This window comes from Streptomyces sp. NPDC001270 (genome assembly GCF_042896695.1).
Taxonomy (GTDB): domain Bacteria; phylum Actinomycetota; class Actinomycetes; order Streptomycetales; family Streptomycetaceae; genus Streptomyces.
Window position 1 is genome coordinate 111,732 of the sequence record NZ_JBIAXM010000003.1, and the last position, 56,763, is coordinate 168,494.

At 73.2% G+C, this 56,763-nt stretch carries 47 protein-coding genes (1 of these 47 cut by a window edge); 15 read left to right on the plus strand and 32 right to left on the minus strand.

The genetic code is table 11. From position 1 onward, the window contains the following. The first annotated feature begins 27 nt into the window (after window positions 1-27). From ACFY2B_RS06870 to ACFY2B_RS06885, 4 genes are all read left to right on the plus strand, one after another. Window positions 28-573, plus strand: coding sequence for a DUF5134 domain-containing protein (locus tag ACFY2B_RS06870; protein ID WP_390762087.1), 546 nt, complete (start codon window positions 28-30; stop codon window positions 571-573). 99 nt (window positions 574-672) lie between these two features. Next, window positions 673-1,608: a M56 family metallopeptidase gene (locus ACFY2B_RS06875; protein WP_390762088.1), complete on the plus strand. Its 936-nt coding sequence runs from the start codon at window positions 673-675 to the stop codon at window positions 1,606-1,608. A gap of 44 nt (window positions 1,609-1,652) precedes the next feature. Beyond that, window positions 1,653-2,354 (plus strand): phosphatase PAP2 family protein, encoded by a 702-nt coding sequence (locus ACFY2B_RS06880; RefSeq protein ID WP_390762089.1) that lies wholly within the window; start codon window positions 1,653-1,655, stop codon window positions 2,352-2,354. 10 nt (window positions 2,355-2,364) lie between these two features. Then, window positions 2,365-3,081, plus strand: a complete 717-nt coding sequence (locus ACFY2B_RS06885; RefSeq protein ID WP_390762090.1) for an HAD family hydrolase — start codon at window positions 2,365-2,367, stop codon at window positions 3,079-3,081. Here ACFY2B_RS06885 and ACFY2B_RS06890 read toward each other — a convergent pair. Further along, window positions 3,069-3,317: a DUF2630 family protein gene (locus tag ACFY2B_RS06890; protein ID WP_390762091.1), complete on the minus strand. Its 249-nt coding sequence runs from the start codon at window positions 3,315-3,317 to the stop codon at window positions 3,069-3,071. The genes ACFY2B_RS06885 and ACFY2B_RS06890 overlap by 13 nt on opposite strands. 215 nt (window positions 3,318-3,532) lie before the next feature. On the opposite strand from ACFY2B_RS06890, the gene ACFY2B_RS06895 reads away from it, so the two are divergent. Beyond that, window positions 3,533-4,255, plus strand: a complete 723-nt coding sequence (locus tag ACFY2B_RS06895; protein WP_390762092.1) for a TetR/AcrR family transcriptional regulator — start codon at window positions 3,533-3,535, stop codon at window positions 4,253-4,255. Here ACFY2B_RS06895 and ACFY2B_RS06900 read toward each other — a convergent pair. Next, complete coding sequence (locus ACFY2B_RS06900; protein ID WP_390762093.1) at window positions 4,240-5,745, minus strand: LVIVD repeat-containing protein; 1,506 nt, start codon at window positions 5,743-5,745, stop codon at window positions 4,240-4,242. The two genes, ACFY2B_RS06895 and ACFY2B_RS06900, sit on opposite strands and share 16 nt — an antisense overlap. A 203-nt stretch (window positions 5,746-5,948) precedes the next feature. Here ACFY2B_RS06900 and ACFY2B_RS06905 point away from each other — a divergent pair, with 203 nt between their 5' ends. Next, window positions 5,949-6,602: a DUF305 domain-containing protein gene (locus tag ACFY2B_RS06905; protein ID WP_390762094.1), complete on the plus strand. Its 654-nt coding sequence runs from the start codon at window positions 5,949-5,951 to the stop codon at window positions 6,600-6,602. Window positions 6,603-6,762: 160 nt separating this feature from the next. Here the strand turns inward: ACFY2B_RS06905 and ACFY2B_RS06910 are convergent, their stop codons facing one another. Beyond that, the gene (locus tag ACFY2B_RS06910) at window positions 6,763-7,230 is read right to left on the minus strand and encodes a DUF6214 family protein (RefSeq protein ID WP_390762095.1); all 468 of its coding nucleotides are present in this window, start codon (window positions 7,228-7,230) and stop codon (window positions 6,763-6,765) included. Between the two features lie 197 nt (window positions 7,231-7,427). Between ACFY2B_RS06910 and ACFY2B_RS06915 the strand changes: the two genes are divergently transcribed. Continuing rightward, on the plus strand, window positions 7,428-8,774 hold the full coding sequence (locus ACFY2B_RS06915; RefSeq protein ID WP_390762096.1) for an FAD-dependent oxidoreductase: 1,347 nt from the start codon (window positions 7,428-7,430) through the stop codon (window positions 8,772-8,774). A 204-nt stretch (window positions 8,775-8,978) separates the two neighbouring features. Here the strand turns inward: ACFY2B_RS06915 and ACFY2B_RS06920 are convergent, their stop codons facing one another. Then, complete coding sequence (locus ACFY2B_RS06920; protein ID WP_390762097.1) at window positions 8,979-9,335, minus strand: ArsR/SmtB family transcription factor; 357 nt, start codon at window positions 9,333-9,335, stop codon at window positions 8,979-8,981. Window positions 9,336-9,458: 123 nt separating this feature from the next. Here ACFY2B_RS06920 and ACFY2B_RS06925 point away from each other — a divergent pair, with 123 nt between their 5' ends. After that, on the plus strand, window positions 9,459-10,538 hold the full coding sequence (locus tag ACFY2B_RS06925; RefSeq protein ID WP_390762098.1) for an NADH:flavin oxidoreductase/NADH oxidase: 1,080 nt from the start codon (window positions 9,459-9,461) through the stop codon (window positions 10,536-10,538). 136 nt (window positions 10,539-10,674) lie between these two features. Here the strand turns inward: ACFY2B_RS06925 and ACFY2B_RS06930 are convergent, their stop codons facing one another. After that, entirely contained in the window at window positions 10,675-11,433 is a 759-nt protein-coding gene (locus tag ACFY2B_RS06930; protein WP_390762099.1) for a PaaX family transcriptional regulator C-terminal domain-containing protein, read from the minus strand. A 71-nt stretch (window positions 11,434-11,504) separates the two neighbouring features. On the opposite strand from ACFY2B_RS06930, the gene ACFY2B_RS06935 reads away from it, so the two are divergent. Both ACFY2B_RS06935 and ACFY2B_RS06940 read left to right on the plus strand, forming a co-directional pair. Then, window positions 11,505-13,166, plus strand: coding sequence for an acyl-CoA dehydrogenase family protein (locus ACFY2B_RS06935; protein WP_390762100.1), 1,662 nt, complete (start codon window positions 11,505-11,507; stop codon window positions 13,164-13,166). 323 nt (window positions 13,167-13,489) lie between these two features. Beyond that, a complete protein-coding gene (locus ACFY2B_RS06940; protein ID WP_390762101.1) occupies window positions 13,490-14,575 on the plus strand; it encodes a WD40/YVTN/BNR-like repeat-containing protein in 1,086 nt (361 codons plus the stop codon). A gap of 38 nt (window positions 14,576-14,613) precedes the next feature. On the opposite strand, the gene ACFY2B_RS06945 is transcribed toward ACFY2B_RS06940, so the two are convergent. The 11 genes from ACFY2B_RS06945 to ACFY2B_RS06995 form a co-directional block, all read right to left on the minus strand. Next, a complete protein-coding gene (locus tag ACFY2B_RS06945; protein WP_390762102.1) occupies window positions 14,614-15,636 on the minus strand; it encodes a helix-turn-helix domain-containing protein in 1,023 nt (340 codons plus the stop codon). 130 nt (window positions 15,637-15,766) lie between these two features. Next, complete coding sequence (locus ACFY2B_RS06950; RefSeq protein ID WP_390762103.1) at window positions 15,767-16,801, minus strand: hypothetical protein; 1,035 nt, start codon at window positions 16,799-16,801, stop codon at window positions 15,767-15,769. Beyond that, window positions 16,798-18,066 carry a CHAT domain-containing protein gene (locus ACFY2B_RS06955; RefSeq protein WP_390762104.1) on the minus strand — a complete coding sequence of 423 codons (1,269 nt, stop codon included), beginning with the start codon at window positions 18,064-18,066 and terminating at the stop codon, window positions 16,798-16,800. The genes ACFY2B_RS06950 and ACFY2B_RS06955 overlap by 4 nt, the downstream gene beginning before the upstream one ends. A 6-nt stretch (window positions 18,067-18,072) precedes the next feature. Then, window positions 18,073-23,586 carry a tetratricopeptide repeat protein gene (locus ACFY2B_RS06960; RefSeq protein ID WP_390762105.1) on the minus strand — a complete coding sequence of 1,838 codons (5,514 nt, stop codon included), beginning with the start codon at window positions 23,584-23,586 and terminating at the stop codon, window positions 18,073-18,075. A gap of 83 nt (window positions 23,587-23,669) precedes the next feature. Beyond that, window positions 23,670-24,329, minus strand: coding sequence for a GTP cyclohydrolase I (gene folE / locus ACFY2B_RS06965; RefSeq protein WP_390762106.1), 660 nt, complete (start codon window positions 24,327-24,329; stop codon window positions 23,670-23,672). 23 nt (window positions 24,330-24,352) lie between these two features. Beyond that, a complete protein-coding gene (gene folP / locus ACFY2B_RS06970; protein ID WP_390762107.1) occupies window positions 24,353-25,186 on the minus strand; it encodes a dihydropteroate synthase in 834 nt (277 codons plus the stop codon). A gap of 69 nt (window positions 25,187-25,255) precedes the next feature. Beyond that, window positions 25,256-26,611, minus strand: a complete 1,356-nt coding sequence (locus tag ACFY2B_RS06975) for an aminomethyl transferase family protein (RefSeq protein WP_390762108.1) — start codon at window positions 26,609-26,611, stop codon at window positions 25,256-25,258. A gap of 443 nt (window positions 26,612-27,054) precedes the next feature. Further along, entirely contained in the window at window positions 27,055-27,951 is an 897-nt protein-coding gene (gene purU, locus ACFY2B_RS06980; protein ID WP_390762109.1) for a formyltetrahydrofolate deformylase, read from the minus strand. Next, the gene (locus tag ACFY2B_RS06985) at window positions 27,948-28,877 is read right to left on the minus strand and encodes a bifunctional 5,10-methylenetetrahydrofolate dehydrogenase/5,10-methenyltetrahydrofolate cyclohydrolase (protein ID WP_390762110.1); all 930 of its coding nucleotides are present in this window, start codon (window positions 28,875-28,877) and stop codon (window positions 27,948-27,950) included. The genes purU and ACFY2B_RS06985 overlap by 4 nt, the downstream gene beginning before the upstream one ends. Then, window positions 28,874-29,506, minus strand: a complete 633-nt coding sequence (locus tag ACFY2B_RS06990; RefSeq protein WP_390762111.1) for a cyclodeaminase/cyclohydrolase family protein — start codon at window positions 29,504-29,506, stop codon at window positions 28,874-28,876. Before ACFY2B_RS06990 ends, ACFY2B_RS06985 begins: the two co-directional genes overlap by 4 nt. Before the next feature lie 30 nt (window positions 29,507-29,536). Next, window positions 29,537-30,400, minus strand: coding sequence for a methylenetetrahydrofolate reductase (locus ACFY2B_RS06995; protein WP_390762112.1), 864 nt, complete (start codon window positions 30,398-30,400; stop codon window positions 29,537-29,539). Window positions 30,401-30,568: 168 nt separating this feature from the next. Here ACFY2B_RS06995 and ACFY2B_RS07000 point away from each other — a divergent pair, with 168 nt between their 5' ends. After that, window positions 30,569-31,144, plus strand: coding sequence for a MarR family winged helix-turn-helix transcriptional regulator (locus ACFY2B_RS07000; protein WP_390762113.1), 576 nt, complete (start codon window positions 30,569-30,571; stop codon window positions 31,142-31,144). A 115-nt stretch (window positions 31,145-31,259) separates the two neighbouring features. Here ACFY2B_RS07000 and ACFY2B_RS07005 read toward each other — a convergent pair whose 3' ends face one another. Then, window positions 31,260-31,937, minus strand: coding sequence for a uracil-DNA glycosylase (locus ACFY2B_RS07005; protein ID WP_390762114.1), 678 nt, complete (start codon window positions 31,935-31,937; stop codon window positions 31,260-31,262). A 344-nt stretch (window positions 31,938-32,281) separates the two neighbouring features. On the opposite strand from ACFY2B_RS07005, the gene ACFY2B_RS07010 reads away from it, so the two are divergent. Both ACFY2B_RS07010 and ACFY2B_RS07015 read left to right on the plus strand, forming a co-directional pair. Beyond that, window positions 32,282-33,259, plus strand: coding sequence for an N-acetylglucosamine kinase (locus tag ACFY2B_RS07010; RefSeq protein ID WP_390762115.1), 978 nt, complete (start codon window positions 32,282-32,284; stop codon window positions 33,257-33,259). A 174-nt stretch (window positions 33,260-33,433) separates the two neighbouring features. Next, on the plus strand, window positions 33,434-34,357 hold the full coding sequence (locus ACFY2B_RS07015; protein ID WP_390762116.1) for a sirohydrochlorin chelatase: 924 nt from the start codon (window positions 33,434-33,436) through the stop codon (window positions 34,355-34,357). A 187-nt stretch (window positions 34,358-34,544) separates the two neighbouring features. Here the strand turns inward: ACFY2B_RS07015 and ACFY2B_RS07020 are convergent, their stop codons facing one another. Next, entirely contained in the window at window positions 34,545-35,576 is a 1,032-nt protein-coding gene (locus tag ACFY2B_RS07020; RefSeq protein WP_390762117.1) for a lactonase family protein, read from the minus strand. A 661-nt stretch (window positions 35,577-36,237) separates the two neighbouring features. On the opposite strand from ACFY2B_RS07020, the gene ACFY2B_RS07025 reads away from it, so the two are divergent. Beyond that, the gene (locus ACFY2B_RS07025; protein ID WP_390762118.1) at window positions 36,238-37,662 is read left to right on the plus strand and encodes an MFS transporter; all 1,425 of its coding nucleotides are present in this window, start codon (window positions 36,238-36,240) and stop codon (window positions 37,660-37,662) included. 97 nt (window positions 37,663-37,759) lie between these two features. Here the strand turns inward: ACFY2B_RS07025 and ACFY2B_RS07030 are convergent, their stop codons facing one another. Continuing rightward, the gene (locus ACFY2B_RS07030) at window positions 37,760-38,614 is read right to left on the minus strand and encodes a LysR family substrate-binding domain-containing protein (protein ID WP_390762119.1); all 855 of its coding nucleotides are present in this window, start codon (window positions 38,612-38,614) and stop codon (window positions 37,760-37,762) included. 58 nt (window positions 38,615-38,672) lie between these two features. Here ACFY2B_RS07030 and ACFY2B_RS07035 point away from each other — a divergent pair, with 58 nt between their 5' ends. Then, window positions 38,673-39,062, plus strand: a complete 390-nt coding sequence (locus ACFY2B_RS07035) for a DUF5997 family protein (RefSeq protein WP_390762120.1) — start codon at window positions 38,673-38,675, stop codon at window positions 39,060-39,062. A gap of 24 nt (window positions 39,063-39,086) precedes the next feature. On the opposite strand, the gene ACFY2B_RS07040 is transcribed toward ACFY2B_RS07035, so the two are convergent. From ACFY2B_RS07040 to ACFY2B_RS07100, 13 genes are all read right to left on the minus strand, one after another. Next, a complete protein-coding gene (locus tag ACFY2B_RS07040; RefSeq protein WP_390762121.1) occupies window positions 39,087-39,986 on the minus strand; it encodes a peptidoglycan-binding protein in 900 nt (299 codons plus the stop codon). Then, window positions 39,986-41,536: a DUF6519 domain-containing protein gene (locus ACFY2B_RS07045; protein ID WP_390762122.1), complete on the minus strand. Its 1,551-nt coding sequence runs from the start codon at window positions 41,534-41,536 to the stop codon at window positions 39,986-39,988. Before ACFY2B_RS07045 ends, ACFY2B_RS07040 begins: the two co-directional genes overlap by 1 nt. Window positions 41,537-41,604: 68 nt before the next feature. After that, window positions 41,605-43,809, minus strand: coding sequence for a hypothetical protein (locus ACFY2B_RS07050; protein WP_390762123.1), 2,205 nt, complete (start codon window positions 43,807-43,809; stop codon window positions 41,605-41,607). Next, entirely contained in the window at window positions 43,809-47,675 is a 3,867-nt protein-coding gene (locus ACFY2B_RS07055) for a putative baseplate assembly protein (RefSeq protein ID WP_390762124.1), read from the minus strand. Before ACFY2B_RS07055 ends, ACFY2B_RS07050 begins: the two co-directional genes overlap by 1 nt. Continuing rightward, window positions 47,672-50,836, minus strand: a complete 3,165-nt coding sequence (locus ACFY2B_RS07060) for a putative baseplate assembly protein (RefSeq protein WP_390762125.1) — start codon at window positions 50,834-50,836, stop codon at window positions 47,672-47,674. The genes ACFY2B_RS07055 and ACFY2B_RS07060 overlap by 4 nt, the downstream gene beginning before the upstream one ends. Next, complete coding sequence (locus ACFY2B_RS07065; protein WP_390762126.1) at window positions 50,833-51,219, minus strand: GPW/gp25 family protein; 387 nt, start codon at window positions 51,217-51,219, stop codon at window positions 50,833-50,835. The genes ACFY2B_RS07060 and ACFY2B_RS07065 overlap by 4 nt, the downstream gene beginning before the upstream one ends. Further along, window positions 51,216-51,551: a hypothetical protein gene (locus ACFY2B_RS07070; RefSeq protein ID WP_390762127.1), complete on the minus strand. Its 336-nt coding sequence runs from the start codon at window positions 51,549-51,551 to the stop codon at window positions 51,216-51,218. The genes ACFY2B_RS07065 and ACFY2B_RS07070 overlap by 4 nt, the downstream gene beginning before the upstream one ends. Before the next feature lie 16 nt (window positions 51,552-51,567). Then, window positions 51,568-52,104: a phage baseplate assembly protein V gene (locus ACFY2B_RS07075; protein ID WP_390762128.1), complete on the minus strand. Its 537-nt coding sequence runs from the start codon at window positions 52,102-52,104 to the stop codon at window positions 51,568-51,570. Window positions 52,105-52,137: 33 nt separating this feature from the next. After that, a complete protein-coding gene (locus tag ACFY2B_RS07080) occupies window positions 52,138-53,277 on the minus strand; it encodes a hypothetical protein (RefSeq protein ID WP_390762129.1) in 1,140 nt (379 codons plus the stop codon). Continuing rightward, entirely contained in the window at window positions 53,270-53,632 is a 363-nt protein-coding gene (locus ACFY2B_RS07085; protein WP_390762130.1) for a hypothetical protein, read from the minus strand. Before ACFY2B_RS07085 ends, ACFY2B_RS07080 begins: the two co-directional genes overlap by 8 nt. Before the next feature lie 10 nt (window positions 53,633-53,642). Next, on the minus strand, window positions 53,643-54,329 hold the full coding sequence (locus tag ACFY2B_RS07090; RefSeq protein ID WP_390762131.1) for a hypothetical protein: 687 nt from the start codon (window positions 54,327-54,329) through the stop codon (window positions 53,643-53,645). Further along, complete coding sequence (locus tag ACFY2B_RS07095; protein WP_390762132.1) at window positions 54,326-55,108, minus strand: hypothetical protein; 783 nt, start codon at window positions 55,106-55,108, stop codon at window positions 54,326-54,328. Before ACFY2B_RS07095 ends, ACFY2B_RS07090 begins: the two co-directional genes overlap by 4 nt. A 20-nt stretch (window positions 55,109-55,128) precedes the next feature. Continuing rightward, window positions 55,129-56,763, minus strand: the end of a protein-coding gene (locus ACFY2B_RS07100; RefSeq protein ID WP_390762133.1) for a DUF4157 domain-containing protein. The gene runs 4,788 nt beyond the window's last position; the window shows 1,635 of its 6,423 coding nt (coding positions 4,789-6,423); its start codon lies off the right edge, out of view — the gene reads right to left on this strand; it ends in the stop codon at window positions 55,129-55,131.

Below are 56,763 nucleotides of genomic sequence, written 5' to 3' on the forward strand. Positions count from 1 at the left end.
TGGTGACGGGGAAACCGGGAGGCGCGCGTGCACGGACCGGCTTCACCCGGCTGGCTGCTGGTCGCGCTGTGCGCGATCACCGGCGTCTACTGCCTGGTGCGGATGCGCAGCGTCGTGGCGGAACAGCGGCGCTCCGCGGGCGGCGAGGCGCTCATGGGCTTCGGCATGGCGGCCATGGCCGTGCCCGCCACGGTGTACACCCCTCCGTCCTGGGCGTGGCCGCTGTACGCGGCCGTGTTCGGCGCGGCCGGGCTGCACGCCCTGTGGGTGGCGCGCGGCCGACCGCACCATCTGCACCATGTGGTGGGCACCGCCGCGATGGTCTACATGGCGGCCGCGATGGCCCTCTCACCGGGCGCCCCGCACCACGGGCACGGCGGCGCCGGGATCCCCCTGGTGACCGGGGTACTGCTCCTCTACTTCACCGGGTACGTGCTGCTGGCGGGCGTCCGGCTGGCCCCGGTCGCCGCGGCGGCGGGCGGCGGGCCCGGCTGGGGCGACCGGCCGGAGCTGGCGCTGGCCTGCCGGCTGTCCATGGGCATCGGGATGGTCGCGATGCTGCTCACGCTGTGACCCGGGGCCCGGGTGGCGCGCTGGTCGCGGACGTTGTCTGCGTCACTTTGCCGCGACCGACCGTACCCCGGAGGGTGCCCCGCTCATAGGGTGCTGACCATGATGGTCCCCGCGGCACTGTTGCTGCTCGGCGCCCTGACCGCCGTCGTCGCCCCGAGGCTGCTCGCGCGCGCGGACTGGCCGGACCGGGAACCGGTGGTCGCCCTGTGGATGTGGCAGTGCGTCGTCGCGGGGGTGCTGCTCTGTTGCGCGCTGTCGATGACGCTCAGCGCGGCGGCCGCCTGGCAGGCGGTGCACGGGCACGTCTTCGCCTCGGCGCCGCGTGCGGTCGTCGACGCGTACCCGTTCGGCACGGCCGGTCCCTGGCCGGCCACGACCGCCGTGGCCCTGGCCGGCGCGGGCCTGTGGAGCGCGGCGATGCTGGTCCGCGAGGTGGCACGGGCCGGGACGCGGCGGCGCAGGCGACGGGCCGAACTCCTGGTGCGCGCCCCGCTGCTGCCCGGCGAGGAGCCGTCGGCCGGCCGGCTCGTGGTACTGGAGGGCGAGCGGCCCGACGCCTGGTGGCTGCCCGGCCCGGCCTCCCAACTCGTCGTCACCACAGCCGCCTTGCGCCGTCTGAAGGGGCAGCAGCTGGACGCCCTGCTGGCCCACGAACAGGGGCATGCGCAGGCCCGGCACCACTGGCTGCTGCACTGCTCGGCCGCGCTGGCGGGCGGGTTCCCGCAGGTTCCGGTGTTCGGCGCGTTCCGCGACGAGATGCACCGGCTGGTCGAACTGGCCGCCGACGACGTGGCCTCCCGTCGCTTCGGCCGGCTCACCACCGCGCTGGCCCTCGTCGAACTCAACGAGGACCGCGGCGTGTTCGGCCCCGGTCCCGCCCCGCTGGCCCATGTCCCGCAGCGCGTGCACCGGTTGCTGGCACCACCGGACCGGCTGACCGCGATGCGCCGTCTGCGACTGACGGCCGCGGCGGCGCTGGTGCCCGCGATTCCGGTACTGGTGGCGCTGCTGCCGGGACTGCGGGCACTCAGCTGACCCCGCGCCGCCCGCCCGCTCCGTGCATCCGCGATGATCGGCCCATGCGCCGCGCATCCGCCGACTCCTCGTGCCGCCCACCGGGACAGGGCGGCGCCGCCCGCGTCGCCCTGGCCCTCGCGGTCTGTTCCACCCTGCTCCTCGTCCTGGTCGCCGTGGAGTGGCACCCCCTTCTCCGGCTGGACGGCGCCGTGGCCCGCACCACGCACCGCTGGGCGGTCGCCGAGCACGGTCCCACCCGCGCCGCGCGGATCCTCACGGACTGGGTCTTCGACCCGCTGACGATGCGACTGGTGTGCGCGGCGGCGGCCGGGTGGCTGGTGTGGCGCCGCCGGGCCTGGTGGACGGCGCTGTGGCTGGCCGTGGCCTGTGCGCTCGGCACGGCGGTGCAGCAGTCCCTGAAGGCCGCCGTCGGCCGTCCGCGCCCTCGCTGGCCGGACCCCGTCGACTCCGCGCACTACGCGGCCTTCCCGTCCGGGCACGCCATGACCGCCACCGTGGTCTGCGGCCTCCTGCTGTGGCTGCTCCGCCACCTGGGTGCGGGCCGCGCCCAGTGGCGGGCCGCCGTCACGGTGGCCGTGGTCTGTGTGCTCGGCGCCGGGCTGACCCGGGTGTGGCTCGGTGTCCACTGGCCCTCGGACGTGCTGGGCGGCTGGCTGATCGGGGCACTCGTCGTGGCGCTCGCGGTGCTCGGGTACGGCAGGGGCCTGGAGCGGGGCGGCGGGCCGCGCGCCGCGCACCGGTAGAGTCCGGCGCATGGCTGCTGTGCTGTTCGACTTCTCCGGGACCCTGTTCCGCGTCGAGTCCACCGAGTCCTGGCTGCGGGCCGTCCTCGCCGAGGCGGCCCTGACGCTGCCCGAGCCGGAGCTGACCGGGACGGCGCACGCGCTGGAGGCGGCGGGCGCGCTGCCGGGCGGCGCGTCCCCGCAGCGGGTGCCCGCGGACCTGGCCGGGGTGTGGGCCGTGCGGGACGAGAGCGCGGAGCTGCACCGGGCGGCGTACACGGGCCTGTCCCGCCGCGTACCGCTGCCCGACCCGGACCTGCACGACGCGCTGTACGAGCGGCACATGTCCCCGGACGCCTGGTCCCCGTACCCGGACGCCGCCGAGGTGCTGCGCGGCCTGCGCGAGCGCGGTGTCCCGGTCGGCGTGGTCAGCAACATCGGCTGGGATCTGCGCCCGGTGTTCCGCGCGCACGGCCTCGACGCGTACGTGGACACGTACGTCCTGTCGTACGAGTACGGCGTGCAGAAGCCGGACCCGCGGTTGTTCTCCGTGGCCTGCGACGCGCTCGGGGCCGCGCCGCAGGAGGTGCTGATGGTGGGCGACAGCCGGTCCGCGGACGGCGGTGCGGCGGCGCTGGGCTGCCGGGTGCACTTCGTGGACCACCTGCCGGCGGCCGAGCGGCCGGACGGGCTGCGGCCGGTGCTCGACCTGGTGGGCCCGCCCGGCCGGCCGGTTCAGCCCCGGTAGTCCTCGACCTGGGACGCGGGGCGCGCCCGCGCGTCGTCGGGGTTCTCGCCGAACTCGGACTTGGCCCGGCGCTGCCGCAGCAGATCCCAGCACCGGTCGAGTTCGCGCTCCAGTTCACCGAGCCGCTGCCGCTCACTGGCACCGTCGGAGTCGCCCGACGCGAGCGCCTCCCGCAGCTTGTGCTCGTCCTCCACCATCTCCGTGATCCTGGCCAGGATCCGCTGGTCCTGTTCCATCTCCGCCCGCCTCCTCGGCTCGCTTCCCGTGCTCACTGTAGGGACGGGTGGGCCGCTGTGCGACAGGGGTGCGGGTGGGGCGTGCCGGCCGCCCGCCGAGGCGATCCCCCGTGTCGCCCCGGACGGACGGCAGCCCTCAACAGACCCGCTCAACGGCCGGGCCCGATGGCTTGAGTATAGTTGGCTGGCAGCCAGTCAACACAGGAGTTTTCAGCATGTCCCCGCGCAGCGCCTCGGTCAACGAAGAGTTGCGACGGCGTTCCCGGGAACGGCTTCTGCAGGCCGCGGTCGAGCTGGTCGACGAGCACGGTTTTGAAGCCACCACCCTGGGCGCCATCGCGGACCGGGCGGGCTCGGCCCGCGGACTGGTGTCGTACTACTTCCCCGGCAAGCGCCAGCTCGTGCAGTCGGCCGTGCACCGGCTGATGCACCGCACGCTGGAGGAGGCGCTGGAGTCCGAGCCGCACACCGAGGACGGCCCGGAGCGACTGGCGCGGGCCATCGACGCGATCCTGGGCCTGGCACGCGACCGGCCCAGGCTGATGCGCCAGCACATGGCGGGCCTATTGCAGGCCGAGGGCTTCGTGCAGTGCCCCGAGCAGCGGCGCCTGTCCGAGCTGCTGAGCGACACCGTCGACCGGTGCGGCTCCGAGGACATCGGCGCCGACTACCCGATGCTGCGCGCATTGCTCATGGGCGCGGTGTACGCGGCGCTGGTGCCGGGGGTGCCGATGCAGGTCCCGGTGCTGCGGGCCGAGTTGTTCGAACGCTACCGGCTGGACTGGGAGATGGGCGTCCCGCCGGACACCGCGGGGGTGTCCGGCGGGAGGTGCGCATCGGACCTGTCACGGTTCTTCGCCACCGGCGCGGAACCGGTGGACCGGTCCGACGGCTCCGGCCGGTCCGGTCCGCCGGATCAGGCTCAGCGGTCGAAGTAGTCCGGCTGTGTCTGGACGTTGAGTTCGCCCAGGCGGATCCGGCTCGCCTGGTCCGTGCGCCGGTCGCTGAGCTTCAGCACGTCGAAGCCCTTGGCGATGTCGTTCGAGTAGATGTAGCCGTTGTAGTAGTACGCCGACCACGAGCCGCCGACCGTGAGGGTGTCGGTGGTCAGCGGGCCGCGCTCGAAGTAGGCGATCTCCTTCGGCTTCGTCGAGTCGGTGAAGTCCCAGACGGAGACACCGCCCTGGTACCAGGCCTGGACCATGATGTCCTTGCCCTTCACCGGGATCAGCGAGCCGTTGTGGGCAACGCAGTTCTCGGTGTCCGCCTGGTGGCGCGGGATCTTGTAGTAGCCGCGGAAGACCAGCTTGCGGTCATCGCCCTTGCCGACGATGTCGTAGATGCCGTCCGCGCCGCGGTTCGGGCCGATCGCGGCGTTGCAGGTGGCCGCGCCGCCACCGCCCAGCTCGTCGGTGAACACCACCTTGTCGGCGGTCTGGTTGAAGGTCGCCGAGTGCCAGAACGCGAAGTTCACATTGTCCTGCACGCGGTCGATGACCTTCGGGTGCTCCGGGTCCTTGACCGAGAACAGGATGCCGTCGCCCATGCAGGCGCCGGCCGCCAGGTCCAGGGAGGGCAGCACCGTGATGTCGTGGCAGCCGGTGGTCTTGGACACGCCCGGGTTGGTGGGCGCACCCGGGTTGCCGCCGCCGTCGGGGCCGTCACCGGGGAAGAGGACCGGGAAGCCGACGACCGCCGCCTTCTCGGGGTGGCTGCGCGGCACCTTGATGACGGAGATGCCGTCGTGCGGCGGCTGGCAGTCGGGGTAGGTGGCGCTCGGCGAGTACGAGGAGACGTAGATGTAGACGTTCTTGCGCTCGGGCACCAGCGAGTGGGTGTGCGAGCCGCAGGCGGTCTCGACGGCGGCGACGTACTTCGGGTTCTTCTTGTCGCTGATGTCGAAGACCTTCATGCCCTCCCACGAGGACTTCTCGGTCGCGGGCTGGGTGGTGCTGTGGCAACTGCTGTCGCTGCGCGAGGAGTCGGTGGACAGGAAGAGCAGGTCGCCGGAGACCGAGACGTCGTTCTGCGAGCCCGGGCACAGCACCTGGGCGACCGTCTTCGGCGCCTTCGGGTTGCTGATGTCGAAGACGCGGAAGCCGTCGTAGTTGCCGGCGAAGGCGTACTTGCCCTGGAAGGCGAGGTCCGAGTTCGTCCCGGGGAGCGCGTCCTTGGGGACGTTGACCAGATGGTCGATGTTGGCGGAGTGGACGACCTCGTCCTGGGCGGGTATCTCTCCGGTGGAGATGGCGTCCCGCACGTCGGCCCGGACGCTCGCGGACACGTCGTCCCGCGTGGCCGCGCCGTCCCCCGGGTCGGGGGTCGCGACGGCCGGCTGGGCCGTCAGCAGTGCCGCGAGCAGTCCCGCGGCCGCCGCGGCAATGCCCAGACGTCTGCGCCGCGTTCGGGGATCATTCAACAGGATCACTGTTTCCTCCCTAGTTCCGTTCACGTCGGAACGGGTCACGCACCCTCGAAGTATCGTCTTCATCATGCACATATCAATAGTGGGCAACGAAGTCGTCATGAAGGTTTTTGATCAGTCACGCGCGGAAGCGTGCTAACACGTTCCTCGGCACCCTCCAGGTGCCGACCGGCAATCACCCGCCCCGCCTGCCACCGGAGGTCGTCGTGCCCCACCGCCGAGCGTTCCGCGCGTCCCTCGTCACGGCCGCACTGGCCGCGGCCGCCGTGCTCGGACTGGCCGGCTGCGACTCCGGGCCGGACCCGAAGCCGCCCGCGGCCGGCGGGCCGCCGGTGATCGTGCCCGGCGAGCCGGGCGGGGAGAACCACACCCTGTCCGCCGCGGACGCCGCCGAGCAGCGCGCCGAGGACGACTCGCCCAACTCGGCGGACGTCGACTACGCGCGGATGATGATCCAGCACCACTCCCAGGCCCTGGAGATGACCGAACTCGTCCCGGACCGCGCCCGCTCCTCCCAGGTCAAGGGGCTCGCCGAGCGGATCGCCGCGGCCCAGGGTCCGGAGATCACCGCCATGCGGGACTGGCTCGTGTCGTACGGCAAGGACGCGCGGCCCGCGGAGCACGACCACGCCGGGATGCCCGGGATGGCGACCGAGGCGCAGCTGAAGGAGTTGCGCGCGGCCCGGGGCAAGGCGTTCGACGCGATGTTCCTGACGCTGATGATCACCCATCACCAGGGCGCGATCACCATGGCCACCGACGTGAAGGCGCAGGGCAACAACATCCGGATCGAGGAGATGGCGGACGACGTGGTCGCCCAGCAGACGAGTGAGATCGCACGAATGCAGGACATGCAGTGACGCCCGGCTGCGGCGGGGCGGTGACACGGCATCAGCAACCGGCGCCCGCCACGGCGGACCTGCCCCGCGGGCGAGCGGAACCGCGCGCCGCCCGCGCCCGCAGGGGGCGCCAGGCGTGACGGGCAGCGGGCGCCCTCGGCGGCAGGGCGCCCGCGGCCGGTCAGCGCCGTGCGTGACGCGGGGTCAGGAGGCCCGTCTCCCGGGCCTGTCCGATCAGCGCGAGCGACTGGCGGCGGCCGTAGCCGGTCGCGGACATCACTGCGAGGACCGGGTCCCGGCCCTCCTCCTGGGCGGTCCGGTACACGCACGCGGCCCGCCGGCACCCCTCGGTGCCGCGCGGCCAGGCCGGGCGGGCCCGCCGCGCCCCGGCCGGGGTCCCGTCACCCACCCGGGAATCCGTGCCGAGGCCGCACGCCGCCAGCAACGGCTCCTCGATCCAGTCGGCCAGCACTGTCAGGTCGTCCGGGGACAGCGCGGGCCGGGCCCGGACGTCCTCGAAGAAGACGCACGCCTCGCAGACCACGGCGAGCACGTCGATCCGGGCGCCGTCGGCGAACGCCAGCCGGACGGTGAACCACGACGCGGCGCCCTCGTCCTCCCGCACTTCCCAGGCCGGCCCCACGGACACCGTGCCGTCCGCCGCGCAACGACCGGAAAGATTAAGAAAGGATGCTTCTAGCACACACGCAACGTAACCCCATGATCACATACCGTTGGCAACAGACACGCGCGCCTGTCACCCCGTCGCACCCTGTCAGCCGACCCCCGGCAGTGCGATGCTGGAGCCACCAGCGCCCCCTGCGCCCCCAGGGTTAGGAGTCCGCCGTGCTGCGTGTCGCCGTCGTCGGTTCCGGGCCGAGCGGGTGCTACACCGCCCAGAACCTGGTCCAGCAGGACGCCCATGTGCTCGTGGACGTCCTGGACCGCCTGCCCTGCCCGTACGGCCTGGTGCGCTACGGGGTGGCCCCCGACCACGAGAAGATCAAGTCCCTCCAGGGGAACCTGCGGACGGTCCTGGAGGACGACCGGGTGCGGTTCCTGGGCGGCATCCGGGTCGGCGGCCCGGGCGGGCCGGGCGTGCCGCGGCTGCGCGAGCTGTACCACGCGGTCGTCTACTGCGTGGGAGCCGCCACCGACCGGCACCTCGGCATTCCGGGCGAGGACCTGCCCGGCAGTTGGTCGGCGACCGAGTTCGTGTCCTGGTACAGCGCCCATCCGGACGCCGTCGACGCGGGTTTCGTGCGGGACGCCCGGTCGGCCGTGGTCATCGGCGTGGGCAATGTCGCGGTGGATGTCACGCGGATGCTCTCCCGCGGCAGGGCGGAGCTGAGCCCGACCGACATGCCGCAGGACGCGTTGACCACGCTGGCGGCGAGCCGGGTGTCCGAGGTCGTCATGGTGGGCCGGCGCGGCCCCTCGCAGGCCCGCTTCACCACGAAGGAACTGCGCGAGCTGGGCGCCCTGCCCGGCACCGGCATCGGCGTGGACCCCGCCGAACTGGCCATGGATCCGGCGTACCACGATCCGTCCGGGCTGCCCGGGCCGCAGCGCCGCAACCTGGAGGTGCTGCGCGGCTGGGCGGCACAGCGCCCCGGGGACACGGCGCGCAGGATCGGGCTGCGCTTCTTCCTGCGACCTGTGGAACTGCTGGCCGACGGCGGGCGGGTGGCCGCGGTGCGTTTCGAGCGGACCGCGCCGGACGGCCACGGCGGGGTGACGGGCACCGGCCGGTTCGAGACCGTCGAGGCGCAGCTGGTGCTGCGGTCGGTCGGCTATCGCGGGGTGCCGCTGGCGGGGCTGCCGTTCGACGCGCGGAGCGCGACGGTGCCGAACGAGCGGGGCCGCGTGCTCCGGGCGGGCGTCCCGTCGGAGGGCGAGTACGTGGCCGGCTGGATCAAGCGCGGCCCGACCGGGGTCATCGGCACCAACCGCCCGTGCGCCAAGGAGACGGTCGAGTCCCTGCTCGCGGACGCCCCGGTGCTGCTGCGCCGGGAGGTGCCGCGGGATCCCGCGGCGGTACTGCGGGCGGAGGGGGTCGAGCCGGTGGAGTGGCCGGGCTGGCGGGCGATCGAGCGGGCCGAGGCGGAGCTGGGCGCGCGGCTCGGCCGGCACGTGGTGAAGCTCGCCGACTGGGACTCGCTGCTCGCGGCGGCGCGCACGGCGGCACCGTAGCGGGGCCGGCCGCCGCCCCGCGGGCAGGGCACCCGGCGGCAACGGCCCGGACATTCGACGGCAGGTTCAGCCGCCGGCGGCCGACCCGGCGCATCCGGTCACCGCCGACCCCCTGGTGTGCGGTGGGGCGACGCCCGTCCCGTGTGCGGTCCGACCGCGATCGTGCCGAACCCGCCGTTCAACCGCCTTCCCGGGGCGGGCGGTTCAGCCCGCGGCGGCGAGTCGCGCGGCCTGCCGCTCGGCGGCGGCGAGAAGGCAGTCGAGCAGCCCGGGGAAAAGATCGTCCAGATCGTCCCTGCGCAGGCCGTTCATCTTGGCCGTGCCCCGGTAGACCTGCCGGATCACCCCGTTCTCGCGCAGCACCCGGAAGTGGTGCGTGGAGGTCGACTTGGTGACCGGCACGTCGAAGTGGGAGCAGGGCAGCTCGCCTCCGTCGGCGGCGAGCTGCTGCACGATCCGCAGCCGCAGCGGGTCGGCGAGCGCGTGCAGCACGCCCGCGATGCGGATCTCGTCACGTTTCGGATGCGGCAGGTCACGGCTGGTCACGGAGGCAGTTGTCACGACGGCTCACCTTCGTCCTGGAGCCGCCATCGTACGAAACTCTTCGTAGTTTGACACCTCCCATACTACGATGCCTATCGTACGAATCGACCGCCGGTCCCGTGACGTCGATTGGAGCCCGCCGTGAGTGCCCTCTTCGAACCCTTCACCCTGCGTGAAGCGACCTTCCCCAACCGGATCTGGATGGCACCCATGTGCCAGTACTCGGCGGAACCGGACGGCTCCGCGGCGGGCACACCGAACGACTGGCACTTCGCCCACTACGCGGCGCGGGCGACCGGCGGCACCGGCCTGATCATCACCGAGGCCACCGCGATCTCCCCCGAGGGCCGGATCTCCCCGTACGACCTGGGGATCTGGAACGACACCCAGGTGGCGGCGTTCCGCCGGATCACGCGCTTCCTCGCCGGGCAGGGCACCGTGGCCGGGATCCAGCTCGCGCACGGCGGCCGGAAGTCGTCGACGGAGCGGCCGTGGAAGGGCGGCGCGCCCGTCGGGCCCGAGGCCCACGGCTGGCAGCCGCTGGCGCCGAGCCCGGTCCCCTTCGCCGACGGCCATCCCGTGCCGGACGAACTGTCGGCCGATCAGATCGGTGAGATCGTGGACCAGTTCGTGGCGGCGGCCCGCCGCGCGCTGGCCGCCGGATTCGAGGTCGCCGAGATCCACGGCGCCCACGGCTACCTGATCAACGAGTTCCTCTCCCCGCACTCGAACCACCGCACCGACGCCTACGGCGGCTCGTACGAGAACCGGACCCGTTTCGCCCTCGAAGTCGTCGACGCCGTGCGCGCGGTGTGGCCGGACGGGAAGCCGCTGTTCTTCCGCATCTCCGCGACCGACTGGCTGGAGGACGGCGGCTGGACCGCCGACGACACGGTCCGCTTCGCCGCCGAGCTCCAGACCCATGGCGTGGACCTCGTCGACGTGTCCACCGGCGGCAACGCCGCCCGCGTCCGCATCCCCACCGGCCCCGGCTATCAGGTCCCCTTCGCCGCGCGGGTCCGTCGCGAGGCGGGCGTGCCGGCCGCCGCGGTCGGTCTGATCACCGAGCCGCGGCAGGCCGAGAAGATCCTCTCGGACGGCGAGGCGGATGCGGTCCTGCTCGGCCGCGAGCTGCTGCGCGACCCGTCGTTCGCCCGGCACGCGGCGCGCGAGCTGGGCGGCGACGTGCACGTGCCCGACCAGTACCACCGGTCCGTCTGACGGAGACGGGCGGACGGCCCGGCGCCCCGACGGCCCGGCGCCCCGGTCCGCGTCATGGCCGGTCACCGGCCGTCCGCGCGGCTCTCGGGTCCCGGCGGTCCCCCGCGGCCCTCGGGCCCTGGCAATCCCGCTGCTCTCAGGCCCCGGCCCCCGCCCCGTGCACGGTGCCGGTCAGTTCCCGCTGGTAGTCCGCGTACGCGGCGCGCAGGGCGGGGCCCGGCCAGTCGGCGGGCAGGAGGGCGTCCGGCAGCACGGGGTCGGTGAGCAGGTGGCGCACCACCGCGGCGAAACCGGTGAGGCGGTCGGCGGGACGGTCCGCACCTGCCCCATGGGCGAGCAGGGCCCGGCCGGTGGCGGCCCAGGTGTCGAGCGGCCACAGCCCGACGGCGAGGTCGCGCGGGGGCCGGTCGGGGCGGGCGGTGTAGCGCTGGGCCACCTGGTCCAGGTCTTCCGGCAGCGGGCGGCCCAGGTTGGCGGGCCGCAGCCACACGCCCTCACGGAGTTCGGCCAGCCGCAGGACGGCGAGCCGGGCGCGCAGCTCGGCGCGTTCGGCAGGGCCACGGCCCGTCGCCGTGATCACCACCATCTCCCAGTCGCCGCGCCACGCGCGCGTGCGGGGGCGCAGCGCGTCGTCCTGACGGCGCTGACGGGCCAGCAGCCGGTCGCTGAGCCCGTAGACGGCATCCGTGCGTCTCAGGTCACCTGCGGTCACCATCCTGCTGAGCGCGGCCCGCAGGGTGGAGCCGCCGACTCCGAAGGGCTCCACCAGCCGTACGAGGTCCTTGACCGGCAGCCGCGGCGGATGGACGCCGAGCAGCAGGCTCAGCACCACCGACCGGGCGGACAGCGGCCTCAGACAGACCTCGTCGGACGACTCCGACACGTTCATCCGCATGGACACGTACTGTACGGGCGCCTTCTTATTGCACTATTACTACAGCCGCATGAAAAGCGCAACATGGGTCCATGGTCTCGACACCCGCCTCCACCCCGCCGCGGCACGCCACCCACGACGTCACCAACCAGCCCCCTCCCCTGGCCCCGTACGACGCCGCCGAGGACCCGGCCCTGCTGGAGGGGCTGCGCCGGGAGGGCGCGGGCTGGGCCGAGGAGGACGTCCGGCTGCTCGGCCGACGGGCCGGCAGCGCCGAGGCCCAGGAGTGGGGGGAGCTGGCCAACCAGTACGAGCCGCGGCTGCGCACCCACGACCGGTACGGCAACCGGATCGACGAGGTCGAGTTCCACCCCGCCTGGCACCACCTGATGCGGGTCGCGGTCGGCGCGGGCCTGGCGGGCGCCGCATGGGCCGACGAGCGGCCCGGTGCCCATGTCGCCCGCACCGCGGGCGGGCTGGTGTGGGGGCACACCGAGGCCGGGCACGGCTGTCCGACGTCGATGACGTACGCGGCCGTCCCCGCGCTGCGCGCCCAGCCCGACCTCGCCAAGGTCTACGAACCGCTGCTGACCGCCCGGGAGTACGACCCGGTGCTGCGCGTCCCGTCCGAGAAGCCCGCTCTGCTGGCCGGGATGGGCATGACCGAGAAGCAGGGCGGTTCCGACGTCCGGACCAACACCACCGCGGCCACCCCCACCGCCGAGCCCGGCGTGTACACACTGCGCGGCCACAAGTGGTTCACGTCGGCGCCGATGTGCGACGTCTTCCTGGTGCTCGCCCAGGCACCGGGCGGCCTGTCCTGCTTCCTGGTGCCGCGCGTGCTGCCGGACGGCAGCCGCAACACGTTCCGGATCCAGCGGCTGAAGGACAAGCTGGGCAACCGCTCCAACGCCTCCTCCGAGCCGGAGTTCGACGAGACCGTCGCCTGGCTGGTCGGCCCGGAGGGACGCGGTGTCAAGACGATCATCGAGATGGTCAACTGCACCCGCCTCGACTGCGTGATGTCGTCGGCCACCCTGATGCGCAAGACCCTCGTCGAGGCGGGGCACCACGTGCGGCACCGCGGCGCGTTCGGCGCGCGGCTGCTCGACCAGCCGCTGATGCGCAACGTCCTCGCCGATCTCGCGCTGGAGTCGGAGGCCGCGACGACCCTCACGCTGCGGCTGGCCGGTGCGGCGGACCGCGCGGTGCGCGGGGACGCCGGGGAGCAGGCGTTCCGCCGGATCGCGACCGCCGTCGGCAAGTACTGGGTCACCAAACGCGGTCCGGCCTTCACGGCGGAGGCCCTGGAGTGCCTGGGCGGCAACGGCTACGTCGAGGAATCGGGCATGCCGCGCCACTACCGGGAGGCTCCCCTGCTGTCCATCTGGGAGGGCTCGGGGAACGTCAACGCGCTCGACGTACTGCGGGCGCTCGGCCGGGAGCCCGGCACGGCGGACGCCCTGTTCGGCGAGCTGGCCCTGGCCCGCGGGGCGGACGCCCGGCTGGACGCGGCCGTGGCCCGGCTCAAGGACCGGCTCGCCGGGACCGACCAGGCGGGCGCCCGCCGGCTGGTCGAGTCGATGGCCCTGGCGCTCCAGGCGTCGCTGCTGGTCCGGCACGCCCCGGCCGCGGTCGCCGACGCGTTCTGCGCGTCCCGGCTGGGCGGGGACTGGGGCCACTCGTTCGGCACGCTGCCCGGCGGAACCGGACTGGACGCGATCCTGGAGCGCGCCCTGCCGGACGGGGACTGACCGGCGCGGGAACGCGGGCGGCGCCCGGCGCATCCGTCGCGTCCACCCGGGCGGTTCGGTTCGGCGGGCCGTCGGGGGCCTGGGCGGCGCCGCGGAGGCCACGGCCGCCGCCGACCGGTCCACGGCCGCCCGCACGGCACCGGCCCATGGCCGCCTGGCCGGAACCGCTCTCGCGGCATCGCGTCCGACGGGCCGACGACACCGCGCTGACCTGCGATGCCGTCGGATCGGGGAGGACTGTCAGTGGCGGGGTGCACACTGGCCGGTGTCCGAGGACCAGCTGTACGACGACGCGATGCGACGACATCCCGGAGGTGATCGGCATGACCGAGGTACTGCTCGCCGTGGGCACCCGCAAGGGCCTGTTCATCGGGCGGCGGCGAGGGGACGCCTGGGAGTTCGACGAGAGTCCCTGCTTCAACGCACAGGCGATCTACTCGGTCGCCATCGACACCCGCGGCGACACCCCTCGCCTGCTGGCCGGCGGCGACAGCGCCCACTGGGGCCCCTCCGTGTTCCACTCCGACGACCTGGGCCGCAGCTGGACCGAACCCGCCCGGCCCGCCGTCAAGTTCCCCAAGGACACCGGGGCTTCGCTGGAGCGGGTGTGGCAGTTGCACCCGGCCGCCGCCGAGCCGGACGTGATCTACGCGGGCACGGAACCGGCCGCGCTGTACCGCTCCGAGGACCGCGGCGAGAGCTTCGAACTGGTCCGGCCCCTGTGGGAACACCCCACCCGCGGCCAGTGGGTGCCGGGCGGCGGCGGAGAGGGGCTGCACACCGTCCTCACCGACCAGCGCGACCCGAAGGCGGTCACCGTCGCCGTCTCCACGGCCGGTGTGTTCCGCACCACGGACGGCGGCGCGAGCTGGCTGCCGTCCAACTCCGGTGTGTCCGCGGTGTTCCTGCCGGACCCCAACCCCGAGTTCGGTCAGTGCGTGCACAAGATCGCCCAGGACGCGGGCAGCCCGGACCGGCTGTACCTCCAGAACCACTGGGGGGTGTACCGCAGCGACGACGCCGGCGCGCGCTGGACGGACATCGGCGAGGGACTGCCGTCCACCTTCGGCTTCGCGGCGGCGGCCCATCCGCACCGCTCCGGCACGGCGTACGTCTTCCCGATCAACGCCGACGCCGACCGGGTGCCCGCCGGCCGCCGCTGCCGGGTCTTCCGCACGGCGGACGCGGGCCGGAGCTGGGAACCGCTGACGGCCGGCCTGCCGCCGGAGGACCACTACGGAACGGTGCTGCGGGACGCGCTCTGCACCGACGACGGCGACCCGGCGGGCGTGTACTTCGGCAACCGCAACGGCGAGGTGTTCGCGTCGGGCGACGACGGCGACAGCTGGCAGCAGTTGGCCTCCCATCTGCCGGACGTCCTGTGCGTACGGGCCGCGGTCGTCGGCTGAGGCCGGGGCCGGGGAGCGGCACCGGTGCGTGCCGGTCCTCAGGCCGCCGTCCTGATCAGGAACTCCTGGTCCGTCGCCCCGCTACAGGGTTCCATCGTGACGTCGGCCCCGGTCTCGGTGGCGTCGTCGCGCAGGCCCACGCAGCGCCGGGTGCCCTCCTGGCGGATGCGGAAGCGGGCGTCGGCCGGTCCGACCGGCTCGATGCGGAAGTGCTGATAGGTGCGAGTCGCGTCGCAGCTCCTCGCCGGCCAGGGTTCCAGCAGGTCCTTGCCCGGCCCCTCACGACGCAGGGTCAGGCAGCCCCGGCCGTTCACCGGGTGCTGCCACTCGATGAAGTACGGCGTCCGTGACGCGGCGGTGTCGACCGGTCTGAGATAGGTGTGGGGCGGCCTGGCCTCCTCGCAGGGGAGTTGCGCCGCGACGGCGTGCACATACTCGCCGCGGGTGTCCCGGCCCTCGCTGAGACACAGCTGGGGCGTGCGGGCCGGGCGGATCTCCACATAGCCCCGCGGGGAGTCCTCGGCCACCGCGGCCACCTCGGGGGATGCCTTCGGTGCGGGCGGAGGGGGCTCGGCCTGCGAGTTCGTCCGGACGACGACGGCGACCAGGCCCGTCGTCACCGCCGCGGCCAGCATCCACAACCGGGGCCGGCGACGCGGCCCGCCGAACCGCAGGGCGGTCAGGGCCGGTGCCCGCAGGCCGGTCGGCCGCCGCGCCTCAGCAATGTCCGAGGGATACGGACCGGGCGCGGGCTCGGACGCCCCCGCACCGGTCCCTTCCTCGGCCCGTCGGGCAGCCGCCAGCCAGAAGCGGACGTCGGTTTCCGGTGCGCCGCAGGCGCGGACGAACGCCACCAGTGTCCCGGGGGCAGGCGGGTGCTTCCCGCGGAGCATGTCGCTGACCGTGCTGCGGGCCAGGAACTCGCCCTGCGCACGGGCCCGTTCCTCCAGCTCGCGCAGGCTCAGGCCGGACCACTGCTTCAGCTCGCGCAACAGACCGACGAGCGCTGCCACATCCCGCACGGCACACAGCTCGGACTCCCCCACCCTGTCTGCGCCCACGATCACATGCTCATGGATCCGGTTCGGTCCGACAAACGCGGATCAGGACAACCAGGGGAGGTAACCGGACATCCGTCGTCACAGCGTCCTCTTCCCCGCGAGGACGGCGGACCGCTCGGCCGCCGCCGCGTCAGCGGGAGCGTTCCGCCAGCGTCAGCATCAGGTGCGCGGACTCGGGCCGGAGGAAGTCGGAGTGGGCGCCCGAGGGATGCAGCCGGGTGCGCCGGCTGCCGCGGTAGAGCCAGTCGGCGTCCACGTTGACCATCCGGTGGTCCAGGGCGCTCTGCTGGTAGGTCTGGTGGGTCGGCAACAACTTGGTGGTGAACTGCGGCACCGGTGCCGCGCCGGCGCCCGAGTGACCGATGCCGGGCGCCCTCTCGGCACGAAGGTGCCAGAAACCCGTGGCTCGGTCCCAGCGCGAGTGGGTCAGGACGAGCGGGCCGCGCAGCGGGGCGCCCGGCTGTCCGTTGCCCGGGAACAGCGTGTCGAAGCGGCGCACGAAGGCGTCGCGGGGGGCGGCCATCTGGAAGATCAGGGCACTGTCGACGGTGAACGGGCGGCGGGGGTCGTGCGGGGTGCTCCAGCCGAGCACGGGGGGCCGCTCGGCGGCCCGCTGCACCGCCTCGCACAGGAACCGCCCGCCGAAGGAGTGCCCGACGAGGTGCAGGTACTGTCCGCCCCGGCCCGCCAGGACGGCCGGGCCGGACGGGTCCGCCCGCCCGGTGTCCAGATAGCCGAGCAGATGCCCGAGGACGTACGGGGCGTGCCCCGTGCCCTCGGCGCTCATGGCGTGAGCACGGTCGCGGATCTTCCGGTAGCCCTTGAGGGTGGGCAGGCTGGAGGACGGCCAGCGGACCACGACACCCCAGGGCCGGTAGCCGCCGCCCTTCAGCCCCGGGTACCGGTCGGGCTCCGCCTCGTACAGCTCCAGGGCCTGCCGCAGCAGCCGTGCCGCGGTCCGGGTCGCCGCGTCCGGCGAAGTCTGCCAGCCGTGGACGTACACGTGGATGTCGGTGGCCCAGCGCGGAATCGGCAGCCGTCCGGCCAGGTGTTCGGCGACCCGGCCGACGGGGACGGGCGCCGTGCCGCCCTGCACGGTCAGCCGGCCCTTGTCGTCCAGGTCGATCTCGGCGGGCGCGACGAGCGGCAGTGGTGCGGCGCTCACGAGGCGAGGTCCAGCCGGCTGTTGATGCCGCAGTGCAAGGAGTAGGTCAGGCCGAGGGGATTGTGGTACTTCCGCGCGAAGTGCTGCGCCAGCAACTGGTTGATCTCGCCCGCCGTGTGCTCGCCGGTCAAGTACATCTCCAGGAAGGCGTAGGCGTATTCCGTCGCGAAGACCTGGGGGATCTCGATCTGCGGGGCCAGGACGCCTTCGGCGCCCATGGCCCGTAGCTCCTGGCCCAGGTGTTTCAGCGAACCGGGTGCCGCGCCCCGGCCCGTGTGGCACGCGTTCAGCAGGACGAACGGCCTGAACCGGGCCTGTGCTGTGCGCGGGATGCGCCGCCGCCGCCAGGAGACCGCCGGGCCGTCGATCCGCTCCGCGTCGGAGAGACTGACGGACAGGCCGAAGCCGGACCCGCCGCCGTCGACGAGATGGCCGTGGCACCAGAAGTACATGATGTCCTCGTTGAGCACGTGCTGGGAGAGGGCTTCCAGCAGTTCGTCGCTCCGGGTACGCACGACCAGCCGGGAGCGCTGGTCCAGCAGCCGGTGCACCTCCGCCGCCCGCCCCACGTGATCCAGCGCCGTGTCCTTGTTGAGGCTGGTGGCGGCGTGTTCGCGCAGGCCGAGCGGAGCATGGTCCCAGCCGTCGTCGCCGCCCTGCTCCAGCTGGTGGCGGTGGCCGAGGAACGCCTCCCAGGGATCGGCGCACTCCGCCGGGTCCACGGCCAGCATGGACCAGGGCAGGTGGACACAGGAGGCGAAACTGACCCGCAGGGACCCGCGCTCGGTCAACGCCGACGTCAGGAAGTCGCGGACCAGGCACAGTTCGTCGCTGTTGCCCTCCAGCATGGTCTGCAGCAGCGCATGTCCCTGGTCGGCGAGTTTCCTGGCCAGGGACTCGGTCAGGGTGGCGTATTCGCTCAGGTCCGCGGTCCGGGCGAGGGGGAAACCGCCGACCTGGCCGCCGTAGTCGCCGTGCGGGCTCTGGTGGCGGACCACCAGGTCGCTCCAGAGCGCGCGCAACCGGACGCCCAGGTCCCACAGGACGTGAGCCGGGGTCTCCAGCCTGGCGCTGTGCCACTCCCGGTCGTGCGGGGCGCGCGGTCTGGGGGCACTCACCTCGATCCGCAGCGTGTCCGTGGCGTCTTCGCGCACCATCACGCGCAGTTCCTGCGGTGCCCGCCGGGCCTCACCCCGCCGTTGTGGTACTCCCGTGAAGCCGTGGGACGGGTCCCGCACTATCTCCACGGCCAGGTCCTGGGCCATTCCCGGTCAGTCCTCCCCTGGTGCCTGTCGAACGTCTCCGGGCCCCTCCTGGTCCTCGCCGGTGGGTGAGGGGACCGCGACGACCGCCTTGATCTCCTGCAGCACGTGCCCGGACGCGTGGTCGTAGAGGGTGAAGTGGACCGCGTGGTCGCCCGGCTCCCACGCGGTGAGGGCGAAGCGGGCGGCGCCGTCCGGCGGCTCGTACTCGGCCATGGGCGGTTCCACCGAGGCATGTGTTCCGCAGCCCGCCGTCACCACGATCCGGCCCAGCTCCGCCGCCGGCGCCCCGGCCACGTGCTCCAGCCGCACTTCGAGCTGGGCGGGGCCGGCCACGGCAGGACGGTCCGTCAGCAGGGTCACCCGGGTCCGCCAGGCCGGTCGCGCGGTACGCAACCGCCAGCGCAGCTCGACGACATCGGGATGGTCCGGTCCGAAGACCCGCTCCCAGGACTCCACCACCTGCTCGTGGACCGGCCCGGAGCGCGGGTCACCGGCCTCCAGGCACGCGAACGCCAGCTCGGCCAGGCTCTCCAGGGTGTCCGGATGCTCCGGCCCGAACATCCGGGTCCGGCCCGCGTGCACGGCGGTCAGCAGGGCCACGGCCCGGTCCGGGGAACCGGTGTCGGACAGGGCGTGCGCCAGTTCCACGGCGAGGGAGGGCAGGAACCCCTCGTAGCGCGCGGCCAGCAACTCGACGACCGCCCCCAGCCGGGTGCTCTCCGGTCCCTCCGTCGACCACCCCGGGCGCACCGGGGCGTGCGCCGCTCGCAGATGAACATCGGTGACGGCGTCGGACGTCGCGGGAAACCCGAGGTGCGGCAGGAGACCGGCGTACGACCGCAGCAGACCGCCGAGCACGTCCAGCGCCTCGTCCGGTTCACCGGCCTGGAGCAGGGCGTGTGCCAGGACGGGGAGTTGGGCCAAGGTACGCCGGCCGTCGCGGCCGTAGAGCCGAGTGGCGTCCCGCACCAGGTCCCGGGCATCGCGCACCGCCCGGTCCGCCGGTCCCGTGTCGGCGGTCAGCCAGGCCAGATGCCCCCGGACCCAGAACCGGACCCGGTGTTCCTCCGGAAGCTCCTTCTCGCACTGCCACAGGAGTTCTTCCAGCACCGCCGTGGCCTGCCGGGTGTCGCCCATCTCCCAGCTGGCGTAGGCCAGATCGATGCGGCAGTCGATCGTCCCGGAGTGGTTCGCTCCGCGCACCCGGTCGCTGTCCAGGGCCAGTTCGTGCAGTTCCCGTACGGCACGCAGGTGTTCGCCTCGGCAGCGCCGGGCCCAGGCCAGCTTCAGACGCGTGGTCAGGACAGCCTCGTGGTCCGCTCCCTGCGCCCGGCGACGATCCTCCAACAGGGACGTGTACTGCGTCAGCGCGCCCGTGAGATCGCCGCTCTCCCCGAGCGCGTCCGCGAGCCGGGCGCGGGCGGCGAGCGTCGTGCCGTGGTGTGCGCCGAGCACCCGTTCGCATCTGCTCACCAGATCGCGGGCCGTCTCGGCAGCCGGGCCGGCGGCCGACTGGCCGAAGTACGCCCAGGCGATGTCGTCCCGTACGTCGAGGGTGTCGGCGTGGTCGGGACCGAGGAGGCGTTCGTGCACGTCCAGGAGTTCCTTGAGTTCCCGGAGCGCGCCCACCCGGTCGCCGGCGGACTCCCGCCACATGGCCAGGTACCGGCGGCAGGCCAGCGTGGAGGAGTGTTCCGCGCCCTGCGCCTCGGCGCGGTCCGCCGCCAGCCGCTCCAGGACGGCGACGGTCAGCTCGTAGTCCTTCCGCCTGCCGTGGGCACTCGACAGCAGGTCGCGGGTGGCGAGGGTCTGGAAGTGGTCCGGGCCCAGGATGCGCTCCCGGTCCGCGACCAGTTCCTCGAACCCCGCGACGGCCTGCCGGTACCGCCCGGACAGCATGTGCGCGTAGGCCAGGAGGACCCGGGCGTTGAGCGTCGCCGGGTGTTCGGCACCGCGCACCCGGGTGTGCAGGGTGACGGTCTGGGCCGCGCGGGCCACGGCTCGCTCGTGGTCTCCCGCCGCGCACTCCCCGCTGACCAGGTCGAGGTGGAGCCCGAGGACCGCCGGGTGCTCGGCTCCGCTCAGCCGGGTCCGGGTGTCGAGCAGGGACTCCAGTTCCCTCATCGACGACGCGTGGTCCCCGGCGGCCCGCCGTACCGCCGCCATGTCCTGCCGGACCGACAGGGTGCGCGGATGGTCCTTGCCGGACGTCCGGGTCAGGGACGCCACGACCTGTTCGTACTCGGCGACGGCCTGCTCGTGGTCGCCGGCCGCCGAGTGGGCGTCCGCCAGGTTCTGCCGCACGAGCAGGGTGCTCGGGGAGTCGGCCCCGAACAGTCGGCGCCGGTCGTCCAGCAGGGCCGAGAACTCCGCCACGGCGGCCTGCTGCTCCTTGGCGTCCGTCCGGGTCAGGGCCAGGTCGTTGCGGACGCCGAGGGTGCCCGGCGCGTCGGGGCCACCGATCCGGCGGTGGTCGGCGAGCAGTTCTTCGTACGCCGCGACGGCCCTCGGGTACTCGCGTGCCGAACGCAGCACCAGGGCCCGCCAGCTACGGGTGTCCAGCGTGTCCGGGTGGTCCGGGCCCTGGATCCGGGTCCGGTCGGCGATGAGCGCTTCGAAGACCTCGCCGGCCCGCGTGTACTTCCCGGCCGCGTGGAGGGTGACCGCGACCCGCTCCCGGAGTCCGAGGGTCGCGGGGTGCTCCGGGCCGTGCACCCGTTCGTACGCGTCGACCAGTGGGCCGTGGCGCCGCAGGGCCTCCGTGTGCTGCCGTTCCTCGAAGAACACCTCGGCCAGAGCGCGCCGGAGGGCGAGGACGCGCGGGTGGTCGGGGCGTTTCACCGCGGCCAGTTCGGCGAGCAGGGCCTCCAGTTCCTCGACCGCCCGCGTGTGGTCGCCCGCCTTCTGCCGGGTGCGGGCCAGGTTCTCGCGGGTGGCCACGACCCGGGGGTGCAGTGGGCCGAAGACGTGGGTCCGGTCCTGCACCAGGGCTTCGTAGAGCCGGATGGCGGTGCCGTACCGGCCGGCGGCCCGCTGGGCCAGGGCCAGGTTCGCGCGGGCGGCCAGCGTCGCCGGGTGCAGCCTCCCGCGTACCTCCTGGTGGACGGTGACGAGTGCCGTGCGCTCTCGTACCGAGTGGTCGTGCTCGCCGGCCAGTTGCCGGGTGAAGGCCAGTGCCGCCCGGGACCTCAGGGTGTCCGGGTGGTGCTCCCCCATGGCCCGCGTGCAGTCGGTGACGACCTCCTGGTAACCGGCGGCGGCCCGCGCGTAGTCGCCCCGCGCGCGGTGGATCAGAGCGATGTCGTCGCGGTAGTCGAGCGTGGCGGGGTGGTCCGGGCCCTGCACCCGGGCGCTGTGCGCGGCCAGTTCCTCGAACTCGGCCAGTACCGCGTCCGGGCCTGTCACGTCCCACAGGGCGTAGGCCAGTTGCTGGCGTTCGCGCAGCGTGTCCGGATGGTCCGGGCCCTGCACACGCCTGCGGTCGTCGACCAGTTCCCGGTACAGGTCGAGGGCCGTCCGCGCGTCGCCGGCCGCGGAGTGCGCGGCGGCCAGCCAGCCCCGGCTGGTCAGTGTGTCGGGATGGTCCGGCCCGTGCACGTGCCGCCGGTCCGCGACGGCCTCCTCGTACAGCCGCAGCGCCGTGCGGTGCTCGTCGGCCGCCCGGTGGGCGTACGCGAGGCTGGTACGGGCGGCCAGCGCGTCACTGTGCCGGCGGCCCAGGACCCGGTCGCGGTCGTCGACGACCGACTTGAACTCCGCGACCGCGTCCTCGTACCGGCCCGCCGACTGGAGCGCGTAGGCCAGTCCGGCGCGGCTGGTGAGCGTGTCCGGGTGATCGTCGCCCTGCAACCGCCGGCGATCGGCGACCACCGCGGTCAACTCCCGCACCGCGCGCGTGGCCTCTCCCGCCTTGCGGTAGGCGTTGGCCAACTGGTCGCGGCTCGCCAGCGTCTGAACCGCCTCCGGGCCGTGCAGCCGGTAGCGGTCGAGGTAGAGGTCCTGGCACAGCTCGACCGCGACGGCCGGGTCGCCCGCCTTCGCGTGCAGCTTCGCGAGCCGGTCGCGGTCGGCCAGGGCCGCGGCGTGATCGGTGTCGAGCAGCCGGGTGGTCCCGTGGACGACCTGCGTCATCAAGGGAATCGCCAGGACGTGCTGCTCCCGGGCGACCAGTTCGTCGGCGCCCCGGCGGTACATCTCGGCCACTTCGGCGCTCGGTTCGCCGGCCGGACCGGACGCCGCCAGGGCCTGGATGTGGGCGAGCAGGCCCCGGATGCGGTCCGGCGTCGCCTCCGCGACCTCGGCGGCGAGTGCCCGCTCCATGAGGTCACGGGCCTTCGGGGCCTGGGCGGGGGCGGCGTCGCGCAGCGTCCGCTGGACCAGCCGGTGCAGCGCCAGACCGTCCGGGCTCAAGGTCACCAGGTGGTAGTCGGCCAGCGCGGCCAGCGCGCCCTCGGTCTCGGCGGCGGGGCCGGCCCGGCGCAGGACGACCTCGCGGGGCACCGGCTCGGGCGCACACCAGGCCAGGGCGTACAGCAGGGGGACGGCCGGCGGGTGGGCGGTCCGGATCGTCTCCAGGCTGGTGCGCCAGATCTGCGCGATCGTCCGTCCCGAGCTTCCCGTCCCGTCGGTGAGCAGCGTCTCCGGCACCCGGGCCAGCCGCGCCCGGTACGCGGCGAAACCGGTGCGCGTCTCCCGGAGGTACGCCCCGGCCTGGGTGAGTGCCAACGGCAGCCGGCCGAGATCGACGGCGAGTTGCTCGATCTGCGCCAGTTCGCCGGCGGACACGGGGGTTGCGCGGCCGGCGGTGGCGCGCAGCAGTTCGACGGCCTCCTGCTGGCCGAGCACGTCGAGGTCGACCAGGCTGGCCGCCTCCGGCCAGCCGGAACGGCTGCGGCTGGTGGCCAACTGGTGCCCGCGTCCGAGGAGACGGCCCATGAACGGGGTGAGATCCTGGGGGCGCTCCACGTTGTCGTAGACCAGCAGCCATCCCGGGTGTCCGTCCAGCCAGGTCAACGCCCACTCGGTGCGTTCTCTGGCGGAGGCGTCCCGGGCCCAGGACGGATGCAGTCGCGACGCCAGCTCGGCGAATCCGGTGGCGATCTGTTCCTCGCTCTCCCCGACGATCCACCAGGTCAGCGGGTATTTCCCCCGCGAGACCTCGGCGTAGTGCAGCGCCAGCGCGGTCTTGCCGATGCCGCCCAGGCCGCTGACGGCGGTGGCGGCACCGCTCGACTGGGTGATGATGCCCTGGCCGGACTCCAGAAGACCTGCCAATCGGCTCAGATCGACGTCACGGCCGACGAAGGGCCGGGAGGGCAGCACGGGCAGGTTGTCCAGGCCGCCGGCCGGCGGTGGGATCCGCGCGGCGGCGGTCCGCGCGGCACGGGTCAGTACCGTGGTGTGCTTCTCGGCGTACGGGTCGGCGCCGAGCCGCGAGCCGCCGTCGTCCTGCCCGAACCTCAGTGACTCGCTGCGCAGGAGGTCGGTGCTGGTGCCCTGTGCCTCGTGAGTGATCGTCATGGTCCCCCGGTCGGCCCTCAACTACACGTCCGCGCATGGCAGTTACCGGCCGCCACCAACGGTAGCCGCATGGGCGGGAGTTGTCAGCGTCTTGGGGGCGTGGCCAGGGAGAGGAGTTCCGCGCGGACGGCCGGATCGTCGTGGTACACCCCGAGCAGGTGGGTGGTCACCGTGTGGGCCTCCGGGGCGGGGGCGCCGTGCAGGTTCCCGCACGGGTGCGAGGCGTGGATCACGCAGGCGGCGCCGAGGGTGTCGAGCCTGCTGTCGATGGCGTGCACGATCTGCTGCCCGAGCCGCTCCTGGGTCTGCGGGCGGGCGGCCAGTCCTTCGACCAGGCGGGCCAGTTTCGACAGGCCGACGACGCGGGCGCCGGGAGCCGGCAGGTAGGCCACGGTGGCCGTGCCCGCCCAGGGCAGCAGGTGGTGCCGGCACAGCGAGACGAACCGGACACCGGAGACCACGATCATGCCGGGGTCGGCGGACTCGGCGGGAAAGGTGACGTCCAGGGGCCGGAGGGGGTCATGCCGGTGGCCCGCGGTCAGGTCGGCCACGGCGTGGACGAACCGTTCGGGGGCGTGGATCGTGTGCTCGTCCGCGCAGAGAATTCCCAGGCAGGCGAACATGGCGCGGGCGTGCCGGGCGGCCTGGGTGAGGTCCGGGGCGGCGCGGTCGTCCGGAGCACCGCCGTGCTCGGGCTCGGACGGTCCCTCGGGCCGCGGTTCGAGTGGGGTGATGGTGGTCATGGGGTCTCCTCGGGAGCCGACCCTCAAGGGGCCGTTCCCGGCCGGGTGTCCTGTGTCCAGGCGGCGGCGACCCGGACGGCGTCCAGTGTCAGGGCCACCTCGTGCACCCGGACGCAGTAGGCGCCGGCCGCGGCGGCGAGAGCCGAGACCGCCGCGGTGGCCGCGTCCCGCCCGGGTGGCCGGGTCCGGTCCGCGTCCGTCCCGGGCAGTGCGCCGAGGAAGGACTTGCGGGAGGCTCCGACCAGGAGCGGACGGCCCAGCGTGGACAGTTCGCCGAGGTGACGCAGCAGTTCCCAGTCGTGGGCGCCGTTCTTCGCGAAGCCGAGTCCGGGGTCGAGAACGATGCACTCGGCACTGATACCGGCGTCGACCAGGACATGCAGCCGCCGGCCGAGTTCCGCCCTGACTTCGCTGACGACGTCCCGGTAGACCGCGTGCCGCCGCATCGTCCTGCTCGGTCCCCGCCAGTGCATGGCGACGTAGGGCACGCCGGCCCGCGCCACCGAGGCGGCCATGGCGGGGTCGGCGAGCCCGCCGCTGACATCGTTCACGAGCCGCGCCCCCGCTTCGAGGGCCGCGCACGCGACCGCGGAGCGCATGGTGTCGATGCTGACGATCACCCCGGAATCCGCCAGTGCGCGCACGACCGGTACCGTCCGGCTCAGTTCGACGTCGAGCGGGACCCGATGGGCTCCGGGGCGGGTGGACTCGCCTCCCACGTCCACGATGTCGGCCCCGGCCAAGGCGAGCGCGAGACCGTGGTCCACCGCCCGTGTGGTCGCCAGGTGGTCGCCCCCGTCGGAGAACGAGTCCGGGGTCACGTTCAGGATGCCCATGACCAGGCAGCGCTCTCGCATGGGAAGTCCCCCGACCGACCGGGCACCCGTCGAAGTCGTCGTCATCTCAGCGGAACTCTCTGCACGGCGTCACACGAGCGGGGTGGTGTGGACGGTGGCCCGGATCGGCGTCTGGACGTGCCGCTCGACGGAGGGCTTCGCGGACCCGCCGTTCTCCTCTCCCCAGACGAGGGTGACGTCGGTGCCGTCCTGGGCGTCGGCCTCGTCGATCGACGCCACCGAGGCCCAGCCGCCGATGTTGACGGTGTAGGCGCCCTTGAAGGACAGTCCGGCCGGCCGGTCGCCGATCAGCACCTTGTCGTACTGGAAGGTGGCGTAGACGCTGTAGGGGATGTCCAGGTACTTGGCGCGGTCCTTGCCGCCGAAGAGGCTGGCGGCGACGGCCCGGGCGACATCGTCGTCGTTCCAGCGCAGCCATACCTCCTTGCGGTGCGGCTGGTCGGCGAGTTCCTCCAGCGCGGCCCGGCCGATGAAGTCGTGGTCGAACTTGAGCACGCGGTCGTAGCCGAGGTCCCACGGCGTGAGGTAGTAGTCCTCGATGTCGTCCGAGGTGAAGCTCCCCCCGAGCGAGGCGCTCGCCTCGAAGCCCTCGGCGCGCAGCCACTCGCGGTACGGTTTCATCCGCTCACCGGTGTAGATCGCCGGCACGCACAGGCCGGCCCAGCCCGACTCGACCCCGGTCGTCGGGTACGCGAGGGAACCGCCCTGGCGGAGGCCGAATTCCGCGCCGGCCGTCAGGAGCGCGTCCAGCACGGCCGGCGCGTCGTCGGCGGGGCCGAACATCTCCAGCCCGGTCATCTCCTGTCCGGGAATCCCGATCATGGTGTGGTTCAGTGCCCGCACCGGGCGGCCGGCGAGGGTGAACTCGCCGATGTTGAAGAACTTGATGCGGTCTGTCGGCCCGCCGTGCGCCTTCTCGATGATCTTGAGGGCGTTGGGCCCCTGGAGCTGGTAGCGGTAGGTCCGGCGCTTCCCCCCGTTGTCGACGCTGCGTTCGTCCCGGGTGACCTCGACGTCGTATCCGCCGGTCTCCGCCTGGTACGCCACCCAGTTCGGCGCCAGTGGCGTACCGACCAGCTGGAACTTGTCGTCCGCCAGGCCGAAGAGGATGGCGTCTCCGATGAAGCGGCCGTCGTGGTTGCACACGATCAACTGCTTGGCCTTGTTCTTCCCGAAGGTGCGGAAGCTGTTCAACGCCACGTCGGACATCAGCCTGCGCGCCTCGGGCCCCTCGAAGTAGACGTCCGTCATGTGGAACGACTGGTCGAACAGGACCGCCGTCCTGTTCCATGCCTCCTGCTCGTCACGCCAGTTGCTGTACTCGCCGCGGAACGGGAACGCATACACACCGACGGGCGCGTCGCGGAGCATGCGCGCGGGATTTCCCGCCTGCTGGATCTTGTCCTCAAGGCTCTTGCTGGACATGCTGCTTGCCTCTCTCTGCACGGGACTCTTGCGGTGGGCCCGGCCTCGGGCACGAGCGGGGGCCGGGAGTGGAGGTCCACTGCGACACGGCGAACGGGCTGGGGCGGGCCGGTCCGGACGGGGCTGTCCTGCTGGTGCGCGCCGTGGCGGTCTGCACGCCGTGACCGTCCGCCGCCGGCGGGCGGCGATCTGGTGGGACGGGCACCTCTGCGGATGCTCGCCGTGCCAGGGCCGTTACCGGGCCGATGCCGAGGTGCGCTGCGGACGGGCGGTCCGGTCATGCTGCCGCCACCGCCGGGCCGTCGGCCTCCGGCGAGACCGGGTACGGCGAGGCCGTCGCGCCGACGGCGCGGTGCTCGTCGGCCCGGTTCCCGGCCCCGCGCCGGACCGGGCCATCGCGTCCATGGGACTCGCCCCTTCACCTTCGCGCCGCTTCCGCGCCGTCAGTGGAAGAGGACCGTGCGGCCGTTGTCGAGCAGCACCCGGTTCTCGGTGTGCCAGCGCACGGCCCGTGCCAGCGCCAGGCACTCGTTGTCCCGGCCCAGCGCGGTGACCTGCTGCGCGGTCATGGAGTGGTCGACCCTGGCCACCTCCTGCTCGATGATCGGTCCCTCGTCCAGGTCCGAGGTCACGTAGTGCGCGGTGGCCCCGACCAGCTTCACCCCCCTGCGGTACGCCTGCTGGTAGGGGCGAGCGCCCTTGAAGCTGGGCAGCATCGAGTGGTGGATGTTGATGGCGCGGCCCTCCAGCTGCTTGCACAGGCCGGCTGTCAGGACCTGCATGTAACGGGCCAGCACCACCAGGTCGATCCGCAGGTCGGCGACCAGCTCCAGCAGCTTGGCCTCGGCCGCGGCCTTGGTGGCGGCGGTGACCGGGACGTGGTGGAACGGGACGTCGTAGTTGTCCGCCAGCACGGCCAGGTCCGGGTGGTTGGACACCACGGCCGCCACGTCGATGTCCAGCCAGCCGCTGTCCGCCCGGAACAGCAGGTCGTTCAGGCAGTGCCCGTACTTGCTGACCATGATCAGGACGCGTTGCCGCTCCGCGGCGGCCAGCAGCCGCCAGGACATGCCGAGCGGGCCCGCCACGTGGGCGAAGCCCCGCCGCAGCCGGGCGAGATCGAGTCCGGTGCCGGTGACGGGTTCGAACTGGACGCGCATGAAGAACCTGCCCGTCTCGCGGTCGCCGAACTGCTGGCTCTCCACGATGTTGCAGCCGTGGTCGACCAGGAACCGGGCGACGGCGTAGACGATGCCCGGCTGTTCCGGGCACGAAAGGGTCAGCACGTAGTCCGAGACCCGGGAGGCGGCCTGGGCGGTCGGTACCTGGGCTGTGGTCATGACCTGCTCCCGTCTTTCTGTGCGGGGATCGAGCCCGGGGCGTTGCGGGCGGCGGCGACGGTGTTGCGCAGCAGCCACACGTCGGTCACCGGCCCGATCCCGCCGGGTACCGGCGTCACCGCCCGGGCCCTGGGCAGGACGTCTTCGGTGTCGACGTCGCCGACCATGCGCACGGCGCCGGTGTCCGGATCGCGCAGCGGGTTGATGCCGACGTCCAGCACCACGGCGCCCGCTCGTACGTGTTCCGACCGGATCAGGCCGGGCACACCGGCCGCGACGATCAGCACATCGGCGCGTCGGGTGTACCGGCCGAGCCGACCGGTCCGGCTGGCCCACTCGTCCACCGACTCCACCGCCGCCCCGCGTTCGTACGCCAGCGACACCGCCGGCTTGCCGACGTTGTTCGACCGGCCCACGACAACGATCAGCGAGCGGTGGTAGAAGGCCGGACGGTCCTCACCGGCCGAGTCCAGCCACTGGTCGAGCACGTGGTACACCGAGGCCGCCGTCGACGGGACGTAGCGGGGTACGCCGAGCGCCAGCAGCCCTGCGTTCTCCGGATGCACCGCCTCGATGTCCTTCACCGGGGACAGCGACCGGAACACCTCGGCCTCGTGGATGTGGGCCGGCAGCGGCCGCAGCACGAGGATGCCGGTGACCGAGGGGTCGTCGTTGAGCCGGTGCACCTGTGCCCGCAGGTCGTGCGTGCTGACCGGGGGCAGTGCCACCCGGCGGTGGGGCACCCCGAGTTCACCCGCGACCCTGGCCAGCCGGCGCTCGTACGCACGGGCCCGGTAGTCGTCGCCGACGATCACGGTGGCCAGGCCGCAGGCGATGCCGTCCGCGGTGAGCTGCTTGACCTCCCGGGCCACGTCGGCCTTCAGGCGTTCGGCCCTCGCGCGGCCGTCGATCAGCTGTGCGGTCATGACGTGGTCCGATCCGGTAGGTGGTGCGACGGGGCGACGAGGCCGGCGGCGCGCGACGAGGCCCGGACGGCGTTCCGTTCGGCCGCGGCCGTGCGCGGGTCGTCGGGGCGGGCGCGCAGGTACTCCCGTACCAGGAGGGCCGCGCTGCGGGCGGTCGCGGCCGCCGGCAGGGCGGCGGTGCACGCGTCCGACCGCAGCCGGGGATTGCCGGAGGCGGCCAGTTCGGCCGCGACCTCCACGACCTGCGTCGCCACCGCGGCCAGTGCGGGGGGTACGTCGGCCGCGGCCTCCAGAGCCGCCCGGACCGCCGCGCGCCGTGCCTCGGCGTCCGGTTCCTTCGGCAGCCGGGACGCCTCGACATAGCGCTGGTAGGCGGCCGCGTCCTCGTCGGCCAGCCGGCTCGCCTGCGCCCTCAGCGCCTTGCTCCGGGCCACCAGGCCGGCGGTCTCGGCCGGGTCGGCGGCGTGTCCTCGCACGTATCTCCCGGCCATCTCCGCCAGCGCGGCGACCAGCGCGGTCACCGTGCCGGCCGCCGCTCCCCCGCCCGGGACGGGCACCTCGTCCGCCACCGCGTCGAGGAACGCGCCGACCGTCCATGACCCGACCGGGCCGCTCGACCGGTCCGCCATCATGCATCTCCGCTGCCGCGCACGGCGGGGTCACGCCGTCCGAACGGGCGCGGTACCGCCGATGCGCTGCTGCCAGTCGACCGTCGCGGGGATCTGGTTGAACGAGAACAGGTGGAGCCCTTCGATGCCCAGTTCGTCGAAGGCGGGCTGCGCGCCGATCCGGTAGAGCAGTTCCTCGGGCCGGTAGGAGCTGCCTCGCACGAGGTTTCCGACGAAGCCGTGCTGCTTGGTCAGGTACCGGACCGACGATCCGACGCCGATCCTGACCGACAGCTCCATGAGTCTGCGCAGGTTCATGGGCGCCGCGAGGCCGAGCCGCAGCGGCAGCTCGATTCCCGCCGCGCGCGTCCGCCGCAACCAGCCGACCAGGGTGTCGACCTCGAAGCAGAGCTGGCTGACCATGTAATGGGCGTGCGGCTGCTTGCGCCGCAGGGCGTCGAACAGCACGTCGTCGGCGATCTTCGGGTGCCCTTCGGGGTAGCAGGCGACGCCGATGCGCTCCAGGCCGTGGTCGATCGAGGCCAGCGCCTCGATCAGTTCGGCCGCCGATGTGTACGGGCCGGCCGGCGTGGCCGCGTCACCGCCGATGACGTACAGGTCCTTGACGCCCAGGGTGTCGAGCCGGCCGACGACACGGCGGAGTTCCGCCTCGTCGGTCACCTGCCGTGCCGCGAGGTGCGGCACCACGCGGTGACCCGCCCGCACGGCCGATTCCGTGCAGTCGAGGGTCCGGTCAAGACCGAACTTCGGCGAGCACGTGACCGTCACGGTGGTGTCGACCGGTATCCCCGGCAGCTTCTGGTCCACCCCGCGCAGCGGAATGATCTCGACGTTCGCGGACGCCGCCAGCGCTGCCACCACGCCTCGGACGTCATCCGGCTCCCCCTTGCTCATGACCCACCTGCCTCCTGCTCCGCGCGGTGGCCGTAGCTCGGCCCTGCCGACGAAATTAGTTCACCAGTAAGCTATTTGTCTAGCTTTTCAAATAGCTTTTCAGAGTGCGTCCGCTGGTACACTCGGGGTTGTGGCAGAGGTTCGGCAGTGCACCCACCAGGGGGAACGATGAAGCGCAGGGCCAGTGAAAGAGACCTCACCGACGGCCTCGTCGACTCCTGGCGGCGCGAGAAGCCCGAACTGGAACGACCGGAGTACGCAGTGGCGCGCCGCGCCGTCCGCCTGGGCGTCCTGCTGGAAGAGACCCTGAACGCGGCGCTGGTGCCGTGGAACCTGACCAAGACGGACTTCGCCGTGATCAGCGCCCTGCGCGTGGTGGGCGCGCCCTACGAGCTACGGCCCAGCGATCTCAAGAACCGGCTCCTGATCACTTCCGGCGGGGTCACCACCGTGCTCAAGCGGCTGGAGAGGGCGGACCTGATCGAACGGGAGCAGGACACCACCGACGGACGCAGTTCCTGGGTCCGGCTGACGCGCACCGGCGTCGAGACCGCCGACGCCACCATGGAGACCTGGTCGGAGGCCGAGTCCCGGTTCTTCCGGGAAGTGCCGCCCGAGGTGACCCGGGCCGCGTCGGAGGCGCTGCGCGAAGTGATGATCGCCGTCGGCGATCTGGAACCGCCCCTGGCACAGGCCGGGAAGCGCCGGGCACGGCCTGCCTCCGGGGCCCTCGCATCGCCCTGACCGGCGCTCACCGCGTACCGCCCGCAGGACGCCGGCGGCGGTGCCCGCGTGACGGCTTCGGGCCCTCGGCCGAGGCACGGGAGGCACCGGACGAAGCCATCACACGCACCGCGCCCTACGGCAGGCGCCAGTCCACCGGCTGCGCGCCCTGCCCGCCCAGCAGGTCGTTCGCCCGGCTGAAGGGACGGGAGCCGAAGAAACCGCGGTCCGCCGACATGGGCGACGGATGCGCGGACTCGATCGCCGGAAGGTCCCCGAGCAACGGGCGCAGATTGCGGGCGTCCCGGCCCCACAGGATGGACACCAGCGGCGTACCACGCCCGGCCAGCGCCCGGATCGCCTGCTCGGTGACCTCTTCCCAGCCCTTGCCGCGGTGCGCGCCGGGACTGCGCGGAGCGGTGGTGAGCGCTCTGTTGAGCAGCAGCACGCCCTGCGCGGCCCACGGTGTCAGATCGCCGTTGGACGGCCTGGGCAGCCCCAAGTCCGTATGCAGCTCACGGAAGATGTTCTCCAAGCTGCCCGGCAACGAACGCACCTCGGGCGACACGGCGAAACTCAGCCCGATGGCCATCCCCGGCGTGGGATAGGGGTCCTGACCCACGATCAGCACACGGACGTCGTCGAAAGGCTGCTGGAAAGCCCTCAGTACGTTCGCCCCGGCCGGGAGATAGGTCCGGCCCGCGGCTATTTCGGCCCGAAGGAAGTCCCCCATGGCCGCGATGCGTCCGGCCACGGGTTCCAGAGCCTTCGCCCAGCCCGCTTCGACAAGTTCATGCAAGGGTCGTGGTGCCACCCGCGTCACTCTACTGGCACACCCCGGCACCCCTTGCACACGGAGACGGCCACTGCGGAGACGACGGCCGGGGCGCGGACGGCCGTTCCGCGGCGCTAGTCTTCCTCCCCGTCCGCACCATTGGCATCGTCGGCGCCGCCGAACCGGTCGGAGCGGATCGCCCAGCCGGTCACCGGGAAGGAGCGGAGTTTGCCGCGTCCAGTGCTCCAGCCGCTCCACCGCCGCCGGCACGCCGGGTCGGCCGCCCGCCTCCGGTGCCCGGATCCCGGCACCCTCGCACCCGCGCTCGGCCCGGCCCTCCCGGTCACGCCCGAGGCGCGCCCGCTGTCACCTGGCCGCCTCCGGTGAGCCCCACCGAGGCCGGAGCCGGATTCCTGGCCGTCGACTCCGGGGGTTCCGGCCTCCGCGTCACGGTCGGCGTCCCCGGCCGGGAGCCGGCACCCCCGAGGGAGTCGCGGGAGCCGGTCAGAACCGGCGCGCGGGGCATCGATCCCGCGCACCTGCTGGCACAACTCCTGCCCATGGCCCGCGCGTCGGCCGCCGAGACCGGGGTGAGCGAGCTGACGACGGCGGTCGTCGGCGCCGCCGGATTCGCCACCCTCGGCGACGCGCTGCGCACCGAACTGCCGGACGCGCTCGGACGGGAACTCGGCGTACGGTCCGTCGCGCTCGCCGCCGACGCGGTGGCCGCCTACGCGGGCGCCCTCGGCTCCCGTCCCGGCGCCGTGGTCGCGGGCGGCACGGGGCTGATCGCGGTCGGCACCGACCTGACGAGCTGGCGGCGGGCGGACGGCTGGGGCCATCTGCTCGGCGACTGCGGCGGCGGCGCCTGGATCGGCCGGGCCGGCCTGGAGGCGGCGCTGCGCGCCCACGACGGACGCGACGGCGGCTCGGCGGCACTGCGCACCTGCGCGGAGGAGCGGTTCGGCCCGCTGCCGCAGTTGCCCGGTCTGCTCTATCCGCGCTCCGACCGGCCCGCCGTCCTCGCCTCGTTCGCACCCCTGGTGGCCGCCTGTGCGACGCGGGACCCGGTCGCGGCCGGCATCCTGCGCGCGGCGGCCCGGCACATCGCCGAGTCCGCCGCGGCGGTCTGTCCCGCCTCCGGCGGGCCGCGGGTGGCCGTCACCGGCGGCCTGTTCCGGCTGGGCGACCCGCTGCTCGTCCCCTTGGCGGAGGAGTTGGCGGAGCGGCTGCCGTACGCGCCGCGCGTGCCGGCCGAGGGCGATCCGCTGCACGGCGCGGTACGGATCGCCACGGACCTCGTGGCCGGACGGCTCACCCTGCCGGGTGATGAAAAGATGTTGTACGTGGTGAACCGCTGAACGCTCCGCCGGCCGGGCCGTGCCGGAGCGCCGTTCTCCCTGCTGGGCATCGCCGGAGGCAGGTATCGCCCACTTCTGATCTGTACGTAACTCGTCAGACAAAAGCGGACGTATACCGTTCACCTGCACCCTCCCCGAACAGGGGAGCCCAGGAAGCCAGTAACATGCGGCGCCATGAGCTCCCCCACTGGGCCCGAGTCCGGCCTGCCCGTACGAATGCCGCGACCCCGCCAGCCCGGACGGCACCGCCGCCCCGAACCACTGGTGGCCCCCGAGGACGCGCCCGCGCTCGTCCTCGCGGTGCCGGGTGCGGTCGGCACCGCCACGCGCAGCCTCGCCGAGGAGGTCGTGAGCATCGCCCGCTCCGAGCTGCCCGGCCTGGACGCCCGGATCGGGTACGTGGACGGGGACGGTGCGGAGTTCCCCACTTTGCAGGCCGTGCTGACGCGGGCCGCCGACGAGCGCACCGCCCGCTACGAGCAGGCTCTCGCCGCCGGTTCCGAGGCCAAGGAGCCCGACGGCCCGGTGGCCGTCGTCGTGCCGCTGCTGGCCGGTCCGGACAACGCACTGCTGCGGCGGGTCCGCCAGGCCGTGATGGAGAGCCGGGTCGCCGCCGAGCTGACCGACGTCCTCGGCCCGCACCCGCTGCTCGCCGAGGCGCTGCACGTGCGCCTCTCGGAGGCGGGCCTGGCCCGCGCCGACCGGGCCCGCCTGTTCACCGTGGCGACCGCCGCGGACGGCATCGTCCTGGCCTCCGTGGGCGGTGACGAGGCCGTGCAGGCCGCGGGCATCACCGGCATGCTGCTCGCCGCGCGCCTGGCCGTGCCGGTGATGGCGGCAGCCCTGGACGCGGACGGCTCGATCGCTTCGGTCGCCGAGCAGCTGCGGTCCTCGGGTTCGCAGCAGCTGGCGCTGGCGCCGTACCTGATCGGCCCCGAGATCGACCCGGACCTGCTGGCGGCGGCCGCCACCGAGGCGGACTGCGCCACCGCGGAACCGCTCGGCGCGTACCCTGCGGTCGGCAAGCTCGCCCTGGCGAAGTACACCACGGCGCTGGGCATCGCACCGCAGCAGCGGCAGGGCGCCCAGGCCCGCTGACGCACCACGCGTCGGCGCCACGGCAGGCGCACGCCCACGGGCCCGCTCCGGCAGGAGAGCGGGCCCGCGGCACATGTATCGATGTCAGGCAGCTGCCGGACAACATCGGCCGAACGCAGCACCGGACGAAGACCGCTTCAGACGACGACCGTTCCGGACGAAGGCCGGTTTCAGTCGAAGACCGGTTTCAGTCGAAGACCACGCAGGACGCCGCGGGCACCTCCACCGAACCGTCGTAACGCGGCAGTCCGGTGTCCGGGTCGATCGCGAACCAGGTGACGTTCCCGGACCGCTCGTTGGCGGCGTACAGGAAACCACCGCTCTCGGCCAGCGCGCGCGGCCAGTGGCCGCCGCACGGCACCGTGCCCGTCAGCCGCAGCCCCTCACCCTCGACGGCGAACACGGACAGCACGTCCTCACCGCGGGTCGCGGTCCACACGAAGCGGCCGTCGGGCGAGACGACGATGCCCGACGCATACGCGTCACCGGCCGGCGCACCCGGCAGGAGCGGCGTCTCGGTCAGCGGCCGCAGCAGGCCCTGCTCGGCGTCCCAGCGGCACACGGTGACCGTCGGGGTCAGCTCGTTGACGACGTAGGCGTACGCCCCGCCCGGATGGAAGGCGAGATGGCGGGGGCCGGAACCGGGCCGCAAGGCGATCTCGCGGTACAGCACGGGGACGCCCCGCTCCAGGGTGCACACCCGCACCGAGTCCGTGCCCAGGTCGACGCTGACCGCCCAGCGGCCACTGGGGTCCGGCTGCACCTGATGGGCGTGCGGGCCCCGCTGGCGCCGCTCGTGCGGGCCCGCGCCGACGTGCTGGAGCACCCCGGACCGGGTGCCGGCCAGGGCGCCGTCGGCGCGCACGGGCACGGCGGTGACGCTGCCGGAGCCGTAGTTGGCGATGAGCAGGTGACCGTCGTACAGGCCGAGATGCGTGGGTCCGCTGCCGCCGACCGGCACCGGCGCCCCGGCCAGAACCGGCTTGTCGCCTTTGACCCGGTACGCGGCGACCGCGCCGTCGGCCGTCTCGCTGACGGCGTACAACGTGCCCCCGTCGGGCGACAGGGCCAGATACGACGGGTCCGGGACACCGTCGACACGGTCGAGCACGGCGAGCGCACCGCTGTGCGGGTGGACGGCCGCCGTCACCAGCCCGGGGCCGCCCGCCGCCGTGAACGACCCGATGAAGGCCCTGCGCCGCCTGTTGCCGTCTGCCACCGCTGTCCCCTCTCGTGCGTGCCACGTCCGGGGCCGACGGTAGCAGTCGATCTCCGGCGGTCTAGACCAGGCCCGCCCGGTCCGGACCCGGCCGCCGACGGGACGTGAACCGGACGGGGCCGGTGCCGGCCCGGCCGGGTTCGCAACGGCTCGGTCAGGTCAGTGTGGTCGGCCGGAGCGCGGCGCGCACCGTGGCGGTGGACCGGCACCGGCCACGGCTGACGCGGATGTCGCGGTCGGCCGGACGACAGGCCCGCCCGGCGGCCTGCGCCGGGCGGGTGATCCACCCGGGGGCGCCCCGGTGTGCGCCGGCACGCACCACGCGCGGCGCCGAACCGCCGTTCCCCGCCCCGGCCGGGCGGGCCCGGCCGGGGCCCGGAACGGGGCCGCCACCCGGACGGCGCAGCATGGCTGTTCGGCTTCGAAAAGCGGCCCCGGCCTTGCCGTCCGGCCGTGGCACGGCCGGTGACGGCCCGTTCTCCTGACGTCCCGGCGCGCGGGGCGTGACGTCGGTTCCTACGGTGAGCGCAGGACAGCACAGGAAGGTCTGCCCCATGCCCACCGACCCGATCCCTCCGCACCGGCAGCCCGGGCTGTCCCACCGCGCCGCCCCCGCGCCCACCGGGCCGGGCGTCCGGCGCCCCGGCCTCTTCGGGTCGCCATGACCACCGTCCAGGCCCAGAAGACCGAGCCGCTCGCGGACGAGCGACGCTGGAAGGCGCTCGCGGTCTGTCTGACGGCGGGCTTCATGACCCTGCTCGACACGTCGATCGTGAATGTCGCCGTGCCGTCGATGGAGCGCGGCCTGCACGCCGACCCGGCCGATCTGTCCTGGGTGGTCTCCGGCTACGCCCTCACCTACGGCCTGTGTCTGGTGCCCGCCGGACGGCTGGCCGATCTGCGGGGCAGCCGGCAGGTGTTCCTCACCGGGGTCGCGTTGTTCACGCTCACCTCCGTGGCCTGCGGGCTGGCCCCCACGGGCAGTTGGCTGGTGGTGTTCCGGCTGCTGCAGGGCGTGGCGGGCGGCCTGATCGCACCTCAGACGTCGGCGCTGATCATGCAGTTGTTCCAGGGCAGCGAACGGGCCCGCGCGTTCGCCGCGTTCGGCAGCGTCGTAGCCGTCTCCACCGCCGTCGGTCCGCTGGCGGGCGGTGTGCTGATCGAGGTGTTCGGCAGCTGGCGCTGGGTGTTCTACCTCAACCTGCCGATCGGCCTCGTGGTGTTCGCGACCGCGCTGCGGCTGCTGCCGAGAATCGCGCCGCGCGGGAACGCCGGGGAGGGCTTCGACGTACCGGGCGTGCTGCTGCTCGGCTGCGGCGCGTTCGCGCTGATGCTGCCGGTGGTGCAGGAACAGGCGTGGCCCGGCCGGGGCAAGTGGGCCCTGGTTCCCGTGGCCGTGCTGCTGCTGGCGGCGTTCTGGACGTGGGAGCGGCGGCAGGGCCGGCTGGGCCGGGGGCCGCTGCTGGACCTGGGGCTGTTCACCCTGCGGTCGTTCTCGCTGGGCTCGCTGCTGAGCCTGGTGTACTTCGCCGGATTCACCTCGGTGTACTTCATCTACTCCCTGTACCTGCAGAACAGCCTCGGCTACAGCGCGCTGGCCGCCGGAACGGCCGCGATGCCGTTCGCGGTCGGGTCGGCGGCGGCCGCCCTGGCGGGCGGCCGGCTCGTCGTCCGCTACGGCCGCGGGCTGGTGGTGATCGGGCTGCTCGCGGTGGCGGTCGGGGTGCTGGGTGCCATGGCGGCGGTGCGGCTGGTGCCGGGCCCGGAGGCCGGCTGGGCGGCGGCGCTGCCGCTGCTCGTCGCCGGTGTCGGCTCCGGTCTGACCGTCTCGCCCAACACCACGCTGACGCTCGCCGGGGTCCCGGTGCGCCGCGCCGGGGCGGCCGGCGGAGTGCTGCAGACCGGGCAGCGGATCGGGTCGGCGGCCGGGATCGCCGTCGTGGGCTCGGTGTACTTCGCGCATCTCTCCAACCACGGTCGGGCCGCCGACGCGCTCCGGCTGGGCTTCGTGACCGCGCTGGTGTTCGTCCTGGTGGCGCTGGTACTGGCCGTGGCCGATCTGCGGGGCCCGTCGGCGGGCGGCTGACCGTCCGCCGCCCGCCCGGCGGGGACCGCACCAGGGGAGCCGACCGGGACCGCGGCGGCCCGCCGGGGCCACGAGCGGCACCGCGGCGCCCACCGGATCAGGACCGGCGGCGTGGCCTGCCGCTACCGGTCCCCTTGGCCCCCTTGATCCCCTTGGTGCTCTTGCCGCTCTTGGTGTTCGTGGAGTCCTTGGTCCCCTTGACGGCGGAGCGGTTCTGCCGGGTGCGGCCGGCCGAGCCGCCCGCCGCGGGCTGCTGCCGGGCGGCCCCCTCGGGGCGCTTCCGCTTCGGCGGGGTCTGCTGGGGCTGCCCGGCCTGAAGGGTGCCCCGGCCGCGGGTGCTGTTGGCGGTGCGTCCGCGCACGATCCCGATGAAGTCCTCGACCAGGTCGGTGGTGGCGTGCTCGGGCCAGCACAGGGCGATGCCCGACTGGGGGGCGTCGACGACCGTGCGGTAGGTCAGGTCCCTGCGGTGGTGCAGGCGGGCCAGTGACTGCGGGACGACGAGGAGACCCACCCCGGCCGCGACGAGCTGGACGGCGTCGTCGGTGGTGGCGGGCCGTTCGGCGGCGGGCTCGCCGGGCGGGGCGTCCCAGCCGAGGACGTCGTCGAGGGGGTGCCAGACGACCTCGTCGGCCAGGTCGGCGAGGGTCACCTCGTCCGCGGCCGTGATCAGGTGGTCCTTGGGGACCACCACCACCGTCGTCTCGGTGTACAGCGGGATCGCGCTGAAGAACGTGCGATCGACCGGCAGCCGGACGAGGCCCGCGTCGGCCGTGCCGTCGCGCAGCACGTCCGCCGCCTCCGCGGACGGCACCGGCAGGAGGGCGAGCGGGACACCGGGCAGGCGTTCGTGCCAGATCCGCGCCCACTTGCCGGGCGTCGCCCCTGGTACGTACGCGAGACGGAAGGACGGTGTCTCCTGCGGGCCCGTCGCCGGGCCATGGCCTGTCACCGGGCCAAGGGTACCGGCCGTGGCGGGGCCTCCCGTGGCCGGCCGATACCCTTGACCCATGACGTCGCAGCAGAGCCCCCAGACGATGAAGCCCGCGACCGCGGCGAAGAAGCTGGGTGTGTACCTCCCCGCCACCCCCGCAGAGTTCCAGGAGGGTGTCGTCTCGCGCGCCGAGCTGAACCGGCTCCAGGCCGAGCCGCCGCAGTGGCTGCGCGAGCTGCGGCGCGACGGCCCGCATCCGCGTCCGGTGGTCGCGGCGAAGCTGGGCGTGTCCATCGCGGGCCTGGCCCGCGGCGGGGTGACCGACGCGCTCACCACCGAGCAGATCGAGTCGCTGAAGCGGGAAGGGCCCGCGTGGCTGGAGCGGGAGCGCACCACCCAGGCCGGGGTCCGCAAGGAGGCGACCCGCCTCAGGGAACTGCGCAAGGAGCGGGCCGGGCAGGACTGACCGCCCCGCCCGGCGCGCGCCCGCTCAGCCGTCCGACGGCACCTTCAGCTTGTCCCAGCTGGTCCGGCCGGGGACGCCGTCCGCGTCCTTGCCCTTGAAGCCGAGCTTGCGCTGCCAGGCCGCGTAGGACTTGCGGTCGGCCTCGGTCCACTCCGGGCCCGGTCCCTGCTCGTAGTGGCCGCACCCCTCGGCGACGAGCCGGCGGCCCATCGCCGTGATCACCGCCGACTTCTGCCCGATGTGGAAGAAGCCGCCACCCGGGAAGGGCGCGTACTTCGGCTTGGGGGCCGGTTTGGGCTTCTCCGGCTCCCCCGGGCCCTTCCCGCCGCCCTTTCCGGCCAGCCGGGCGGCGATGCGTCCGCGCATGCTGTCCATGGTGAAGCCGCGCGGGTCCTGCTTGCCCGGCTGCCACTCCTTGTGGCCGATCACCGAGCGCTCGCTCCAGCCGTAGTGGCGGCAGATGGCGGCGGCGACCCGTGCGATGGCGTCCTTCTGCGCCTCCGGCCAGGGGTCCTTGCCGTCGCCGAGGTTGACGCACTCGAAGCCGTAGAAGTGCCGGTTGCCGTCGGTGTCGGCCTCGTTGTCGTGCGGCAGCTTCGCCTCGTTGACGACAGCCCGCAGCACGTCACTGTCGCCGAGTCCTGCGTGGTTGGCGCGGCCGTTGCCGATGAGGTGGACGTGGCCCTGCTTGTCGATGACGCCGTGGCACAGCGGGCCGGGCAGCCCGGAATAGCCGTTGTAACAGATGTTCACCGAGTTGTCGGTGCCCGAGGTGACGGTGTGGTGGATCATCACGCCGTTGATCGGGCCCCAGGGACCCTTGGTGTTGCGGTTGTGGGTGCGCCAGTTGCGCACCTCGTGGACCGTCACGCCCTCCGCTCGCAGGATCTCCACCAGCTTGGACGCGCTCATCGGCTGTGCCATCACTCGTCTCCTTCCACGGCCGCCTCCGCCGTCGCTGTGGTCTGTGACCGGCCGCCGGAGGGGTCGGCCTCCGCCGCTCGTTCCTCCCGCGCGGCGGACGCCTCCGCCGCGAGGGTCGCCTCGTCCGCCGCCGGGATGCTGCTCGCGAGCGGTCCGAAGGCGAGTCGCAGATCGACGGCGCCCTCCTCGCCCTTGACCAGGGCGAGCGGCGCGAAGTGCCGCTCGATACCGGCCGGTTGCCGCAGCAGGGGGCGACGCGCCGGGTCCGTGGGCCAGTCGACGCCGCCGGTGGCGGTGCGGGCGGGGATCAGCCAGTGATCGCCGGTGCGGTAGGTGCCGCCCGCGGCGAAGTACACCTCGACACCGTCCTCCAGGGGCAGCCACTCCCCCTCCGTCACCGGGATCGCGCCGCCCTTGAGCGCCGCGGTACGACCCTTGCGGCGGGGCCCTTCGTGGTGGTCCCAGCGGCGCAGGAACGGGTGCAGGTGGGGCAGTCGCCCGACGTGCGCGTCGGGTTCGGCGGACAGCCGGACCCGGCGGCCGGGCAGGTCCAGTTCCTCGACCCGCAGCAGCGGCAGGGCGTCGGGACGGGAGGCGTACGCGGTGTCCGTGACCTCCACCAGGTCGCCGACGTCCAGGTCCAGCTTGTCGTCGAAGCCGAGGGTCGACAACTCCGCCCAGGTGCCGTCGAGTCCATCGATCGGGAAGACCACCGAGCCGTTCTCCCGGGACCACTTGAAGGTGGCGTCCTTCGCCTCGCCGCCGGCGTGGACCTCCACCCGGTACAGCTGGTTCTCCTGGCCGCGGTAGCGCGCGTCGGGGCGGACCAGACACGGGTCCTCGTCGGCGTGCTCGGGCCGTTCGGCGCGGGCGGCGAGCCGGGTGGCGGGCGCGGCCTGGCGCTGTGCCCAGCGGTCGAAGGCGGCCCGGACGACCTCCTTCGAGGGGTCGGCGTCCTCGATCTCCAGCTCGCCCAGGGACAGCGGCAGCACCTGCCAGACGACCTTGGAGCGGACGGCGGTGTCGGGCAGCGCGGCACCGAGCGCGACCTCGCGCAGCACGGGGTCCTCGGCGGCCGAGACGGTCCGCTCCCACACCTTGAGGTAGGCCACGAACGGGGACTGTCCCGGCGAGGGCAGGCGGTCGCCGGGCCGCTCCGGGTCGCGGAAGCCGTCGGGCTGGTTCCAGTAGTCCCAGAACGGCTGTGCGGCAGCCGGCGGCTGGTCCGCGGTGTCCTCGTCGGGTACGGGGGTGTCCGGTGCCGGACGGTCCGCGTCGCACAGGATGCCGTCGACGTAGTAACGGCCGCCGCCGATGTACAGGGTGTCGATGTCGAGCTTGCCGCCCACGTACTCGATGTGGAAGCCGGTGGCGTCGCGCGGTCCGCCGTGCCGGCCGATCAGGTCGGCGGTGCGGATCCGGGCCTCGTGGAGCTGGATGGCGGTCTGCTCGTTCAGGTCGGCGTCGAGCTGGACGCGGCCCTGCTGGGCGATGACCGCGGAGTAGTGCCGCTCGGGGCGGAAGGTGGAACGGGAGAGATCGGCGTGCATGAAGGGTGTCCCCCTGGTTCAGGATGTGGTCTCGAAGGCGGCGGGCGGCTCGCTCACGGACGGGCGGCTCATGTCACGAAGAAGATCCCGGCGTCGGTGCCCGCGGGCGCGTACTCGGCGAGCCGGGCCCGCAGGCCGTCCTCGCGCTGCGGCCGGTACAGGTCGTGATACGCGCCGAGTTCCGCGCCGTCGTCCGCGCCGCGCCGCAGCTCCGGGGCGCAGCGGTCCGCGAGCAGCCCGTACCACGGGGTGCCGTAGCGTTCGCCCGCGAACAGCGGCCGCACCCGCGCGGCCTGCGCCGGGCCGGCCAGGTCCGGCTGGCAGCGGTGGCGGCGGGGGGTGCGCGAGCCGGGCGGCACGTAGCAGTACCGCAGGCAGCCGATGCCGCGCCGGGCGACGTGCAGTTCGCCGGTGAGGACCGAGTTCTCGGCGATGCGCACCGCGTGGGTGCGTACCTCCCCGATGACGGTGGTGCGGTGCAGGTGCAGGACGGCGTGGGCGTGGCGGCCGTCCGGGGCGGACAGGGCGATGCGGTCGTGGCCGGTGGCGTCCAGGATGCTGTCGCGCAGATGGATGTCGAGGGGGTCCTCGCCGACCTCGTCGCCGATGACCTCGATGGTGCCGAGGATGCTGTGTTCGATCTGCAGGCAGGCGGTGGTGCGGTCCAGGACGATGCTGGGCTCGTCGGGCGAGTGCGGCTCGCACTCGGGCTCCAGGGACCAGCCGGGCACCAGCGTGCTGTGCCGGACGACCACCGCGCCCATCGGGCCGGTGACGTTGATGCCGCGGCCGGCGACCAGCAGCCCGTCGAGGACGATGCGGGGTCGTTCGTGCGGGGCGCAGTCGTCGGACACGGCGCGGATGTTGAGGGCGTCGGGCCGGTTGCTGTACCAGTCGAGCAGTCTGATCACCGGCCGGGAGCCCTCGGCAGCGCGCAGTTCGAGACGGTCGCCGGGGTCGAGGTCGAAGTCCAGTTGCTCCTGGTGGGCGCCGCTGTGGGCGATCTCGATGATCCCGGTGCGGTGCCGGCCGCGGTCCTGCTGCCAGGCCCGGTAGGCGTCCATGATCCGCTGGTAGGGCTGGCCGGGTCCGACCCTGAGGACCGTGGCGTCCGGGCGGGGTTCGCGGTCGCGGTCGTACTCGCCGCCGCCCAGGTCGGCGGCGGTGGCATGGTGGTAGTCCACCCAGACGCCCTGGCGGGGCGCCGGCCGGGACCCGAAGGCGATGCGGCCGAGTTCGGGGTCGACGGCGACCTGGCCCCGCTTGGGGCGGTAGCGCCAGTCCGACAGGTCGGCGACCACCACGTCGGCGGGCGGCACCGGCCGGTCCTCGCCGTCGCACCGGATGACGAGGCTCTTGCCGGGACCGTAGTAGTCGGCGAGCCGGTCGTGCAGCAGCCGGCGGGTGATGAACGCCGGGACGTTGTCGACGGCGGCGATGGATGCGGGCGACGGCTCCGGGACCGGCCTGGTGACCAGCGGGGTGTCGGTGCCGAGGATGGAGAAGGTGTAGAGGTTGCGGGCGCGGTCGATGCAGTAGGCCGGGGACGAGGTCAGCGCCTGCGCCTTCAGCCGCCACACGAACAGCCCGACCCCGGCCGGCGTCCAGCCGCCCTGCTTGCGGCGGGAGTCGGCGCGGCGTACGTCGACCGTGCGGGCCGACTGTTCGAACGGTCCGCCGGCGACGGCGAGCGCGGCCCCGTCCCGCAGGTCGACCAGGCGCCCGCGGTCCCCGCGCCGGCCGCTGCCGTACAGCTTCACCGGTTGGGTGTGGGCGACGAGCCGGGACAGTTCGACAGCCCGCGCGGGCCAGTCGGCGACCTGTTCGGCCAGTTCCTCCAGCAGGTGGAGGGTGCCCTTGCGGCGGCGGTGGGCGACGGTGGCGGCCACGTCGCGGCGCGGGGCGACGGCTTCGGCGAGCGCGTCCCGGCCGCCGGCGTGCAGGCCGGTGGTGAGGACGCTCCCCCAGCCTCCGGCCGGGGGTGCCCCCGCCTCGCTTCGCTCGTAACCCGGCAGGGTGCGGTAGCCCACCAGGTCGCCGAGGTACGGCAGCACCCAGGGGGCCGCGGTCTCCACGAACAGGTCCTCGTAGCCCTGGGCGACGCCGTCGCGGACCCGGTCGAGCTGCTCGGCGATCACCGCGAGCAGGGCGCGCAGCGGTTCGCCCTCTTCGGCGTCGCGCAGCCGGTGCCAGCGGGGCAGCAGCTCGGCGAGGCCGTCCGGCTCCCGCGGCGCGACCGAGGCCGGGGTCTCCAACTCGGCGTCGGGGGACATCACTTGACCTCCGTCAGGATGAGGGTGTCGGCGGCGCGCGCCGACAGCAGAGCGAGCTGTGCGGGGCGGATGCCGCGGAAGACGAACACCGTCCGGCCCTTGTCCAGGCGCCGGGTGTCGGTGATGTCGGGGTTGAGGCGGAGCAGTTCGGCGAGCGGGACGCCGTACCGGGCGCAGACGGACGACAGTGTCTCGCCGTGCTCGTCGCGGACGGTGTGGGTGCGTTCCTCGTACGCGGCCGGGCGGGCCGGTACGGAGGGCCGGGGCACCCCGGGGGCGGCCAGCAGCCCGGTCAGCTGCTCCGGTTCCGCGGAGGCGGGCACGCCGGTGAAGACGTCGACGTCCACGTAGTCGACGCCCGGTACCGAGTGGGCGGTGGCCAGCACCTCGGAGAGCCGGGCGGGCTGCGCCAGTTCCCGTCCGGCGTAGCCGAGCCGGGCCAGCAGCGCCTGGCGCAGCCGGGGTTCGACCACCTCCCAGGTGTGGTCGGGTGCCAGTTTCACCTGGGCGGAGACGAGCAGCAGGACCAGTTCGCGCACGTCCACGCGGACGGGCAGGTTCGGGTCGCCGTACTCGGTGAGCGCGCCGCGCAGGGCGCGCAGGACGTCCGCGTCGTCGGCGATGGGCACGTCGTCGGTCCCGGCCACCGTCACCTGGAGCACCCGGCGCCGCCCGTCGAAGAGTTCCCGGGCCGCCGCCCGGCCGATGCCGGCCCGGGAGCGGGCGAAGTCCGCGTAGTCGGACGGCGAGACCAGACGGTCCAGGGCGGAGACGGCGAGCGGGATCGTACGGCGGGTCAGACCGGGCCCGTCGGCGTCCGCGCCGCCGGTGGCCGGACGCGGGTTGGTGACCGCGGTGACGCCGAGCGGGCGGGTGAGGGGCTGGGTGATCCGGTCGGCGGGGACGTTGGCGGCCTTGCCGGTGCCGAAGCGGTAGCGGGCGCGGACGTTCTCGTGGCCGCTGGGCAGCCGGGCGCCGTGCACGCCGTCGCCGAAGGTCACGGTCGTCCGGCCGCCCGCCGCGGTGCCCGTGATGTACACCCGCTCGGTGGGACCGCGCCCGGCGAGGCTGTCGACCTCGTGCCACAGGACGCCGTCGACCCGGATCTCCAGGACGGGGGTGGCGCCGAGAGGATTGTCGGCGGCGAGCCAGGTCAGCGGGGACTGCCAGAGCGCGAAGGTCTGGCCCGCGCGGTCGGAGTCGCCGCTGCCGACGGCCTCCTCCCGGCTCTCCCCGTGGGTGGCCTCGACGACGTTGCCGAGGATGCGGACCGTCGAGCGGCAGTAGCGGTGGACCAGGTCCGTGGTGAGGGTCAGCCGGGTGTGCACGTGGTCGCCGGGCAGCCGGGGGTCGACGGCCGGGTCGGCGGCGGCGATGGTCACCACCTCGGTGGCGGGGACCCCGGCGGCGCCCGGGATGTCGGTGCGCTCACCGGTCACGATCAGCAGCCGGCCGGGCCGCAGCCCGTCGTACAGGTCGGCGAGTTCGATCTCGTTGCCGTGCACCTCGTCGCCGAGTGGTTCGTCCGCGAGGCGCAGCGGTTCGCCCGCCGCGTCCACCGTGGTGTCGCGGATGTGGGAGAGCAGGACGTCGAACTCGTCGAGCCAGGGGTCGGCGAGGGTGAGTTCGGTACCGCGGCCGGTGATGCCGTAGTTGGAGTAGGCGGCCGTGCGCGCGGCGACCACCTGGGTGGTGACGAAGGCCAGTTCCGCGTCGCCCGGGATGCCGCCCTCGGCGCCCTTGGCCGGGCGCCGGACCGCCACCCAGCTGCCGACGGTGATGCCGTCCTGGACCGTGTCGAGTTGCAGGACACGGCGGTTGACGGGCGCCGGTCTGCCGGCGATGACGATCTCCACGTTGGGTTCGGTGGTACCGACGGTGTACTTGAGCGTCACCTCGAAGTCGCCGTGCGTGAACTGCTCGGCGGCGCCCGGCCGCAGGGTGCTCTCGTGGGTGGTGCCGTTGTTGACTCCCACGTGGACGGAGCCGTCGTCGTCGGGGCGGGCGACGAACAGGGTGCATTCGGGCAGCCCGGACTGGAGGCGGGCGGTGACGCCCGGTTCCTGGGAGTCGGCGGGGCGCCGGCCCAGCCAGTTCAGGTCGCGGTCCTGCCCGGCCCGGGTCGACAGGTCGACCCGGCCGGGGCCGAGCGGGAAGGTGACCGGCTGGACGACGGGCAGGTTCTCGGCGCGCTGGTCGGAGCCGGCGCCCTCCACGTACTGGAACTCGGCCCGGACCGGGGCCTTGCCCGCCGTGTCGTACACCACGCGCATGCTCGCCAGCACGGCGCCGGTCAGCGGCCAGTCCGCGCTGCGGATGACCCGGCCCCGGTCGTCCTGGACCGGCTTCAGCGGGGCCGTGGCACCGAACGGGGCGGCGGTGACGCGCAGCGCGAGCAGTTCGCGCAGCAATTGCGGGGCGGCCGGGGCGGCGGCCGTGCGCCAGGCCGGGTAGAGACTGCCGAGGGCGGGATCGAGGGCGGTGAGGAGGCGGGCGGTGTCGGTGCCGGGGCGCTGGGTGCGGGTGCCCGCGCGGGCGGCGGGTGCGGAGCCGCGCAGGGCCGGCAGGACACCGGCCAGGGCCCGGAGGGCGGCCTGGCGGGGATCCTCGGGACGGGCCTGGGCCTGTTGCCCGGTCGCGGGCCGCGGGGTCGCCGCCCCGGCGCCCTCGGTGGTGGGGCTCTCGCCCCTCCGGGCGGCCTGCCCCGGTTGGGCGGCCTGCCCCGGTTGGGCGGCCTGCCCCGGCGGCGCGGGCTGGACCGGCTGCGCGGGTGCCAGGCCCAGGGCGCGCCGGGCGAGTTCCGCGAGGACCGCCTCCAGCCGCTCGAACCACGCGGCCACGTCCGGATACGGCTCGGCCAGCACCTGTGCCTCGTTCAGCCGGGCCAGCGGCTCGGCCAGCCGGGCCGCCAGGCCCTCCGGGGTGGTGGTGCCGCCCAGGTCCGCCCGGAGCGGCGCGAGCACCTGGTCGTCGAAGTCCTCGATCAGCCGGCTGACCGGCCGCGGATCGGGGACCTCGGGCGTCGGCGGCTCCTCGCCCGGCTCACCGGGAGCGGCGGGCTCCGCCGTCCAGCGCCGCACCTCGTCCACCAGTTCCTTGAGCGTGGGCGGGGCCGACTTCGGCAGCGAGACGGCGGTGGTCTCGTCCTCGCGGTCGATGCGGACGCCCGCGACGGGCAGCAGCAGTCGCTGCCCGCCCGCCTGTTCGCCGAAGACGAAGAGGAGCTGGTCACCGGTCTGGAGGGAGTTCGCCGTGCCCTCCACGAACAGTTCGGAGCGGCGGTCGAGGTCCTCGGGCGTGACGAGGGAGGGCCGGCGGCGCCGCACCTTCAGCTCGTTCCAGTCCCAGCGGGCGGTGAGGTCCCGGGCCGTCTCGAAGGTCAGTGACTCCTCGTCGGCGGCGGCGGGCACACTGTGGCTGCGTGCCCCGCGCGGGATCAGCACGGGCAGGCCGGCGGCGCGCGGGTCGTGGTCGAGGGTGTACGCGAGATGCGTGCCCGCAGCGACGCCCGGCCGCGGCCGGTGGCCGACGAGCCGGCCGAGCAGCGCCAGTGAGCGGTGTTCGCCCGCGGTGCGGAGGTACGCCTCGTCCGCGATCCGCTCGGAGTGGAAGGTGAGCAGATCCCCGAGGACGGCGGTGGCGTCGAGCAAGCCGATCGCCGGGTCGTCGGGGGTGCGGACGGTCAGCCCGGTCAGCGCCGGGTACGCCGGTGAGGCGAGCCGGTCGAGCAGCGCGGCGAGGAAGGAACCGTACTCGCCGACGCGGTAGTCGAGGGCGCTGCGGCCGGGAGGGTTGTGCGGCGGGGCGGGGGCGAGGCGCTCGTCGTGGCCGCCGCACGCGCCGCCGCAGGAGCAGCCCCGGGTCATCGGGCACCTCCCAGGGATACCGCCAGCCGGCCGTTCTCCGGCCGGTCCGGGTCGTTGTCACAGGTGGCGATCTCCAGCGGGCCGAGCCGCAGCACGCCGTCCTCCCTCTCTCCTCGGTCCGGTTCGTACAGCCGGCGCAGCCGGGTGACCTCGACGCTCTGCACCCCGGGCACGGCCGCCGCGACGGCGACCAGCCGGCTGAGCCGGACGGGTTCGCCGAAGGTCAGCGCGTCCGGGTGGAAGAAGCCCAGGCGCCCGCCGGGCAGCCGGCCGCGGCCGAGCACCCGGTACAGGTCGGCCAGGATCTGCCCGTGCTGGTGGCCGGGCAGGGCGCACACCGTGAGGGCGATGTCCAGCGGGACCAGCCGGGCGGGGCCGACCACGAGGTCGTGCCCGATGCGCCGGTACGTCTCCAGGGCCTGGGCCGTCGAGGTGAGCAGCTCCGGGGAGGGGCTGCCGCTGCCGTACGCGTCGATCGCGACATGGGCCTCCTGGACGCTGCCGGTCCAGCGGATGGCGGCCGCGGCCCGCTGCACTCCCGGCAGGGCGGCGGCGAGGGCCGCGTAGTCCTCGGCGGTGACCGCGCGCAGCCTGGTGCGGCGCAGGTCGAGGGGGGCCAGCTGGCGTACCTGCTCCAGGGGTTCGGGTTCGGTTCCGCCGGTGGCGGGCAGCGGGTTGCGGACGGTGGCGGCCGGCGGGGTGCCGCCCGCCTCGACGACGAGGTGGTTGATGGCCTCCGCGCCGACGTTGCCCGTGACGCCACCGCCGAGCCGGTAGCGCACCGCCAGCCGGGCCCCCGGGGTGGGCTCGGCGCCGTACCGTCCGTCGCCGAAGCGCAGGGCGAGCCGTCCGTCGTCCTCCTGCTCGCCCACGAAGTGCCGGTCCCGGGAGGCGCTGTCGAGCAGGTCGCGGCGCGGGTCCCAGGTCCCGTCGCGGTCGTGGAGGCGTACGGCGGGCAGGGCACGGCGCGGGTCCTGGGTGAGGGCGGCGGTCGCCGGGCCGCGCAGCACCGGCTCCTCCGGGTGCAGTCCGGCCGCGTACGCGGGTCCCCAGCTGTGCGCGATCTCCCAGGCGATGTGCCCGTCGAGGACCGTGCCGGCCCGGGCCCGCGCGGCGAGGATCCCGATGCGCCGGAGCTTGGCGTCGAGCAGTTCGTCGGAGCGGTACAGCAGTTCGCGCAGGGCGCGCACCGGGTGGCGGTGCAGTTCCAGTCGCTCCAGCACCTTCAGGCCGTAGATCAGGGCGAGTTCGGTGACTTCCTCGTCGCCGAGCCCGTCGCGGTCGCGGGCGCTGCGCCACAGGTCCACGAGCCGCTGCCGGACCCGGCCCGGGATGGCGGCGATCCGTTCGGCCTGCCCGGCGGCGACCGTGGCCGGGTCCGGGTACGGCACCGCCTGGGTGACCGGTGCCCGGCCGAGGACGGGGCGGAAGCGCGGCCGGATGCCCGGGTAGAGGGACTGTGCGAGCAGCGTCCGCAGCGCCGCGGCCTGTGCGTAGGCGGTGCTCGGCACCACCCTCCCCCAGCCTCCGGCCGGGGGTGCTCCCGTGGACCGCTGCCCGGCCTGTTCCAGGCCGAGTCCGGCGCGTACGGTCGCCCGTTCCCCGACGGTCTCGAACAGGTGGCGGACGTCGTCCGGGGTCAGGGCCCGGCCGCTCTCCGTCCGGTCCGTGAGGAGGGTGATGAGCCGTGCGGGCGCGTTGCCCTCGGTACGGTCGGGGCAGCCGAAGCCGGGCGAAGCGAGATGGGGGTACCCCTGGCCGGAGGCTGGGGGAGGGTCGCAGGATGCCACGACGGCCGGGGCCGGCGGCACGGTGACGCTCTCGTGCAGGCCGGAGCGGCCGTGGTCGACGAGGACGGTGTTGCCGCGGGCGAGGGTGACGTCCGCGACCGGCAGGCAGTCCCGTCCGCCGCGCGTGGTCAGGCAGAACGGGAAGCGCAGGGCGTCCTCAGCGGCCCAGGTGACCTCCAGGACGGGCTGGTCGTCGATGCGGTCGAGGCCGGGCGTGACGGAGGTCAGGCGTACGGCCTGACGGTGGGCGGGGTCGGCGTCGCCCGGGGTGCCGGTGCGCGGGCCCTTGACCTCCTCCAGGACCAGGACGTCGCCCGGTTTCAGGTCAAGACGGCGTTCCCGGCAGGTCTCGGGGTCCGCCCACTCGTCGCGCAGGGTGGCCGCGGTGGCGCCCTTGGGCAGGGCGGACACCTCGCCGTCCCAGGTCCACAGCCGGATCGCGTTGTGCGCGACCCGCAGCCGCAGCGGATCGGCGGCGACGACCGGTTCGAAGACCTCCACGGAGCCGCGCTCGTCCAGGTCGCCGAGGTCGTTCTCGTCGATGACGGTGCCGGGTTCGGGGCGGTCGTGCGGGTCGAGGGTGCGGACGTCGACCGACGCGAAGCGGAAGGTGCCCGGGGCCAGGGTGTGGTCGGCGGCGGTCCCGACGGTGACGTACGCGCGGGCGTTGCTGCCGTCGTGCATGGCGTAGTCGATGAGCCGGACGTGCCGGCGCACCGAGACCCGGCGGCGCGCGGTGTCGAGGTACGCCTCGGTGGCGACCGCGTCCTGCTGGTAGCTGATCTGGTCGCCGGTGTACGCGAGCAGTTCGACCAGTGTCATGCCGAGGTCGGCGGGGTTGCGCTCCTGCCAGTCGGGGGTGGTCAGCGCGAGCCGGTCGAGCAGCACCTTGCGGATGGTGTCGTAGTCGCGGGCCGTGTAGTCGATGACGGGCACGGCCGGGAGGTCCGTGGGCGGTTCGGCGGCGTCGGCGCAGTCGAAGGGGGTGGGACGGCCGGGCCGGAAGGAGAACGGCGCGCTGTGGTAGCGCTGGTCGAAGCCGCGGAAGGGTTCGGTGCCGGGGCGGCCGTACGGGTCGGCCTCCACCAGCGACAGCCGGTAGCGGGAGGTGTCGCCGGTCCGGTCGAGGGTGACGTGGAGCCGGTCGTCCAGCTCGGGGTCCTCCTCGCGTTCCACGCTGAGGTCCACGGCGGTGATGCCGGTGATGCGCCGGCCGCCGTCGATCCGGACGTTCTCCGGGCCGAGCCCGTGCGGGGCCTTGCCGAGGAAGGTCACGCTGAGCAGCAGCCCGTCGTCGCCGGCCTCGACGGCGTCGATCCCGTTGAGCTGGGCGGCGCGTACCTTGGCCCGCCGGGTGGTTCCCGCGCTCATGCCGCCCTCCCCTCGAAGAGGTCCTCGTGCACCGAACCCGTGGCCCGTACGAGGTACGACAGCTGGACCCGTACGACGTCGTCCTCGCCGGCGATGTCGAGGGACACGACCTCGACCAGGTCGCCGAGCCAGCGCTGGAGAGCGGCCTGGACGGCGAGTTCGAGGGTGCTGACCAGTTCGGGGCTGTCCGGGGCGAAGACCAGGTCGAGCAGTCCGCAGCCGAAGTCGGGGCGCATCACGCGTTCGCCGGGGCTGGTGAAGAGCAGTTGCTCGATCAGGTCGTGCACGTGCTCGGCGGGGCGGGCGTGCGCGGTCCGTCCGCGCCGGTCGGCGTGGAACGGGAACGCGATGTCGGTGCGGGTGCGGTGGCTCGTCGGCCTCATCGGACGGTGACCTTTCGCTGCGCGGCCTGGACGACGGGCGGGCCCTGGGGGACGAAGGCCGCGCTGAGGCACTGGGCCGCTGAGGTGTCCAGCAGCACGGGTGCGCCGTCGGCCGTGATGCCCGAGCCGTCCGGGGTCCAGCGGACCGAGACGCACGGCGAGGGCACGCCGTCGACGATGTGCGGGCAGCCGGTGACGACGTACGCGGCCGTGGCCGTGACGACGGCGGCGCCCGCGATCCGCAGGCCGCCCGTGGGCGTGGTGGCCGGCGCGGCACGGCCGCCGTGCGGGCAGCCGATGACGGCGCTCGCGTCCAGCAGACTTCCGGACAAGTTCTTCCCCCGTTGTCTATCGCTTGGAGAGGACGGTCAACTGGCCCTCGTTGATGGTCACTTCACGACCGCGCAGGATGACCTCGGCGCCGGCGCCGGTGGCGATGACCACGGCTTCCTTGGTGATGCGGATGTAGGCGCCGCCCTGGGCCTGCAGGAGGATGCCCTGTTCGGCGCCGGCGGTGTCGTTGAGCACGATCTTGTGGTCCTGCGGGGTCTGCACCACGACCGGTTTGCTCGCCGCGTTCGCCTGGAGTTCGCGGCGTGCGTCGGGCGGCAGTTCCGCGGCGTCGCCGTACCAGCATCCGGTCCACACCGGGAAGCTGGGGTCGCCCTGTTCGAACTCCACCCACACGCCCGCGCCGGGCGGCGGCACCACGAACTGGCCCGCCTGGGGTCCGGTGAACGGCAGGCAGGGCAGCGCCCACGTGGACGGCTCGTCACCGAGGACGTCCGGGACCTCGGCCGTGATCCGGCCGATGTGCAGCGGGTCGTTGTTGTCCACCACCCGGCCGCGGAACTTGCCGAGATAGCGATTGCTGGGTGCCGCCATGCTGAACTGCTCCTGGTTCCTAGGTGGTTCGGGTCAGGGCCGGACGCGGTCGCTGCGTGCCTCCAGGCCCTCCCGGGAGAGGGTGAAGTTCTGCTGGAACGAGCCCGGGCGCAGGCTGTGGGTCACGGACTTGACGTAGTAGTCGCCGTCGTACGCGCGGCCCGCCCCCCGCACGCCGACCAGTCGGCGCGGCTGGAGGAGGTAGCCGTGCCGGTTGACGTCGAGCGAGCCGGATCCCGAGATGACGTCGGCGGAGACGGCGGCCCTGGCGAGGAGTTCCGCCTCGGCCTGTGCACGCTGCTGCTTGGCGGTGCCGGAGAGCGTCTTGCGCTTGAGGGCCGGGGTGGGCCGGCGGCCGAGCGGCGGGCGCAGGGGGCTGATCGGCGGCTGCGGCAGCAGGGTGGTCTGCCGCGTCCCCGGGTCCTGCCAGCGGGCCTGCGGTTCCTCCCGCGCCGTGCCGTCGTAGGAGAAGGTCAGCTGGTCGACCGTCGTGTTGGCGTCCATGTTGACGTTGAGGGCGTGCTGACGGACGCCGAGCCGGACCTCGGGTCCCCAGCGGGCGGCGGACCGGCCGGGGGTGGGTCCGGGCTCCAGGTAGAAGGTGTACCCGTTGGCGCGGGCCAGTTCGGTGACGTACTGCAGGTCGGTGCCGGTCTGGTAGTGCACCCGCAGGTCCTGGTGCGGGGGCTGGGCCACCTTCTCCGTGTAGACGTCCGGCCGGATGCCGTACTCCGAGTAGCGGCGCAGGATGGCGAGGACGCGTTCGGACGGGGGCAGGTTGGGGTAGCGGGCGGTGCGTTCCTCCAGGTCCATGAGCAGCGTCAGGTCCTCGCCCGTGACGGTGAGGGTGGAGTGGCCCGGAATGTTGCTGGCGCCGACCTCCTGCCGGACGATCAGCCCGTCGAACAGCACCTCGGGGGTGCCGCGGACGCTGACGGTGAGGATGACGCGGGTCTTCGGATCGAAGAATCCCTCGGGCAGCAACCGGCTGCTGATCAGCCCGTTCTTCGTGAGGTCGAACGCGAACTGGAAGCCGCTGCGCTCCCCCGCGGTGGCGGTGATCTGGGCGGACAGCAGAGCCTCGGCGACCTCCAGCGGGACCGGGCGGGCCAGCGTGGGCCCCATCTGGAGCTGGATGTGGACGGGGCCCTGCCCCACGGGCTGTTCAGACATGCCGCTCCCCGCGTGGGAACCCGCCGCTGAGCGGGATGCCGATGACGCGGCCCGGTTCGTCGGTCAGCTCCCGCGGGTCGAGCACGGGGTTGGCGTCGGCGATCCGCCACCACTGGCCCGGATCGCCGAGGAAACGCTGTCCGAGCAGATCGGGCCGCTCCCCGGCGCCGACGGTGTGCGGCTCGGTCTCCTCGTCGAGCGGGGGCAGCAGGCGCCGTTTGGTGTACCGGACCTCGGTCCCGTCCGCACGCCGGTGCACGCCGATCTCCGCGTCGTGGTAGCGACTGGTGCGCGGGTAGGGGTGCGCGCCCGGCAGGGAGTCCAGGGCGCTCTCGTACGGTTCGATGTCGGCCATGGCGGTGGTCTCAGCCCCTTCCGGTCACGAGGTCGGCGCCGCCGAGGCCGAGGGCGCCCAGGCCGCCGCCGCGCGCGGCGGCGGCGAGCCGCTCCTTCTGCGCGAGGTGGGCCATGTACAGGTCGGCGCCGCGGTGCCCGGCGGGCAGGTCGCTGACGGTGAGGATCTTCATCCCGATGCCGAGGGAGGCCCGGATCGGGTTGAGGTTCACGTCGAAGGCGGACTCGTTGACGGAGAGTTCGGTCAGCCGGACGGGCATGACCCGCTTGCTCCCCCAGGTGAACAGTGTCAGCGGCATCTCGATCGGGCTGATCTCGATGGCCCCCTTCTGCGTCAGCCGGGTCGCCGCGCGCAGCTGCGCGGTGGTGGGCTGCACGAGCATTTCGAGCGTGGCGAGCTGGGGGTGGATGCCGTTGGGCGCGGCGATCTCCAGCTGGTCGGTCGCGTCGATCTCGGCGGTGAACTTCCAGGTCTCCTGGGCCGGTCCTTTCAGCCGCAGGGCTTCGTTCCGGTCGCCGCTGCCGGTGCCGCCGCCTCCGCCGTCACCGCTGTCCCCGGCGGACTGCGGCGCGATGCTGCGTTCCAGGGTGTCCGGGTTGAACTGGAGCACGATGATGCGTCGGGGGATGCCGGTGTCGGGGCTGACGACGACGATTCCGGAGCGGATGGGTTTGGGGATGTCGGCGTAGCGGGTCATTTCTCCTCCGCGGAATCGTCACATTCGACCAGGATGTCTCTCACGTCGGAGGCTGGGTAAGGGGCGTCCTCGGGCCATGCGGCGGCCTTCTCCTCGATGAGACTCCGGTACGCCGCCAGGTCGTGAACGGCGAGGGCGTATGCCGCCGTTGTCTGCATTCCCAGATCGTTCAGCTCCATGGCCGTTTTGATTTCGACGAGAGCTTGCGGGGATGAGCCCTTGGCGAGCGCCTCAAGTGCGTCAAGACGATCGCCGGCATCTCTGCGGTCGTCGAAAATCACGCGGGCCAGCGCCGTGACCAACCTCTCGTTCGCACCTGTCGACAGCTCAAGAATTCTGCCGGCTGACTTGAACGCTGCCGATTCGGCATCATAGTTCGGCGGCGCGTCAAGCACGCGGGCGATCGACTCGACATCTTCCTCCTCCGCCCTGTTGATCATGATGAGCAGTGCGCTCGCGTATTCCGCACCATTCATCGAGGCACCGGTTTGCGATGCGGCGGAGGGAGCCCCTCGGAGGATCTGTCGCGCACACTGCAACGCCTCGTGACCGTAGCCCCTCAGCACGTTCCCGAAGCCGTGCCGCTCCATGGAAATCGCATAGTGATAGTGGTCGAGGGCGATCCCCATTGCCGCTGTTTCCCCACTCCGCAGGAGGTCGACGAAGGCACGCAGAGCGGCATCCTGATCGGACGGACTTGCGAGTTCAGACCGTGCGGCTTCGAGTCCGGGGTCGTCGAGCGTCACACCCTGCCAGTGGTACGTTTCGAACCGGCTCATTCCCATCCTCCTTTCAGGACCTACTCAAGCATTTCGATGGCACCTTGCGGAATTATTCCCTTGATCAGCACTTCCTGTGTGCGCACCACATCTCGCAATGCCTGCTGAAGGACCGCGGTGCCCGGTGAATCCAGCTTCCATTCGCGCTGCCCGACCGTGGTCGTGAGGTCGAAGATATTCTTCGGATTGACATAGGAGAGATCAATTCGGGCCATTCCGTAGAATTTCTGCCCCTTGGCCGTGCTCCAGGCGTCGCCCTTCGGGTCCTTGATTGTCTTGCTCTCCAGCTTGGTGGTGGAGATGAACTGGGACATCTCCCTGCCCGTCACATGCTCCTCAACCGTGTTTCTCGCCCGCTGTCCGTCCGGTTTCAGATTGAGCTTCTCATCCCGGTAACCCCTCGGGATCATACCCTGGCCACGCTTGTGGGTTACTTTGTCCTCTGCCGCAATGTTCCTGGTCACATAGCGCGGGACGTACTGGTTCTTTGCATCGCGGACGAATTCTCCGTCAAACGCGTCCTTGTAGATCGGTTGCGCTTTCCCCTTGGCAACCATTTGATACATGTTGGGCTCACGGAACATGCCAACGGGCTTTATCGAGGCCCCTGGATGATGAAGTGAAAGCAGCCAGTAGGACGGCATCTGCGTCCAGCCCAACTGCCCCCGGTTGATTCCTTCCGTATGGTCCGCGACCTCACCGCAGAGATTCATCACGTCGGTGATGGAGGCGTACTCGTCCAGACCGTTGAGGCGTGTCCGCACGGCCGCTCGGAATGCCGCGACGTTCGGATCGTCCTCCTTCTTCTCCTTGTCCTTCTTGTTGGACTTGCGGTGCCGGTCCTCCACACCGAAGGCATCGAAGTAGGCGGTCTCTTCCTCCCACTCCCCCGGCAGCACCGGTTCGCTCGGATTGAGCGTGGCGAGGATGCGGAAGGCGGGGTGCCCGGTCGAGCTGAGCCCAGTGAGGCGATACCAAGTCTTCAGCCCCTGGAGCAGGGCGTAGTAGACCGGACCTTGGATCCCCCGTTTGAGCAGCGGAGTGATCACACGCCGGATGCGGGCCACAATCTGCCGCAGGCGGGCGTCCTTGGACTCTCGCGAATTCTTCTTGGACTTGTGGTCCTTGCGGTTCTGCCTCTTTTGATCCGCCTGCCTCCTTCTGTTCTCACGCAGGCGATCCCGCTTTTTCTTGTACGCGTTCCGCAGCTTGGCGGCGCTGTTCTTGAGTGCCTTGCCGACCCTTGACTTCTTCAGCTTCCGGCCCAGCGTCTTCGCCGCGTTGCCGACCTTCTTCAGAGCGGACTTGACCGCGCCCCTGGCCTTCGAGAGAGCCTTCCCCACGGGGGACTTGGGCTTCCTGGGCCTGGCCGGCTTGGGGCCCTCGATCTCTTTCTTCCTGGTCGGCTTCTCCGGGGCGGCGTCCTTCCTTGCGCTCGAAGTCCGGTCTGAGGTCCCGTCCCTGTTCTGCCTTTCCGTCCCGGGTTTCTGGTCCTTCGGCTTCTGCGGATGGGTGTCCGTCCTGGCCGGCCCCTTGGGCGTAGCCGCGTCCTTGGGTTTGACCGGCGATCTCGGGTCGGGTGATGCCTCGCCCTTCGGCTTGTGTGCGGTGGCCGGCTCGGCAAGCCTCTGCCTGGCCTTCCGCATCGCCCCTCG

What these genes read in the sequence shown, in the direction of transcription:
- ACFY2B_RS06875 (WP_390762088.1), top strand. Translation starts at nt 673, where the DNA reads ATGATGGTCCCCGCGGCACTGTTGCTGCTCGGCGCCCTGACCGCCGTC.
- ACFY2B_RS06880 (WP_390762089.1), top strand. Translation starts at nt 1,653, where the DNA reads ATGCGCCGCGCATCCGCCGACTCCTCGTGCCGCCCACCGGGACAGGGC.
- ACFY2B_RS06885 (WP_390762090.1), top strand. Translation starts at nt 2,365, where the DNA reads ATGGCTGCTGTGCTGTTCGACTTCTCCGGGACCCTGTTCCGCGTCGAG.
- ACFY2B_RS06890 (WP_390762091.1), bottom strand. Translation starts at nt 3,317, where the DNA reads ATGGAACAGGACCAGCGGATCCTGGCCAGGATCACGGAGATGGTGGAG.
- ACFY2B_RS06895 (WP_390762092.1), top strand. Translation starts at nt 3,533, where the DNA reads ATGTCCCCGCGCAGCGCCTCGGTCAACGAAGAGTTGCGACGGCGTTCC.
- ACFY2B_RS06930 (WP_390762099.1), bottom strand. Translation starts at nt 11,433, where the DNA reads ATGCGGATGAACGTGTCGGAGTCGTCCGACGAGGTCTGTCTGAGGCCG.
- ACFY2B_RS06935 (WP_390762100.1), top strand. Translation starts at nt 11,505, where the DNA reads ATGGTCTCGACACCCGCCTCCACCCCGCCGCGGCACGCCACCCACGAC.
- ACFY2B_RS06940 (WP_390762101.1), top strand. Translation starts at nt 13,490, where the DNA reads ATGACCGAGGTACTGCTCGCCGTGGGCACCCGCAAGGGCCTGTTCATC.
- ACFY2B_RS06955 (WP_390762104.1), bottom strand. Translation starts at nt 18,066, where the DNA reads ATGGCCCAGGACCTGGCCGTGGAGATAGTGCGGGACCCGTCCCACGGC.
- ACFY2B_RS06960 (WP_390762105.1), bottom strand. Translation starts at nt 23,586, where the DNA reads ATGACGATCACTCACGAGGCACAGGGCACCAGCACCGACCTCCTGCGC.
- folE (WP_390762106.1), bottom strand. Translation starts at nt 24,329, where the DNA reads ATGACCACCATCACCCCACTCGAACCGCGGCCCGAGGGACCGTCCGAG.
- folP (WP_390762107.1), bottom strand. Translation starts at nt 25,186, where the DNA reads ATGCGAGAGCGCTGCCTGGTCATGGGCATCCTGAACGTGACCCCGGAC.
- ACFY2B_RS06975 (WP_390762108.1), bottom strand. Translation starts at nt 26,611, where the DNA reads ATGTCCAGCAAGAGCCTTGAGGACAAGATCCAGCAGGCGGGAAATCCC.
- purU (WP_390762109.1), bottom strand. Translation starts at nt 27,951, where the DNA reads ATGACCACAGCCCAGGTACCGACCGCCCAGGCCGCCTCCCGGGTCTCG.
- ACFY2B_RS06985 (WP_390762110.1), bottom strand. Translation starts at nt 28,877, where the DNA reads ATGACCGCACAGCTGATCGACGGCCGCGCGAGGGCCGAACGCCTGAAG.
- ACFY2B_RS06990 (WP_390762111.1), bottom strand. Translation starts at nt 29,506, where the DNA reads ATGGCGGACCGGTCGAGCGGCCCGGTCGGGTCATGGACGGTCGGCGCG.
- ACFY2B_RS06995 (WP_390762112.1), bottom strand. Translation starts at nt 30,400, where the DNA reads ATGAGCAAGGGGGAGCCGGATGACGTCCGAGGCGTGGTGGCAGCGCTG.
- ACFY2B_RS07000 (WP_390762113.1), top strand. Translation starts at nt 30,569, where the DNA reads ATGAAGCGCAGGGCCAGTGAAAGAGACCTCACCGACGGCCTCGTCGAC.
- ACFY2B_RS07015 (WP_390762116.1), top strand. Translation starts at nt 33,434, where the DNA reads ATGAGCTCCCCCACTGGGCCCGAGTCCGGCCTGCCCGTACGAATGCCG.
- ACFY2B_RS07025 (WP_390762118.1), top strand. Translation starts at nt 36,238, where the DNA reads ATGACCACCGTCCAGGCCCAGAAGACCGAGCCGCTCGCGGACGAGCGA.
- ACFY2B_RS07035 (WP_390762120.1), top strand. Translation starts at nt 38,673, where the DNA reads ATGACGTCGCAGCAGAGCCCCCAGACGATGAAGCCCGCGACCGCGGCG.
- ACFY2B_RS07040 (WP_390762121.1), bottom strand. Translation starts at nt 39,986, where the DNA reads ATGGCACAGCCGATGAGCGCGTCCAAGCTGGTGGAGATCCTGCGAGCG.
- ACFY2B_RS07045 (WP_390762122.1), bottom strand. Translation starts at nt 41,536, where the DNA reads ATGCACGCCGATCTCTCCCGTTCCACCTTCCGCCCCGAGCGGCACTAC.
- ACFY2B_RS07050 (WP_390762123.1), bottom strand. Translation starts at nt 43,809, where the DNA reads ATGTCCCCCGACGCCGAGTTGGAGACCCCGGCCTCGGTCGCGCCGCGG.
- ACFY2B_RS07055 (WP_390762124.1), bottom strand. Translation starts at nt 47,675, where the DNA reads ATGACCCGGGGCTGCTCCTGCGGCGGCGCGTGCGGCGGCCACGACGAG.
- ACFY2B_RS07060 (WP_390762125.1), bottom strand. Translation starts at nt 50,836, where the DNA reads ATGAGCGCGGGAACCACCCGGCGGGCCAAGGTACGCGCCGCCCAGCTC.
- ACFY2B_RS07065 (WP_390762126.1), bottom strand. Translation starts at nt 51,219, where the DNA reads ATGAGGCCGACGAGCCACCGCACCCGCACCGACATCGCGTTCCCGTTC.
- ACFY2B_RS07075 (WP_390762128.1), bottom strand. Translation starts at nt 52,104, where the DNA reads ATGGCGGCACCCAGCAATCGCTATCTCGGCAAGTTCCGCGGCCGGGTG.
- ACFY2B_RS07080 (WP_390762129.1), bottom strand. Translation starts at nt 53,277, where the DNA reads ATGTCTGAACAGCCCGTGGGGCAGGGCCCCGTCCACATCCAGCTCCAG.
- ACFY2B_RS07085 (WP_390762130.1), bottom strand. Translation starts at nt 53,632, where the DNA reads ATGGCCGACATCGAACCGTACGAGAGCGCCCTGGACTCCCTGCCGGGC.
- ACFY2B_RS07090 (WP_390762131.1), bottom strand. Translation starts at nt 54,329, where the DNA reads ATGACCCGCTACGCCGACATCCCCAAACCCATCCGCTCCGGAATCGTC.
- ACFY2B_RS07095 (WP_390762132.1), bottom strand. Translation starts at nt 55,108, where the DNA reads ATGAGCCGGTTCGAAACGTACCACTGGCAGGGTGTGACGCTCGACGAC.